The following is a 48152-nucleotide window of genomic DNA, read 5'->3' as shown; positions in this document are numbered from 1 at the left end:
GGCCCCGGCCGGCGCGGTGCCGACGCTGACGCTCACGCCGCCGCCGAGCGCGGCGGCGAAGGCCGCGCCGGCGCGCCCGACGGGGTCGGCGCTGCGGGAAGAGCTCTGACGCGAGGGGTCGTCGCGGTCACCGTCGACCTGCAGGGCGGTCACGTCGGGCATGGAACCGGCGTTGCGTTCCAGTTCATCCCAGCTCGGTTCCCAGCCGGGCCCGCCGAAGAACGAGGCGTCCAGCACGAGGGAGGTGATCGGCGGGTTCGCCGGGTTCGCCCGCCAGGCGGCGAGGGTCTGGCGGGCGAGCTCATCGACGTGGGCTGCGCCGGGGTAGACGGATTCCGTGCCGGTGGGCAGGCGCGTGAGGGTGAGGTCTCCCCCGCCGACCAGCACGACAGACCCCGGTGTGCTGCCGGTGACGACGGTGGTCGTGGCCCGGTAGTCCGGTCCGAGCACCTCAAGGGCGGCGGCGCTGGTCAGCACCTTGAGCACGCTCGCCGTGCGTGAGGAGGTATCGCCGCCGCGGTCGAAAAGCACCTCGCCGGTGCTGGCGTTGATCACCTGGGCCTGGAAATCAGCCAACCGGGGGTCGGCGGCCAGCGCTGAGACCGAACACGTACGCAGGTTTCTGGCATCGGAGGCGGTGGCCGGCACAGGGCGCTCCGAAACGGGTTCCGCGGCCGGCACGTTCACGCTCGCACCGGTGTTCGCGGCGGCGATGGAGGCGGTGGCCGCGGCATCCGGGGCCCGGGTCGACGCCCCGATCAGGACGGCACCCGCGCCCAGCAGCACCGCCACGGTGACGAGGACGGCCGCGAGGCGTTTGCGAGGCTTCGATTCTTCCACCCGTGAACCCTACCCGCCGGGCTTGTGAGTCAGCCTGTGCCTCGTGCCCACGGCGTTGCAACGGCGTTACTGCGGCGTTGCGACGGCGCCCGCGTGGCCGCCGGCGCGTGCCGGGCGGCGAGCCAGGCATCCAGTGCCGCGGCCGGAAGCGGGCGGGACATGTGGAAGCCCTGGGCCTCGTCGCAGCCGTACCGGGTCAGCTCGGCGTAGGCGACGGCGTCCTCGACGCCCTCCGCCACCATGCGCACGCCGAGGCTGTGCGCGAGCGCGATGATCGAGGCCACCAGGGCCGCGGCCCTGGCGTCGTCGGCCATCGGGAACACGAAGGACTTGTCGAGTTTGAGCTCGTCGATCGGCAGGTCCCGGAGGTAGGCGAGGGAGCTGTAGCCGGTGCCGAAATCATCCACGGCGATGCGGATGCCGCTCTCCCGCAGGCGGATCAGGATGTCCCTGGCCCTGGCCCGGTCTTCCATCAGGAACTCTTCGGTGATCTCCAGCATCAGGTCGGCGGCCGACAACCCCCGCACCTGGATCATGGCGGCGATGCGTGCGGGCAGATCGGACTCGATCAGGGTGCTGGGAGACATGTTGACCGCAACGGTCAGCGGTGTTCCCTGCGCACGCCAGACCGCGGCCTGGTCGAGCGCCTTTCCCAGCACGATCCGGGTCAGGTCGCGCATGAGCCCGACGTCTTCGGCCAGGGTCAGAAACGCGTCGGGAGGCAGCAGACCCCGGCTCGGGTGCTGCCAGCGCACCAGCGCCTCCACACCGTGCACGTGCCCGGTGGCCAGCTCGATCTTGGGCTGGTAGTGCAGCACGAGTTCGTCGGTGGCGAGGGCGCCGCGCAGGTCTTCCATCATCCGCAGCCTGGAGTCGCCGTGATCGTCGTCGGAGCAGACGAAGACGTGGTGCCCGCTGCGGGAGGACTTGGCCTTGTACATGGCCATGTCGGCCTTGCGCAGCAGCACCTTGAGGGTGTCACCCTGGTCGGGGAATAGGGCGATGCCGATGCTGACGTTGGACTCGATCGCGATGCCCTCCAGCGTGAACGGCCGGGCCAGGACCGCCCGCAGCCGCACGGCCGCCGCCACGGCCTCGTCGTGGCCGGCGTCCTGAATCAAAAGCGCGAACTCGTCGCCGCCGAGCCGGGCGAGAAGATCGCCCGGTCGTCGCTGATCGAACAGGCGCGATCCGGCCTGCACCAGCAGCAGATCGCCGACGTCGTGGCCGAGACTGTCGTTCACTTCCTTGAACCGGTCGATATCCAGGAGCAGCAGGGCGCTCCGGTGGCCGTCCCCGGGCACGAGGTGAGCGGATGCCTCGGCGTAGAGGGCGCGCCGGTTCGGCAGCCCGGTCAGGTCGTCGGTGCTCGCCTGGCGGTGAAGGTCGGCCATCCGCCCGATCTGCCGGGAGGCGAGCTGGGTGCGCACGGTCCCGAGCACCAGGGTCACGCCTGCGAGGAGCACGGCGCCTGTGGAGATCTTCACCTGCGTGCCGAGGACGAGCACCGCCATCCCGGCGATCGTGGCTGCCCCGGGCACCGCGAGGGTCCACACGCCGCTCAGGGGGCGCCGGGCGGTGACACCGGGCCGAGCCAGGTCCCACGCCCAGACCGCAATGAGGGTGAGGCCGAGCGCCCAGCCCGCATCCAAAGGCTCCCCGAAGGTGTACGTTCCGGCGGAAACCTGGAAGGCGTAGACGGCGTCGGTTGCCGCGAAGATCAGGAGTCCGAGCACCAGCAGGGCCCACCGTCGGCCCACGTCGAGTCCGCGGGCGGCGGCAATCCCCGTGATGACCGACACGAGCAACAGATCGAGCAGAGGGTAACTGGCGGACACCAGGGTGGCCGGGGAGGGCGGCCAGACACCCGCGGATGCAATCACCGGGCTGAGCAACACGGCCAGCACGGATGCCGCGCCAAGCGACCCGATGGCTCCGTCCACCAGGACCGACCGGGGTATTTCACCACGCTGACGGTGGACCAGGACAGCGAGTCCGGCCAGAATCAGCGGATAGAAAAGCGTGTAACCGATGTCGGCCGGAGACGGAAACGAGAGGGTCGCCGCGCCCGCGAGCAGGTAATAGGTGCTGCCGAGGGTAAAGGCCGTCATCGCGGCCGACACCAGAATCAGCTGCGTGCGGCCGCGCTCCGCGCAGAGCGCGGCTGCCCAGCAGAGCAGGGCCGGGAGCCCCGCAGTGATTAGCGACAAGGAGCCGGTGAAAACCGGGCCGAAGGAGGCGAACAGGCCGATCGCGTAACCGATCAGCAGCACCCACATCAGCCACAGGATCCAGCGGCCGAGCCGCGCATGGCGAAGGGAGCGGTCATCGATTCGATCCGCGTGCGCGTTGGCGTGCATCGGATCCCCCGCTCCCGTTGCGTACACGCTAGCCGAGCCGTCATGGGCCGATGGACCAACGCCCCCGAGTACGACCACCCCAAAACGGGGGGTGGCGTCATCCGACGGGCGGAACGAACTCGAGCGGCTCGACGACGGAGCACGCGACCAGCGCGCCGAGGAGCCGCAACGGCCACGTATGGGGGCGGTGAGGCCGGTTCGTGACACCACCACTGGATCCACGCAGCGCCATTCTGCCCCCTCCCGCTCTACTGGTCAGATTATCGACCGGAGCACAGCGCACGGACTCCCGCTTACTCCCCGGGGTACCGCAGGCCGATTTGCGCGCGCACCAGGTCGAGGGTCTCCATGATCGCCACCACTTCCTCGACCGGCAGGATGTCGCTCGAGATCTTGCCGGCCCGGATCAGTTGCTCCGCTTCGGCCGCCTGGTAGTGCATGCCGCGCCCGTTGATCTCGGCGGTGAAGGTCTCGATGACCTCGTTCGCGCTGTTGAGCACCCGGAAGTCCGTGGGCGAGTACCAGACCCGGTCGATGTCGATGCGGCCCAGCGTGCCGAGGATGGTGGCCGTGTTCGGGCCGGTGGTGTTGCTGGCCGACAGGGTCTGGGCGATCTGCCCGCCCGCGTAGCGGAAGGTCGTGGCGATCTGTGCGTCGGCGCCGGTGGCCTTGAAGGTGGCGGTCGCGAGGATCGTCTCGGGGCGTCCGAACAGTTCGGACGCGAAGGTGAGCGGGTAGATGCCGAGGTCGAGGAGCGCCCCGCCGCCCAGGTGCATGGCGTTCAGCCGGTGCGCCGGGTCATCCGGCAGGTCCTGGGTGTGATCGGCGATCAGGGTGCGCACGTCGCCGAGGGTGCCCTCGGCGAGGATCTCGCGGATGCGCACCATGTGCGGCAGGAACCGGGTCCACATTCCCTCGAGCACCAGCAGCCCCAGGGTCGCGGCGAGGTCGACTACTTCGCGGGCCTCGGCGCCGTTCAGGGTGATCGGCTTCTCGATCAGAACATGCTTGCCGGCATTCAGGGCGAGCTTGGCGTTCTCGGCGTGAAACGGATGCGGGGTCGAAATGTAGATGATGTCGACATCCGGGTCCGCGGCCAGGGCCTCGTAGCTCGGATGAGCCGTGGGAATGCCGAACTCGGCCGCGAAGGCATCCGCCGACGCCTGCGAGCGGGAACCGACCGCCTGCACCTGAAAACCGTTCCGGACGAGGTCGTTCGTGAATGCGTGGGCGATCCCGCCCGTGGCCAGGATTCCCCAGCGAATAGTGTCGGTGCGGGTTGTGTCGGTCATGGGATCAGCCTAGCGATCGCGTGCGGCCGGCGGTCGAGCCCGTCACGACCCGGCGACGCGGCCCGGCGGCCCGGCACCGGGCATCCGTGGGGACGGCACGGTGACTCCGGAGATTTTCGCAACACGCCGCTCGGCCGGGCCGTAGAACCGGCGTTTCCCAAAAATCTCCGCGTTTACGTGACGACGGATTCCCCGGTCGGCTCAGTCAGCCTCAGGTTGCGGGCTCAGTAGGGCGGTATCAGCTCGATGAGCCGCGCCGCGTGCGTGCGCGCCTGCACTAAGTGGCTTTCCGCGAGGTTGCGGTTGGCGACCACGCGGGTGAGGCGACTTCGGTCGATGAGGCGGTCGATTTCGTCCCGGCCACGAGCCCAACGCCCCTGTACGCGATTCGGGTGACTTCGCAGTGCGCACTCGCGTGGCGGGTGTGCGCGGCGCGAGCGAAAGCCACGGCTGCCTGAGTTGAGATGGAGCCGCCTATCAGAATCGAACTGATGACCTTCTCATTACGAGTGAGACGCTCTACCGACTGAGCTAAGGCGGCGTCACGATTATTCCTCTCGGAAAACCTCGGACACAGCTACAAAGTCTAGCTGGTCTTCAGGGTCATCTCGTACAGGTCCGCGAAGGATGCCGCGACGTGCGTGGCCAGGGGGCGGGCCGCGTCGGAGTCGGCCCAGCAACGCCAGGCGTGGCGGAGCGCAGCCACGGCCACCAGGGTGAACAGGAGCGCCCGCTGCTCAAGCTGCGCCGAGCCGGCGCCGAGCTCGGGGTGGTCGACGACGAAGCGCCGGGTGACGATCTCCTGCAGTCGACCCTCGAAGTTGCGCAGGGTGGCCATCCGCATCCCGAACAGGTAGGGATTCTCCTTCATGACCTGACGCCGCAGCTGGTGGATCTCCCGGTCACCCTCGGTGTTCCTGAGGCTGACCGAGAGCAGCGCGGCCAGCTGGGCCAGGATGTCCCCATCGCGGCCGCCGTGCACGAAGGCCTCGATCTGCTCCTCGGACGCGAGGTCGAGTTCGTCGCCGACCAGCGCGGCATCCTTCGAGGGGAAGTAGTTGAAGAAGGTGCGCGGCGACACATCGGCGAGCCGGCTGATGTCCTCGACGGTCACCTTCTCGAGCCCCCGCTCGCAGGAGAGCGTCAACACGGCGCGCTGGATGGCGCGTCGCGTTGCGAGCCGCTTACGTTCGCGTAGGCCCGGTTCCTCGTGGTGCAGCGACATGCCTCAATTCTTACACAGCGCGCAAATCTGCAGCCAGGCGGATGCTCAGCACATCGGGTCTTCGGCCGGCACCGTGCCCTTCAGCAGGTAATCGTCGACGGCCGAGTTCACACAGTCGTTCGATTTGTTGTAGGCGGTGTGCCCTTCGCCGGTGAAGGTGACGAGGTGGCCGCTGGCGAGCTGCTCCGACAGGTTCTCGGCCCACACATAGGGTGTGGCCGGGTCGTTGGTGGTGCCGATGACCAGTATCGGGTCGGCCCCCTCGGCGGCGATCTCGGACCGCTCCCCGTCAAACTGGTAGGGCCAGTTGGCGCAGCCGATGTCGCCGAACGCCATGTACTTGCCGATCGTCGGGGCGGCCTGTTCGATCTCGGCGGCCTGCGCGCGCATCGAGGCGGGATCGTCGTTGTAGCTGTAGTCCACGCAGTTGATTGCCAGAAAGGCCTCGGTCGCGTTGTCGCGGTAGGTGCCGTCGGCGGACCGGCCGTTGTAGCCGTCCGCGAACTGGAAGGCCATGTCGGCGTCGCCCTGCAGAACGCTCGCGAACATCTCGCTCAGGTTCGGCCACGCGGTGGCCTGGTAGAGCGGGTAGATGATGGCGGTGAGCAGCGTGTTCGCGCCGAGTCGACGGCCGTCGGTGGCCGTGATCGGGCTGACGTCAACCGAGGCGAGCAGGGCTCCGATGGTAGTCATGGCCTCGTCGACGGTGCCATCGAAGGGGCACTCCTCGCCGGCCAGGCAGTCGGCCAGATAGGAGCGCAGCGCATTCTCGAACCCGGTGGCCTGCACCCGGGTCACATCGGCGTTGCTGGTGGACGGGTCGAGGGCGCCGTCGAGGGCGAGGCGTCCGACCCGCTCGGGGTAGAGGTCCGCGTAGGTCGCACCGAGGAAGGTGCCGTAGGAGTAGCCGAGGAAGTTGAGCTTCTCGTCACCGAGCGCGGCGCGCAGCAGGTCGAGGTCCCGGGCTGCGCTGAGGCTGTCGACGTGTGCGAGCAGGGCGCCGGTATTCTCCTGGCAGGCGGCCCCGAAGTCGACGGCGGCCGTCGACAGCTCCTGGATCCAGGCGTCGCTCCCCCGCACCGCGGCGGGCAAGCCGTAGAGGTACTCGTCCATCTCAGCCGGTTCGTAACAGCTCACCGCCGAGGAACGGCCCACCCCGCGCGGGTCGAAACCGACGACGTCGAAACCGGCCTGCAGCTTCGCATCCGTGGCGTAGTCGAGGGAATCCTTCACGAAGTCGTAACCGGAGCCGCCGGGGCCTCCGGGATTGACCAGCAGGGAACCCACCCGGGTGCCCGTGGCCGGATGCCGCACCAGCGCCAGGTCGACCGTCTCGCCGCTGCCCGGGTCGGCCCAGTCGAGCGGCGCCGAAGCCGTGGTGCACTGCAGGCCGGAGTCGCAGTCCGCCCACTTCAGCACCTGGTCATAGAACGGTTCGAGGTCGGCGTCGACCTTCTCCCCGGTCGGGACCGAGGTGGTCGGCGCCTGCCCCGGCAGGAACAGCGGCACGCAGCCGCTGAGGCCCATGGCGAGCACCAGTGCCAGGGCGGTGGCCCTGGCACGCGCCGACAGGGTGCGCACGCGAGTTCGTCTGGTCAACGGATTCCCCTTTTCTGGGACGTGTTCTCGGTCACCGGCGGATTGCCGATACGAGCATGGCCTCGAGGGCCAGTGCCGGCGCCACGTTCGATTCGATCCGCTGCCGGGCTTGGGCGATCGCGTCCAGGGTGAACAGCGTGGCGGCGGGCGCACAGACGGTTCCCGCCGCCCGCACCTCCGTGAGGAGTTCCCGGTTGATGACGCTGGTCTCCCGGCCGAGCTGCACCATGATCACGTCGCGGTACAGCGAGGTGAGGTCGACCAGGATGCGGTCGATCCCGTCGCGGAGGCTGCGGGTGGCCCTCCGCTTCTGGTCATCTTCGAGGGCCTTGATCTGGCTGCGCAGGCCGGGCGGGACCGACTGTCCCGGCTCGACGCCCAGGGAGCGCAACACGCCCTCACGCTCGGCGGCGTCGCGCTCGAGCGTGATCGCCTTCGCGTCGTCACCGGCGATGGCGAGCAGCCGGGCCGCCGCATTCACCGCCGCCGACACGCCGCGGATGCCGAGGGCCGCCCGCAGGGTCTCCTCGCGTCGCGCTCGCGCCTCGGGGTTCGTCGCCAGGCGGCGGGCCATGCCGATGTGGCTCTGCGCCTCCCGAGCGGCTCGTTCCGCGGTGGCCCGGTCGACACCGTCCCGGGCCACGAGCAGCTCGGCGACGTCGTCGATGCTCGGCACCCGCAACCGCACCGATCGCACGCGGGACCGGATCGTGGGCAGCAGGTCAGCCTCGCTGGGAGCGCAGAGAATCCACACGGTGCGCTCCGGCGGCTCTTCCAAAGCCTTGAGCAGAACGTTGGACGTGCGCTCGACCATGCGATCGGCGTCTTCGACCACGACCACCCGGTAACGACCCACCGACGGTGAGTACTGCGAGCGCTTCACGGCCTCTTTGACCGAGTCCATCTTGATGATGACGCCCTCCGTGGAGAGCACGGTCAGGTCGGGATGCGTCCGGGCGTCGACCAGGCGGCGGGCGCTCTCGTCACCGGCCTCGGTGCCGGGGCTGAGCAGCGCGGTCGCGAAGGCGAACGCGAGGTTGGAGCGGCCCGAGCCGGGCGGCCCGGTGATCAGCCAGGCGTGCGTCATGGCCGACCCGGCGCGCGCCTCGGCGTCTCCGTCACTCGGACGTTCGGCCGCCGCGCGGAAGATCGCGATCGCTCTCGCCTGACCCGTCAGGCCATCCCACACAGTCATCGGACCAGAGTACCTTTCGTCGGTGACAGAGGGCTTAGAGCTCGTCCAGCCGGCGCCGTCCGCTGGTTGCGCCCCCGGCAGAGCCCGTCCAGTCGGCGCATTCCCTCCAGCCGGCGCAGCACCGCGCCTGGTGCCGAACCAATTCGACGGAGATTTTGCCGAAAACGGCCGGTTTGGGGCCGATAACGTGGTCCAGGGCCAAAATCTCCGTCGAATTCGCACGGCGCACGGCGGCCCGCGCGTGAAACGGATGCCGCCGCAGCGGCGGGCCGCCGGGCCGCAGCGGCCTCGGACATCCGTTCACTTCGCCTCTAGAGCAGCGCGGCGACCCGGTCGCGGATGACGGCGGCGATCTCGGCCACCGGACGCCCGGCGTCCACGACCAGAAACCGCTCCGGCTCGGCGTCAGCCAGGGCGAGGAACGCGGCGCGCACCCGGCGGTGAAAGTCGCTCTTCTCCGCCTCGAGCCGGTCGAAGGGCTTGTTCTCAGCGTCGAGGCGGCCGCGCGCCACGGTCTCGTCGAGATCGAGCAGCACGGTCAGCGCGGGCAACAGTCCCTCCGCCGCCCAGAGCGACAGATTACGCACCGGGGTGGCGTCGAGCACCCGTCCGGCACCCTGGTAGGCGACGGATGAGTCCAGGTAGCGGTCCTGGATCACCACTTCGCCTCGGGCGAGCGCCGGCCGCACCGCGGTCGCGATGTGCTGGGCCCGGTCGGCGGCGTAGAGGAGCGCCTCGGCCCGCGGTGCGATCTCACCGCGGTGGTGCAGCACGATCTCACGGATGGCGCCGCCGACATCCGTTCCGCCGGGCTCGCGGGTGCGCAGCACGGTGCGCCCGCTCTGCCGGAGCCAGTCGGTGAGAAGCTCCGACTGGGTCGTCTTGCCGCACCCGTCACCACCCTCGAGGGTGATGAACAGCCCGGCAGCGGCGGGACCGGTCACGGCTTCCGGAACTTCTCGGGTCACGACAGCGACGACGCCTGGGTCGCGGCCTTCGCGGCCGCGGTGGCCGCCCGGGTCGCCGCAGCCTTGGCCGCCGACGCGGCCTTCTGAGCCGGGGTGCGCTGAGCGCGCACCGTCGTGGTGGCACCCGACGGAGTCGGCTTTTTGACGGCCGACTTCCGAGCCGGGGCCTTCCTGACCGCCGTCTTCTTCGCCGGGGCCTTCTTGACCGCCGTCTTCTTGGCCGGGGCCTTCTTCGCCGGCGCCTTCTTGACGGCCGGGCCCTTGGCGCGCTTGTCGGCGAGCAGCTGCACGGCGCGGTCGAAGTCGACCTCCTCCACCGTCTCGGCTTTCGGGATGGTGGCGTTGGTGATGCCGTCGGTGACGTAGGCGCCGAACCGGCCGTCCTTGATCTTGATCGCCTTGCCGCTCTCGGGGTCGGGAGCCTCGAACTCCTTGAGCGCGCTCGACGCCCGCCGGGCGCCGTACTTGGGCTGGGCGTACAGGTCGACCGCACCGGCCAGATCGATCTCGAAGATCTGGTCCTCGCTGGTCAGTGACCGGGTGTCCACGCCCTTCTTGAGATACGGGCCGAACTTGCCGTTCTGGGCCGTGATCTCCGCGCCCGTCTCCGGGTCGAGGCCGACCACGCGCGGCAGGGCGAGCAAATGCAGGGCCGTGTCGAGGTCGATCGTGGCGAGGTCCATGGTCTTGAACAACGAGGCCGTGCGCGGTTTGACCGCGGCGACCTTCTTCGCCGGGGGCTTGCGCTTGGGCTTCGCGGCCGCGGCCGTCGTTTTGGTCGTGGAGGCAGCCTCGGCGGCGGCCGAATCGGCAAGCAGGGTCACCTCGCCGGTGACCGGGTCGATGGTCTCGCCGGGTTCGACGACCTCGACCTCGGGCTCCAGCTCGGTGACGTAGGGGCCGAACCGGCCGTCCTTCGCCACGATCCGCTTGCCGTTCTCCGGGTTCTCGCCGATCACGCGGTCGGTGATGACCGGCGCGTCGATGAGTTCGCGGGCTTTCGCCGGGGTCAGCTCGTCGGGGGCCAGGTTCGGCGGGATGTTCACCCGGCGCGGCGGGGCATCCGGTGCCGCGCCCGGGTCGATGACCTCGAGGTAGGGACCGTACTTGCCGATGCGCAGGGTGATGTCGTCGCCGATGGGCATCGAGTTGATCGAGCGCGCGTCGATCTCGCCGAGGTTGTCGATGACCTGGCGCAGGCCGCGGTGCTTGTCGGAACCGAAGTAGAAGCTGGTCAGCCAGTCCACCCGGTCGGCTTTGCCGTCGGCGATGCGGTCGAGGTCGTCTTCCATCTCGGCGGTGAAGTCGTATTCGACCAGGTCGGAGAAGTACTCCTCGAGCAGGCGAACGACGGAGAAGGCGATCCAGTTGGGCACCAGCGACTGGCCGCGGGGGGTGACGTAGCCGCGCTCGGTGATCGTGGAGATGATCGACGCGTACGTCGAGGGGCGGCCGATGCCGAGCTCCTCGAGCTTCTTCACCAGGCTCGCCTCGGTGTAGCGGGCGGCCGGGGTGGTCTCGTGGCCCTTGGCTTCCACGTCGAGCAGGGTCAGCTTCTGGCCCTCTTCGAGCGGCGGCAGCTTGGACTCGGTGGCGTCGGTGGGTGCGTTGCGCTCCTCGTCACGGGATTCCTCATAGGCCAGCATGAAGCCGCGGAACGTGATCACGGTGCCGCTAGCGGCGAATTCCGCGAGCACCCCGGATGTCGCGGGGTGCGTGGACGTGCCGGTCGGCCCGGCCGCGATGGTCACCGACGCGGTCGAGCCGGTCGCATCCGCCATCTGCGAGGCGACGGTGCGCTTCCAGATCAGGTCATAGAGCTTGAAGTCGTTGCCACGCAGAGTGGATGCGAGCGCCGAAGGGGTGCGGAATGTGTCGCCGGACGGACGGATCGCCTCGTGCGCCTCCTGAGCGTTCTTGCTCTTGCCCTTGTACAGGCGGGGCTTGTCGGGCACCGTTTCGGGGCCGTAGAGCGCCGCCGCCTGGGTGCGCGCGGCCGTGATCGCCTGCTGCGACAGCGACGGCGAGTCGGTTCGCATATAGGTGATGTACCCGTTTTCGTAGAGCGACTGGGCCACGCTCATGGTCTGGCGGGCGGTGAAGCGCAGCTTGCGGGCCGCCTCCTGCTGCAGGGTCGAGGTGGTGAAGGGCGCGGCCGGGCTACGACGGTAGGGCTTGGCGGTCACCTTCGTCACGGTCAGGGCGACCGATGGTTCCTTGAGGGCGGTGGCCAGGGCGAGGGCGGATGCCTCGTCGAGCGTGACCGCCGTCACCTTGGGTTTCAGCCGGCCGAGGTCGTCGAAGTCGCCGCCGGAGGCGATGCGCTCTCCGCCCAGGCGCACGAGCTTCGACTGGAATGCGGAATCCGCCCGGGACGCGCCGGTAGCAAGCTGGGCGATGAGGTCCCAATAGCCGGCCGACACGAACGCGAGGCGCTCGCGTTCGCGTTCGACGACGAGGCGGGTGGCCGCGGACTGCACGCGGCCGGCGGACAGGCCCGGGCCGACCTTGCGCCAAAGCACGGGGGAAATCTCGTAGCCGTAGATGCGGTCGAGGATGCGCCGGGTCTCCTGCGCGTCGACGAGGGCGGTGTCGAGGTCGCGGGTGTTGTCCTTCGCCTGAAGGATGGCTTCCTTGGTGATTTCGTGGAAGACCATGCGCTTGACCGGCACCTTGGGCTGCAGGACCTGCAGCAGGTGCCAGGCGATGGCCTCGCCTTCGCGGTCCTCATCAGTTGCGAGCAGGAGTTCGTCGGCGTTCTTCATGGCCCGTTTGAGTTCGGCCACGGTCTTCTTCTTCGCGTCGGACACGACGTAGTACGGCTCGAAACCGTTTTCCACGTCGACCGAGAACTTGCCGAGCGGACCCTTTTTCAGTTCGGGTGGCAGGTTCTTGGGCTCGATCAAGTCGCGAATATGGCCGACCGAGGACAAGACCTCGTAGCCGTCGCCCAGATACGCGGCGATCGATTTCATCTTCGTCGGCGATTCGACAATGACCAGCTTCTTAGTGCCTGGCACCAGACTCCTCTTTATAGGTACGGGTCCAAGTGGGCCATGGCACACCATACACACTTCAATATGGTGCCTGCCTAATCGACCACGCCGCGCGAGACCATTGGGGGTTGCCAGGCCCGCGCTGGCGGAGACAATTGGAGCATGGCGAATTCAGCGACGGGCACGTACACCGCGAAGCTCACGGACGGCCCCCTCCAAGGCAAGACAGTCACCACCCAGTTCCTGGAATCCGGCGATCCGCGGCCGCGACTCGAGATCCCTGCCGACGGCAACAAGCGCTACCTCTATCTACGCGGCTCCGGCCTCGAATTCGACTCCAGCACATTCCCGGCTCGACCCACCGCCGTGGACTACCGCTACATCGAGGCCCTCTTCGACTGAGCCGCCCGTGGCTTTCGCGCCCGCTGAGACGAAGTCAGCCGGCGGGGCCGCCGGGCGAATCGGGCGGCCCGGCCCGTGCCTGCGCGCCCAGCTCGAACCCGAGGTAGCCGCGCACCGCGGTCACCGATGCGATCAATCCCTCCACCGTGCAGACGGTGACGGATGCCCCATTCAGCCTCGCGGCTTCGTCCGCCGCCGCGCAGGGCATCCCGGCCACGGCGCCCGAGGCGGTGTCGGCGGCGGCGAGCGCCGCGGCATCCGCTGCCCCCTGCACCGCCTGGCCGACCACCAGCGCGGCGAACAGCGGCAGCAGCACCGCCGTCAGGAGCATGACCGCGCCCAGCACCCCAACAGCTAGCACCGTGCCCGAGCCGCGCTCGGGTGCTGACCAGTGCCGCCGCCGCGGAGCCCGGCGAGTCACGGTCCGCCGCCGCAGAGCCCGGGAAGTCAGCGTCCGGGACCTCCCCCGGCGGGGCCTCACCGGCCACCGCCGAGCGCGCAGGACCCGGCCCGGAGCGTGAGGCCGAAGGCCGCGAAAGCGCCGAACGAGCTTGGTGCGCGCAGGTTCACGCAGACGAACTCACCCCGGCGCTCCGGGGTCATCGAGGCCCCCTGCACCGCCCGCTGCACCAGCCCAGAGGCCCGGTCGACGCTGTCGCCGCGGGAGAGGGACCGGGCGGCATCGGCCGCGGCATCCGTGAGGCGCACCTGCTGGCCGATCACCTGCAGGGCGCCCAGGCAGCAGGCGAGCACGAGCAGTACAGCCGGAACGACCGTCGCGAACTCGGCGGTGACGCTGCCGCGGTCGCGGGGGCGGTCCCTGGGGCCGGGGCGGCGCCGCGCGCGGCTTCGGGCGCTCGGGGCGTCGTCGGAGTGCCCGTCGGAGTGCCCGTCGGAGTGCCCTTCCGGCCGGCGGCTACCCCACGGAAAGCGCATTGCGCACCAGATCGGTCAGGATGCCGCGCACCTCGTCGCCGCGCAGGATGACGATCAGCAGGCCGGCGAATCCGACCGCCGCCATCGTTGCGACGGCGTATTCGGCGGTGGCTGCACCCGTCTCGGCGCGCAGGCCGCGCGGCAGCCGGAACCGGTCGGGGCGCGGAAGCCGGGGTGCCGGAGCCGCCTTGCGCAGAGAATCGTGGCCGAGGCCGGGGCCGGTGGTCGCTGCGTCGATCGTGCCGGTGGCGCGCTCGGCGATCAGGTTCCTGGTCAGGTTGGTGACCTCGTCGGTGGCCGGTTCAACGGTCGGTTGCAGGGCCTGACCCCTGGTCGGTTTGGCGGCCTGATCGGTGGTCGGTGTCAGGGCATAATCGGTGGTCGGTTCGATGGTGGGCATTCGTTCGTCTCCTTCTCGCGTCGGGCGACGCGGTGTGTGGGCGGCACGAGTGGTCTCAGACTGGCCCGGGCGAGGGCGGAACACCGACAGCCGCTCGCTCCGGTGCAGAACTTCAGAAAACGAGCACTGTGGACGAGAGGACGGTCATCAACAGCGGCAGAACTCCGACCAGCATGAATGCGGGCAGCACGCACACCCCGAGCGGGATCATGAGCGTGACCGCGAGGGTGGCGGCCCGGTGCTGGCCGTCGCTGCGGGCCTGCCGACGCAGCTGGTCGGCCTCGCTTCGCAACAGCTCCGCGGCGGGAACGCCGGCGCGCACCGACAGAGCGAGCACCCGGTCGATGCTGGCCGCCGAGTCCGCGCGGTGCAGGGCGAACCGCTCTGCCGCCGCGTCGACCAGGGTCCGGGCGCGGTCGACGGAGCCGCCGCCGGTCATGGCGATGGCGGTGAGGTCCAGTTCGAGCCCGGGGGTCGGGTCCCGTGCCCGGGCGAAGTGCACGAGCCGCCGGTTCCAGCGGTCCGCCGCCAGCATGAGGGCGCCGCCGCCGGCGAGGCAGGCCCAGCCGGGTGCGGTGAGGAACAGCGTCTGCAGCGTGTTGAAGCCCAGAAGGCTGCCGAACAGCACACCGACGACCGGCAGGAACGCGACCATCCGTGCCGTGGCGCTCGGGCCGGCGAGCGCCACGGCGAGGTCGGCGTGCAACTGGCCGAGGTCCCGGAAGGATGACGCCAGTTGCCGCAGGCAGGAGGCCAGCGGCGCTCCGGCCTGGGTGGCCACCTGCCAGGCCGCGGCGAGGCCCAGCCAGGCGGCGCCGATCTGGCCGCCGAGTAGGCGGGCCTCGGCGGCCACGGCGTCGGCGATGTTGTCGCCGCGGCGCCCGGCGTCGGCCGCCGCCCGGATGATCTGTGCCCCCGAAGAGGGCGGTGTCGGCGACAGAGACTTTTCGCCGACGGGGTGCGAAGCGACGGGTTCGAGGTAGGCCCACGCGGATGCCGGGGAGACGCCGGCGGCGAGGAGAACCGCGATGCGTTGGGTCACCTGCGCCACCTCCTCGATGGCCGGGCTGGGCGGACCGTGCCGCCGTTTCACGCCGAGCCACGTGCCGAGTCTCCTGCCGACTCTCCTGCCGAGTCTTGTGCCGACTCTCATTCCGACTCTCCAGTCTCGGCGGGCGCGGCGGCCCGCCGCCCGTGTGTGCGGACCGGTCTGGGCGGGCCGGACTCCCCCGGGGCCCAGCGGTTCCCCGGGGCCGCGGCGATCACCAGCAGGCGATCCCGGGCGTCCAGCGCGAACCGGCCGAGCGGAGCGAGCCGGCGGCGGCCCTCGCGGCGCTCGAGGTGCAGCACCAGCCCGATCGCGCTCACCGCCTGCCGCGCCACCGCTTCCGGACTTAGTCCGGCGAGAGCGCCGAGGGCCTCGAGTCGGGCCGGAACGTCGTGCAGGGAGTTCGCGTGCAGGGTGCCGGCGCCGCCGTCGTGGCCGGTGTTGAGCGCGGCCAGCAGCTCCCGGATCTCGGCACCGCGGCATTCGCCGAGCACCAGCCGGTCGGGGCGCATCCGTAACGCCTCGCGCAGGAGACTCTCCAGGCCGATCCGGCCGGCACCCTCGAGGTTCGGCTGCCGTGCCTCGAGCGCCACGACATGCGGGTGGTTTATGCGCAGTTCGGCGACGTCCTCGATGGCCACGATGCGTTCCCCAGGCGGTGCCTCGCCCAGCAGCGCCGCGAGCAGGGTGGTCTTGCCGCTGCCGGCGGCTCCCGTGATGAGCAGGTTCTCGCGCCGGTGCACGGCCACGCGCAGCCGGTCAGCGACGGCGACGGATGCCTCCCCCACCCCGAACAGACCCCCGGCGGCGAGCGTGGCGAGGCTCAGCCGCTCGGCGCGAGGCAGCCGGATGGACAGCAGCGTGCCCGTGCTCGACGCCGGCGGCAGCACCGCATGCACCCGGATGCCGTCGGACAGCCGCACATCGACGCAGGGGCTGGCCTCGTCGATGTGGCGCCCGCCGAGGGCGATCAGGCGCACCGCCAATTCCCGCACAGCCGGTTCCGGGCAGCTCCACTGCGGGGCGTGCAGCAGTCCGTGGCCGGCATCCACCCACAGCCCGGCGGCGCCGTTGACGAACAGATCGGTGACCTCGCCGTCGGCGGCGAATTCGGCGAGCGGGCCGAGCACGAACACGTCGAGGGGCCGGATCGCCGGCAGCACACCGGGGCTGAGCACACCGGGGCTGAGCACACCGGGGCTGAGCACACCGGGGCTGAGCGCACCGGGCGGCCGGGCATCCGTGCGGCGGTCGGGAGCACCGTTGGGAGGGCGGGCAGGCACGGACCTGCCATACGACGGGACGGCGACGAACGGCTCGGGCATGCCCCGACGTTAGATCGGCGGTGGGAGCGCATCCGGCCCCTGCGCCGGATCGAGGAGAACCCGGGCCGACCGCCGGCTGGGGAGGACCGGGACGCGCCACCGCGAAAAACCAAAGGTTAAAAAGGGGGGCGGCACCTATTGGGGGGAACAGGTGCCGCCTCGGCAGTGCGCTGATTGGGGGGAACCAGACACACCGCAGGTCAAAACTTTCGTTCAGACAAAGACAAATGTACAAGGGGAATTACAGATGCGCAAGTCCCCCGTGTCCTCATAAATGAGGACACAGAACCCGGGTGCCTGATGAGACCACAATTGGGGGTGGGAACTCGCCGCAATTCCGCGCAACCTGGGCGACACATGTCGCCGTGTAGGGTTCAGGAGGGGCTGGTTAACGCGCCCGATACACGCAGCGCATCGCAAAGGAGCGACATACCTATGAGCGTCAAGATCGATAACCTTCTCCATGAATCCCGCAGATTCCCGCCGACACCGGAATTTGCCGCACAATCCATCGCGAAGCCGCAGATCTATCAGGACGCCACGGACGACCGATTGAAATTCTGGGCTGATCAAGCCCGCGAGCTTCTGCACTGGCATAAGCCGTTCACAAAAACCCTGGACTGGACCAATCCACCGTTCGCCAAATGGTTCGAAGACGGCGAATTGAACGTGGCCTGGAACTGCCTCGACCGGCACGTGCTGGCCGGCAACGGCGACCGGGTCGCGCTGCACTTCGAGGGTGAGCCGGGAGACTCCCGCGACATCACATATGCCGAGCTCACTGCCGAAGTGAAGCGTGCTGCGAATGTGCTGACAAAACTCGGCGTGAATGCCGGGGACCGCGTCGCGATCTACCTGCCGATGATCCCGGAGGCCGTCATCTCGATGCTCGCCGTGGCCCGCATCGGCGCCGTGCACTCGGTCATCTTCGGCGGTTTCAGCGCCGAAAGCCTCCGTTCGCGCATCGATGACGCCAGCGCCGTGCTCGTGATCACCGCCGACGGCGGTTACCGCAAGGGCAAGGCGTCCGCTCTCAAGCCGGCCGTCGACGCGGCTCTGGAGGGCGGCGAGACCACCGTGCGCAACGTGCTCGTGGTCAAGCGCACCGACGGCTTCGTGGAGTGGTTCGACCGCGACCTGTGGTGGCACGACGAGCTCGCCTCGGTCGCGGGAGAGCATGAGGCGCTGGGCTTCCCGGCCGAGAACCCGCTGTTCATCCTCTACACGTCCGGCACCACCGGCAAGCCCAAGGGCATCCTGCACACCACCGGTGGCTACCTCACGCAGGTGGCGTTCACCCACAAGAACGTGTTCGACCTGCACCCCGAGACGGATGTCTACTGGTGCACCGCCGACGTCGGCTGGATCACCGGCCACAGCTACGTGGTCTACGGCCCGCTCGCCAACGGCGCCACCCAGGTGCTTTTCGAGGGCACCCCGGACACCCCGCACCCCGGCCGGTGGTGGGAAATCGTTGAGAAGTACAAGGTGAGCATCCTGTACACGGCGCCCACGGCCATCCGTACCTTCATGAAGCTGGGTCGCCAGATCCCGCAGGGCTTCGACCTGACCAGCCTGCGCCTGCTCGGTTCGGTGGGCGAGCCCATCAACCCGGAGGCGTGGATGTGGTATCGCGAGGTCATCGGCGGCAATGTCGCGCCGGTGGTCGACACCTGGTGGCAGACCGAGACCGGCGCGATCATGATTTCCGCCCTGCCCGGCGTGACGACGACCAAGCCCGGCTCGGCGCAGAGCCCGATCCCCGGCGTCGTGATCGACGTGCTCGACGACGAGGGAAACCACGTGGGCCGCGACAACGGTGGCCTGCTCGTGGTGACCGAACCGTGGCCGTCGATGCTGCGCGGCATCTGGGGTGACCCGGAGCGCTTCAAGGAGACGTACTGGGAGAAGTTCGGATCGGAGAACCCGCGCTACTTCGCCGGTGATGGCGCCCGCCTCGACCGTGACGGTGAGATCTGGCTGCTCGGCCGGGTCGACGACGTGATGAACGTGTCGGGGCACCGTCTGTCCACGGCCGAGATCGAGTCGTCGCTGGTGGCGCACCCGATGACCGCCGAGGCGGCCGTGGTCGGCGCGCACGACGACACGACCGGCCAGGCGGTGGTGGCGTTCGTCATCATCAAGTACAGCCACCTGGAGGAGTCCTCGCACGCGGACATCCAGGCCGTGCTGCGGGCGCACGTGTCCCAGCAAATCGGTGCCATCGCGAGGCCCCGCCAGATCTTCATCGTGAGCGAGCTGCCGAAGACGCGCTCGGGCAAGATCATCCGGCGTCTGCTGCAGGATGTCGCGGAGGGCCGCGAGGTCGGTGACACCACCACCCTCGCTGACACCTCGGTGATGACGGCGATCATGTCCACCCTGAAGTAACCAGCGTCTAACCAATTCGTTCGGGCACGCACCCGAGTAGACACACGAAAGCGGGCAGGCCCAGTGGGCCTGCCCGCTTTCTGGGGCTCAGGCGAAGGAGACGATGAGCTCCAGCTCGACCGGGGAATCCAGCGGCAGCACAGCGACGCCGACGGCCGAGCGGGCATGCACGCCCCGGTCGCCGAAGATCTCGCCGAGCACCTGGGAGGCACCGTTGACGACACCGGGCTGGCCGGTGAACGACGGGTCGGATGCGACGAAGCCGGTGACCTTGACGACCTGCGTGACTCGGTCCAGCGATCCGATCGCGGCCTGGATGGCGGCAAGCGCGTTGAGCGCGCACTGCCGGGCGTAGTCATAGGCGTCGGCGGCCGGCACGAGTCCGTGGCCGTCGCCGACCTTGCCGGTGGCCGGCAGCGCCCCCGAGATCATCGGCAGCTGACCGCTGGTGAACACCAGCGAGCCGGAGACCACGGCCGGCACATAGCTGGCCACGGGCGGCACGACGCTCGGCAGCTCGATGCCGAGCTCGGCCAGCCGGGCAGCGATCTGCGCCACGTTTCAGGCTCCTTCGGTGGCGACGGGGCGCTTGAGGTAGGCGACAAGCCCACCCTCGGGTCCGGGAACGACCTGCACGAGCTCCCAGCCCTCCGAGCCCCAGTTGTTCAAAATGGCAGCTGTGTTGTGAATCATCAGCGGCGTCGTAAGGTACTCCCAGGCAGGCATAAGGCTCCGATTCAGGCGGTTATTCAGATTTGTCACTTAGTCTCAATAGTATGTCTGCCAAAAATCGTACGGTCAGTGGAGCGCTCGGCGGGTTCCTCGGTTTCGTCGGGATGAGCGCCGTGGCCGGCGTCCTCGTCGCCGCCGCTGTCACCCCCGCTCTGGCCCTCTCCGGTATGACAGCCACGAACACGATCAACATGTTCGAGAGCCTCCCCGACTACCTCGCGATCGACCAGCTGGCGCAGAAGAGCAACATCTACGCGACCAACGCCGACGGCAGCCCCCTGCTTTTGGCCTCGTTCTACGATCAGAACCGGGTGGAAGTCGAGTGGGACGCGATCAGCCCGTTCGTGAAGGATTCCGTGATCGCGGGCGAGGACCCCCGCTTCTATGAGCATGGCGGCATCGACCTCGAGGGCACCGTCAAGGGCGTCGTGAGCACCGTGGCCACCGGCACCGCGCGCGGCGGCTCCTCGATCACCCAGCAGTACGTGAAAAACGTGCAGGTGCAGAAGTGCGAGGCTCTGGCCGACGAAAAGAAGCGCATGAGCTGCTACGACACGGCCACGGAGACCACCCCCGACCGCAAGCTCAAGGAGATGCGCCTCGCCATCGGCGTGGAGAAGCAGTACGCGAAAGACGACATCCTTCGCCAGTACCTGAACATCGCCGGTTTCGGCGGCACGGTCTACGGCATTGAATCGGCCGCCAACTACTACTACAACACCACCGCCGCGGGCCTGTCACTGGCGCAGGCGGCGAGCCTGGTGGCGATCGTGAACAACCCGGTCAAGTTCCAGCTCGACAACCCGGACAGCGAAACCAACGGCGTCGCCAACGGGTATGCCGCCAACAAGGAACGCCGCGACTACATCCTGGGCGAGATGCTCAAGTACCAGAAGATCACCCAGGAAGACCACGACGCCGCCCTGGCCACCGTGATCGAGCCCACCATCACGGAACCCAGCACCGGGTGTGCGACAGCCGGCGGCAGCGCCTACTTCTGCGACCTGGTCGTCAACACCCTGCGGAACGACCCCTCCTTCGGTGAAGACGAAGTCACCCGCATGGCCAACTTCCGTCGTGGCGGCTACGAGATCTACACCACGCTCGACCTCGACCTGCAGAACGCCGCCGAGACCACCATGAAGAAGCACGTGCCGAAGCAGTACGGGGACTGGGACGTGGGCGGTGTGATCACCAGCGTCGAGGTGGGCACCGGCCGAGTGTTGGCCATGACCCAGAACAAGGATTACAGCCAGGACCCGGCCGTGACCGAGAACAATAATGACTACACGGGCATCAACTACAACACCAACTCCAACGAGGGCGGCTCGCTCGGGTTCCAGCCCGGCTCGACCTACAAGGTCTTCACCCTCGCCGAGTGGCTGACCCAGGGGCACACGCTCAACGAGCGCGTCGACTCCCGCCGCAAGAGCGACTGGGGCGTGTTCAAGAACAGCTGTGAAGGCAACCAGAGCTATGTCTTCAACCCCAAGAACGACGCGAACGAGCCCGGCACCAACTACAGCGCGCTGCAGTCGACGATCGACTCCATCAACACCGGCTTCATCGGCATGGCGAAGAAGCTGGACCAGTGCGGCATCGCCACGATGGCCAACTCCTTCGGAGTGGGCCGCGCCGACCTGAAGCCTCTCGAACAAGGCCCCTCGGCCGTGCTCGGCACGAACGAGGTCGCGCCGCTCAGCATGGCCATCGCCTTCGCCGGCATCGCCAACAACGGCGTCAGCTGCAGCCCGATCGTGATCGACCGGATCGTCGGCGGCGACGGCGTCGACATGACCCCGCCGCAGACCAAGTGCACCCAGGCGGTCACCCCTGAGGTCGACGCCGGCATGACGTATGCCATGCAAAAGGTGATGACCGAAGGCTCGGGACGCGCGTCGAATTCCGCGACCTCCCCGAAGGTGCCGATGATCGGCAAGACCGGAACCACCGACGGCAACAAGGACACCTGGATGAGCGGCGCGAGCACCAAGGTCGCCACGGTGATCGGCGTCGTCAGCGTCACCGGCGACATCAACCAGCGTCTCGTGGACGACTGGGAGGGCGGCACGGCTGCCACCGCCCGTCACCGCATGTGGCCGGAGGTGATGAGCGTCGCGAACGCGAAGTACGGCGGAGACGCCTTCGCCGAGGCATCCAACAAGGTGCTGCAGGCCGTTCAGATTCCGGTCCCCGACCTGCGCGGTAAGTCGATGAGCGAAGCGGCCTCCACCCTGACCTCGGCCGGCTTCGACGTGGTCGACGGCGGTGTGACCGACTCCGAGATGCCCGCCGGCACCGTGGCCCGCACCGACCCGGCCGGCGGCAGCAGCGCCAGCCGCGGCTCGACCGTGACCGTCTACTCCAGCAACGGCGCGCTCAAGATCGTGCCCGATGTCGTGGGCAAGACCGAGGCCGAAGCTACCTCCACCCTGGAGGGCTTCGGCATCGTCAAGCAGGAGCAGGACGTCACCGACCCGAAGCAGGTCGGCACGGTGCTCTCCATGACACCGACCGCCGGCTCCGGCGCCGCGGCGGGCAGCTCCGTCACGATCGTGGTCGGCAAGCTTGCCGCCGGCGCGAAGCCCGACGCGAAACCCGACGCGAACGGCGGGGGCAACGGATGACCCGCGCCAACTCCGCAGGCACCTCCCTGGCCGTCAGCGCCGGGGTGGTAGCCGCGGCCGGAGTCGTCGCGTTCGCCTGGGGCTCTCTCGTGGAGCGCCGCATGTTCACCCTCCGCGAGGTTCTCGTTCCGGTGCTCGCGCCGGGATCCGCCCCGATCAAGGTGCTGCACCTCTCCGACCTGCACATGGCACCGTGGCAGCGGGATAAACAGGACTGGGTGCGCGGCTTGGCCGACCTCGCGCCGGACCTGATCGTGAACACGGGCGACAACCTCGGTCACGCCGACGGCATTTCCGGGATCGAGTATGCCCTCGAACCGTTCCGCGGCATTCCGGGCATCTTTGTCAACGGGTCGAACGACTACTACGGGCCGCAGTTGAAGAACCCGATGCGGTACTTCCGTGCCCCGTCGACGCTTCGCTCGGCGTTTCACGAGAAGCTCGACATCGCCCACCTGCACCGGGTGTTCGGCGACCTCGGCTGGATCGACCTCGACAACGCGGCGGCCGCGCTCGACATCAACGGCACCCACCTGGAGCTGTTCGGGGTGGATGACCCGCACATCGGGCTGGACCGCCTCGACCTGATCACCCGGGCGATCGACGACCTGCGCGCGAACGACCCGTTGTCGGAGGAGCACTGGCCCGACCCCGAGGAGGCGACCCCTCCGCGGTCGACGCTCACGGTGGGCGTCGCCCACGCGCCCTACCAGCGTGTGCTCAACTCGTTCGTCAACCATGGTGCCCAGCTGATCCTGGCCGGGCACACGCACGGCGGGCAGGTGTGCGTTCCCCGGTACGGCGCCCTCGTCACCAACTGCGACATCCCACGCAAGCAGGTCAAGGGCCTCAGCCTCTGGGACTCCGGACTGCACACTTCGTACCTGAACGTGTCCGCGGGGCTCGGCACGTCGATCTACGCGCCGGTGCGGTTCGCCTGCGCACCGGAGGCGACCCTGCTCACGCTGACGGCAGCGTAGCGGGGGTATCGGCAGGCTCGGCGCCGGATGGTCGTGGTAGGGCATCCGGGGGGTTATACTTGTCAAGGCTTACGGGCCATCGGGGTATGGCGCAGCTTGGTAGCGCGCGTCGTTCGGGACGACGAGGTCGCAGGTTCAAATCCTGTTACCCCGACAGATATGCAAAACCCTCACTCTTCGGAGTGGGGGTTTTTGTAGTTGGTGTTTGGTAGTTGGTGTTTGGTGCGACCGGGCCGGCGCGGCCAGAAGCGCGAGAGGATCATGTCATGACCGATTCCAGCCCGGGTCTCCCCGCACCTGTCGCTATCCCACGGCATGCCTGGCAGGCCCTGATCGTGCTGCTGGCCGGCATGTTCATGGCGCTGCTCGACACCACGATCGTGAATGTGGCGCTTCCGACCATCCGTACCAGCCTGGATGCCTCGGAGGCCACCCTCTCCTGGATCATCTCCGGCTACGCGCTCGCCTTCGGGATCGCGCTGATCCCGGCCGGGCGGCTCGGCGACCGCATCGGCCACAAGTGGGTCTTCTTCACCGGTCTGCTGCTGTTCACCCTGGCCAGCCTCGCCTGCGGGCTCGCGCAGAACGATCTGCAGCTGATCATCGCCCGGGTCGTGCAGGGGCTTGCCGGCGGCATGTTCGTGCCGGCCGTGACCGCTGTGATCCAGCTTCTGTTCCCGCCCATCACCCGCGGCAAGGCGTTCGCGATCATGGGCACGGTGATCGGCGTATCCACGGCGCTCGGCCCGATCATCGGCGGCCTGATCATCGAGGCCTTCGGCGACGAGAACGGATGGCGCCTGGTCTTCTGGGTCAACCTGCCGATCGGCATCGTCGCCCTCGTCGCGGCGGCGATCCTGTTGCCGGCCGGCTCCGAACGTGCCCCGGGCACCCCGAGCGGCGGCATCGACTGGGTGGGCCTGCTGCTGATCTCCGGCGGGCTCGTGGCGCTGCTCGTTCCCCTGATCGAGGGCGAGGACCAGGGCTGGCCGCTCTGGACCTACCTGACCCTGGCAGCGGGGGCGCTGTTGATTGTGGCATTCGGCTTCTGGGAGGTGGCGTACACCCGGTGGGGCAAGAGCCCGCTGGTGCCGCCGCGGCTGTTCCGGCATCCGGCGTTCACCGGCGGCATCGTGCTCGCCCTGGTCTACTTCGCCGCGTTCACCAGCATCTTCTTCACCATTTCGATCCTCTGGCAGGCCGGCCTCGGGCACACCGCCCTCGAGTCGGGGCTGGTATCGATCCCGTTCGCGATCGGAACCATCATCGGCGCTTCGCAGAGCAACCGGCTGGCGCAGCGGCTCGGCCGCACCGTGCTGATCATCGGCGTGTCCCTGGTCACCATCGGCCTGGTCTGGGTCTGGCTGGCCCTGCTCCTGATCGGCCCGGCGATCACCAACTGGGAGCTGCTGCCGCCGCTGCTGATCGCGGGTCTCGGCAGCGGATTCTTCATCGCGCCGAACGCCCAGTTCATCGTGGCGACCGTGGACCGCTCCGAGGCCGGTGCGGCCAGCGGCGTGGTCGGCGTGATGCAGCGGGTCGGCAGCGCCGTGGGCATCGCCGTGATCGGCAGCGTCTTCTTCGGCACGCTGGTCGTGGCCGGCCCCGGTGCGGAGGCCGTCGCCGCCGGCTTCACCGACAGCGCCACCGCGGCGATGAGCGTGAGCGCGGCGTTCAGCGTGCTGGCACTGCTGCTCGTCTTCGTGCTGCCGAAGCGGGTGTCGGCCGGGCGGTAGGGGCGGGGTTCCCGTCGTGAGGGTGCCCGTTCCGGTCGAGAGCCCCCGCTTTACCGGTCACTCTCGACCGGAATAGAAGTGGTCGGCGGTGGGCATCCTTCGGCTCAGAGCGTATTTGCGAGCCCCCGCGCACGGATGCGTCTACGGTAAATAGATCGACAGTGTTGCGGTCAGGTCCCGGCGCCGTCGGTTGCCGACCGTGACGTACCGGGAGGCGAGACATGACCGACGCGAGTCGCACTCCCCCGCCGAGACCGCCGGGCCCTGCCGCGGCGGGCGGAGCCGTGCCCACCCGGCTGCGCCGGTGGGCGCCCTGGCTCATGCTCGCCTATCTGGTCGCGCTGGCCTTCATCGCGTTCTGGCCGGTGCCGGTCGACCGGGCGGCATACGATTCACTCCTGGCCCTTATCGATTGGCTGCAGGAACACGGCGCGCCCGGCTGGGTGCGCTACGGCCTGGTCGAGTTCATCGCCAACATCGCCCTGTTCGTGCCGGTCGGCCTGTTCGTCGTGCTCGTGGCCGGCGCACGACGGTGGTGGCTGGCCGTGCTGGTCGGGTTCGCGGCGAGCTGCACCATCGAGCTCGGGCAGCTGATCTTCCTGCCGGACCGCTTCGCCACCCTCGCCGATGTGGTCGCGAACACGGTCGGGGCCGCCGTCGGCACGGTGCTCGGGCTGGTTCTGTTGCGCGGCGGCCGCGGGCGCTGACGGGGACTGCAGGTCGGGTGCGGGTGTGCGCCGGGGTGCCCGTCGGCACGTGCACTTGCCTTTTCTGTGGCTAACTCAGGAGATCCGGGATGGGCCTCGGTATTCGTTGCGTAATTCCGGGGGCGCAAGCCGCAGCCGGCTCGGTTTTCCTGAGTTAGCCCCCTACGGCCGCGCACAACTCCTGCAGATTCTGACGGATGTGCCCGACCCGGCCTGGCATGGCCCTCCGGCCGCGAATTGCAGGAGCTATGCCAGCTGAGGCACCGGCCACCGGACTCACAGGTGGCTAACTCAGGAGATCTGGGCTGGATGCGCGGCACAGCCCCCGGAAACCCGGGGTGACGGATGACCTCGGCCGGGTTTCTCCTGAATTAGCCGCAGCTGCCAGCCCGACCGAGTGGGGCGGGGCGAGCAGGGGCGGGGCGAGCAGGGGCGGGGCGAGCAGGGGCGGGGCGAGCAGGGGCGGGCCTACTTGGAGAAGAGGATGTCGCGCAGACGCAGGGCGGTCGGCTCGGCCGGGTCCAGCGCGAGTGCGCGCCGCACCGCGACGTCGCAACCGGAAATGTCGCCGGACACGTACAACGCAACTGCATACTGCACCGCCACCGCGACGTCCTGGGGCGCAACAACGGCCAGGGCGTCCAGCGTGCGCACGGCGGCAGCCGCATCCCCGCCGCTCAGTTGCCCCGCTGCCAGCGCCCGCTCGGTGGCCACGGTGTCGGGCAGTACGGCCCGCGACCGCTCCGCCCAGGCGACGGCACGGGGCGCAGCGCCGGGCACCTGCGCATCCGCTGCCGCAGCGAAGGACTGCGCCGCAATGCTCGCGAGGTCGGCATCCCAGGGTCGCAGCCTCTGGGCGCTCTCAAACGACTCCTCGGCGACCGCGATGTTGCCGCGCGCCGCCCCGGCCACACCGGCTGCGAGCGGCACCTCCGCACTCATCAGCACGACCAGCCAGACCGCCCAGCCAACCAGCGCCACCGACCGGATACCGCCACCCGCCGACCGCGCCGCCGCAGAGCCGAGCCGACCGCGAAGCTGCCCGCCGAGACCGCGAAGCTGCCCGCCGGACTGCCCGCACGGCGCGCCCGCCACCAGCACCCCGACCAGAACGGCCGCGAGGATCGTGGTAGACGGCGCGGTGAAGTGCGTCAGCAGCGCAACCCCGAAGCCGGACAGGCCCGCCAGTGCGGCGGCAAGCAGGTCGCCACGCGCGGCATCCGCTCGGGCGAGGACGGCGGCGGCGTGCGCCGCAGAGCCGCGCGCGGCATCCGTCTCCCTGCAGGCCACCTGTCGCCAGGCCCGCAGGCCGCCGGAGGCCGCGGCCACGACGATGCCGAGAATCAGGACCAGCAGCGGGATGCCGCCTGCCATGGCGGCCTGGAACAGCCAGTTGTGAGGCGAGTCGAGGGTGCTCTCGCCGGCGGACGCGGCCGCATTCGCATTGAGGAACCCACTGACGCCGACGCCGAACGGATGACTGCCGAGCACCGCGTGGCTGTCCCGCCAGAACGTGAAGCGGGCCTCCAGCGACGAGGTCGACAGCGGGCTGCTGCCAAGCAGCCGGCCCCGGGTGAACGGCACCGCGAGGGCTCCGCCGAGCAGGAGGAGCAGAGCGGCGATCCCGCTGAGGGCGATGCGCCGGGCGAAGGGGCGCCCGAGGCGCACGAGCTCGAGCGAGAGAAGCACGAGCACCACGACTCCGGCGGCCAGCAGCCCCGCGCGCGAGGCAGAGAAGATGACCGAAGTCACCGCCAACAGGATCCCGGCCGTGATCCAGGCCCGCTCGGCCCGTCCGGTGCCGAGGTCAGCCGCGGAAAGGGGCGCCCGTCCACGGCCCGGCGCCCCACGGCCCGGCGCCCCCCGACCCGGCGCCATACGACCCGATCCGACTCCCCCGGACCCGGCGGGCCCCGTCCAGGCGCGAAGCGTGGGCAGCGCCAGCACGGCCAGGAACAACGCCCCGAGGATGCCCTGGTCGGTGGCGTTGCCGGTGAGCGATCCGGGTCGTGCGAGGTCCGACGGGAACGGCCCGGCACCGACCGCTTCGAGCAGCGACACCACACCCAGGGCGATGGCCGCGGTCGCGACGGCCCGCGCCAGCGTGCGTAGTTTCGCGACCGGCGCGTCGGGTCCGAGCAACCGCGCCCCGGCCCAGACCGCACCGAAGTAGACGGGCAGGGTGATCAGCCCCTCGTAGCGCGGCCACCGTCCCCACAGCTGCGCCGCCGGGGCCGCGGATATCAGCACACTCAACAGCGCGAGCACCGCGGTGACCCCCGCGGCCACGGCGAACCAGCGCGGCAGCCGCCCACGGGCCACGGCGACGGATGCCCCGGCCACCGCAATCGCAGCCAGCACATCCTTGGGCAGGAACCACCGCACGAACGCGTCGGGGAGCAGCACGATCGAGGCGAGGACCAGCATCCAGATCGCGGCCGTGGCGGCCCGCTGACCGAACCTGCCGGACACACCGGCCTGCCCGGTATCTCCGGCGTGCACGGTTCTGCCGGCCTTCCCTGTTCTTCCGGCGTTTGACGAATGCGCAGTGCGCGTTTCAGTCACCACGCGCCGTCAGCGAAGCTGCGTTCTCGGATGCGACGAAGCGTATACCCCACGAGTAGATCCCAAATTCTTGGCATGACGGCCGGCCAAGATGCGCACACACATGCAGAGGTGTCCCCTCACTGAACCCTACTGCGATTTGCCTGATCAGAATCCAGAAATTGACTGCGGCATCAACCCAGAACGAGTGCCCCCCGATCTGAGGTCAAAACCACTCCTCGGGGGGGGGGGGCACGTCGAGCCGGGCGCACCGCTACCCGATCGTCTGCAGCTCCGGCCGGTAGGCGCTCAAGGTGTCGGTCTGGAAGCCCTCGCGCACGGCGTCGAGACCCTCCCAGTCCACGTTCACGATCGACTGGCCGTCGCCCGATGTTCCCGTTCCGTCGGTCGGCATCGTGAAGAACGTGACCTGCGGCTGCCGCAGTTCGCGCAGTTCCCAGGCCAGCGACGTCAGGTAGGCGGAGTCGAAGCCGTCGTCCACGGCGAGATAGGGCGTGACCGTCTCCAGCAGACCCGACGTCTTCACCGGATCGGCGAGCACGGACTTGTGCATCGCGGCGGAAAGCAGACTCTTGATGATGAGCTGCTGGTTGCGCACCCGCTGGAAGTCGCCGTCCTGGAACGCATACCGCTCCCGCGCGAAGGCGATGGCTTCGGTGCCGGTCAGGTGCTGCAACCCCTTATCGAAGAAGTGCCCCTTGAGGTGGTAGGAGTCGAAACCGATCGGGTTGTCGACGTTGACGCCGCCGAGGGCATCCGTCACCTGTTCGAACCCGGAGAAATCGACCACGGCCACGTGATCGATGCGGGTGCCGAGCAGGTTTTCTACGGTTTGCACGGCCAGCGGCACCCCTCCCCAGGAGAGCGCGGCGTTGATCTTCGCCTGCCCGTGCCCAGGCACCTCGACCCAGCTGTCGCGCAGGATCGACATGACGAAGAGGTTCTTGCGATCGGCCGGCACGTTCACCACCATCATGGTGTCCGAGCGCTCGCCACGGATGTCGGCGAGGTTTTTCCCGGTGGCGCCGCGGGTGTCCGATCCGAGTAGGAGGATGTTCTGCGCCTGCCCGTCGGGAACCGCGTCTAACGCTGCAGACGGGTCGGCGGGGGCGGCATCCGGTCCGGCGGCGGCCGGTCCGGCGCCGGCCTGTCCGACGACGCCCGGTGCGGACTGGCCGGCCGGCGGACGAGAGGCCTCGTCGGGAAAGGCCTTCGAGATCTTCTCGGTGCCAGTGTCGAAAGCGCGGGTCAGGCTGAACGCATAGATGCCGCCCGCGGCGATGGTGGTCAGCACAACCGTGACGAGCACACCCAGGGCGATGCGCCAGGGATGACGTTTCCGCGGCGCTTGGTGAGCCCCGCCGGGACTCGGCTCGGGGGGTTTGTGGCGCGACGAATCGGTTGTTCCGTTCGGCATTCGGGTTGCCTCCTGAGGCCGCTCAAGAGAACGGTGTCGACAACATAGCCCGGGCTTTCCCCCGTGAATATGGGCCGTTCAGGAAACGAATCCGAGTCTGTCGCCGTCGCCGCCAGACTCGGGACAGCCGCGACGATATTCAGATGATCGTTCCCCTCGCCGAGCGTGAGGGCCTCGGCTCAGATCTGCTGCACAGGCACCCCGGGTGTGTGGATACACTCAAATTAGACACTGTTCAAGAACTTTGTTGCCGCGACCCGAATCGCTGCTTTCACAGGCATCGGCGCCGCAATTCAGCGCTTCAGGGGGACGGTCGCATGTTGACAACACGCTTCAGGTGGTCGAAAACTTTCATTACGGTAGCCACGGCAGTGATTCTGAGCGTGGCAATGGTGCCGGCCGGGGCCTCATCCGCCTCGCCCGCACCCGTCACGGCGAGCGACGCGATCACGTCGACTCCGCCCGGCGAAGACACGGTCAGCCCCGAGGAAGTGCTCGGACTGCCCGAGGCCCTGGTCGTTCCCCTCGACCCGGCGGACGACATCCCAGTCGCTCCCTACGTGCAGGCGGCGCACACCGTTGACGTGGCCGTCGTGGTGCCGAGCGGCTCGAATGGGTGGGCGTCGACGCTCGACGACTCCGCCGTGCGCAGCCTGGTGGCCACAACCGGCGCCTACTGGACGGCCCAGAGCAACAACCAGGTGACGTCGCTGACTCCGAACCCCGAGATCAAGCGCTACACGAGCCCCTACTCCTGCTCCCAGCAGCAGGACGCCTGGAAGGAAGCGGCTGCGAAATTCGGCCAAACCGGCGGAATGTCGGCGTACCTGTCGAGCGGCTCGAAGCACCTGCTGGTGCTCGTGCCGGCAGACTGCGGCGGCACCGGACTCGGCAGCCTCGGCACTCCCTCCGCAGCGGTGAGCGCGGCCAACGGTGGAATGGTCTGGGCATCCGTCGGCAATGCGAACCAGGGTGACATCGTGGCGCACGAGTTCGGCCACAACCTGGGCCTGATGCACTCCAACACCCACTTCTGCCCGGATGCGACGATCACCGAGGGTAGCGTCGGCGCGGCCGGCACCTACTCCGACGGCTGCTACGACAAGGCATACGGCGACGCGTTCGACGTGATGGGCGCCGCCTGGTCGGTGACCTGGAACGGAGCGATCGTCGCCAACGCCCGGCCGACCGCGTTGAACATCTCGCACCAACTGCGGCTGGGCGCGACCAGATCGGACGAGGTTCAGTCCCTGACGCTGACGCCCGGCAAGGCCAGCGAGTCGTTCAGCACAGCCGTCGCCTCGACCGGAGCGGCTTCCGGCCGGCAGGCGCTGAGGATCACGGACCCGCGCACGGGCCAGCTCTACTACGTGGACTATCGCGGGGGCGGCGGCGCAGACGCCGGTTCGCTCTACGAAACCGGCTACCTGAGCGGTGTCGGTGTGCAGCCGGGCGTGCGCGTGCTCACCGCCCGAGCCGACGGCACGTCGGTCGTCTTGCTGAAGCCGGACACCGTCTCGCGCGACGGCCACAAGCTCTTTCTGTTGGCCAGTGAGAGCCTGAGCACGCGCTCCGGCGGGGTGAGCGTGCGGGTGCAGTCCATCGCCGAAGGCGTCGCCANGCGGGTGCAGTCCATCGCCGAAGGCGTCGCCACGGTGACGGTGGCGCTGGCGGATAGCTCGATCGAAACCGTGACCCGCATCTCCGGGGCCGACCGGTTCACGACCTCCGCCGGGATCTCCCGCGCCAGCTTCAACCCCGGAGTCGCCGCGGTCTACATCAGCAGCGGAATGACCTTCCCCGACGCGCTCTCCGCCGCCCCCGTCGCCGGCATGCAGGACGCACCACTGCTGCTCGTCACCAGCGACAGCATCCCCGCCGACATCCAAACCGAACTCGACCGGCTCAACCCCGCCCGAATCGTCGTGCTCGGCGGAACCACCTCCGTGAGCAACAACGTGCAAGCCCAACTGGCCGGATACACCACCGGCGCCGCAGCCGTCACCCGCATCTCCGGGGCCGACCGGTTCACGACCTCCGCCGGGATCTCCCGCGCCAGCTTCAACCCCGGAGTCGCCGCGGTCTACATCAGCAGCGGAATGACCTTCCCCGACGCCCTCTCCGCCGCCCCCGTCGCCGGCATGCAGGACGCACCACTGCTGCTCGTCACCAGCGACAGCATCCCCGCCGACATCCAAACCGAACTCGACCGGCTCAACCCCGCCCGAATCGTCGTGCTCGGCGGAACCACCTCCGTCAGCAACAACGTGCAAGCCCAACTGGCCGGATACATCGGGTGAGCCGGGTCGGCCAGCTACATCGGGTGAGCCGACTCAGCCTTGGCTCAGCTGATCTGGGTCATTTGAGCCAAAGCTGGCTCCGGGATCAGACGGTCAGGGGCGCTCAGCGGCGCGCGGCGGCATCCCTCAGAAGCGGAATCAGCGTTTCGAGGAACGCTGCGGTGTCTCTCCAGCCCTCGACGGCGACGCACTCCACGCCGAGAACCTTGACCGGGTAGTCGTTGCCGTTCTCGTCGAGGCGGTCGCCGACGAAGAGCATGTCGTCGAGGGGCACGCCGGTGAGGGCAGCGAGCTTCTTCATGCCATAGGCCTTGTCGATGCCGCGCCGGGTGATGTCCACGGAGGTGGACCCGCCGGACCGAACCTCGAGGTCGGGGAGCAGCACCTGCACGGCTTCGCGCAGGGTGTTCTTCTTCTCGCCCGTTGGGTCCCACGCGGATTTCGCGGCGACAGGGGCGGCCTGGCCGAGGGCGGAGAAGGTGATCTGCGAGCCGCGGTCCTCGAGGATCGGACCCCACGTGTCGCTCTCCCAGTAGCCGAGTGAACGCGCGGAGATCTCGACGGCGGCGAGGGCATCCGTCTTCTCGGCGTCGGTCAGGTATTCGGCGTAGATCTGGGTCCAGGAACCCTCGACGTGGCGGTAGTACTGGGTGCCGCAGGTGGGCATCAGATGCAGGCGCGAAAGGATGTCGTCACTCACGGCCTCGAGGTTGTCGATCAGCTGCATGTGGAACTGGGCGATCTGCCCGCCGGAGATCACGCACACCTCGACAACGCCGAGCAGGCTGACCAAGAGTTCCGCCATGCGCGGGTCGAGCGGCGATTTGGAGGCGGCAAGCGTGTCATCGAGGTCGAAGGCCACCAGGCGGGGAAGTGTCGTCATGTGAATTGTGGTTCCTCTAGCAGGATCATTGCACCGGAAGTCGCATCCAGTGCGGAACGTCACCCATTCGCAACGCCAGAAAAAACTCTACAGCGCCCGATGGCCAAGCCGGTCGAGACCCGGATCTCGACAGGCTTGATCACCAGCGAACTCAACGGCTACGGATGGCCGGGCAGCGATTCGCAGGCCGTTCCATCGTTGTTCCCGTCGAGGCGTGCGATATCGCCGTAGTACGGCAGGTAGGTCAGGAACCAGGCCTGCGCCGCGGACCAGGTTGCGAAGTCTCCGCAGTTCTTGCTGTCGCCAGGGCTTGCCGGCGGTGCAGGCGGCTCAGGTGGTGCCGGGGGCGGCGGGGCAACGCAGTCAGCGGACAGGGTCTTCGCATACACGTCCACGCCCTGGAACTTCACATGAATTCGGGCGGCGGTGTCTTCACCGATGCCGCCCAGCTCACTGCGACCGAGAACCACGGTGCCGCCTTCCGGAATGGCGATGCCGTTCACCGTGGCCGCCGGGGAATCGACGGAGAAGTCCACCGTGATCGCATAGTCGTTGGGATTCGTGGCGGTCATCGAGAAGCCGGGCTGAGGGCTACACACGTAGCCGACATAGATCGACGGATTTGTCACGCACAGGGTCAGCGACTCGACGGCGGCCGTGACGGAGTTCGTGCCACCGAGAATGACGAGGCGGCGAGGATTGAGTGCATGGATCTCGTCGATGATCTTCTGAGTCACACAGCTGGTCGGGACGAGCAGGAGCGGCGCCTTCGCCTTGCCTGCGATCGCTCCGCCGGCCAGAGCGTCCGGATAGTTGAAGCCGGTGGCGAGATAGACCGTGTCGGCAATTTGGAACGCTTCCTTGTTGATGTTCAAAGCGGCGACGAAACGGTCGGCACCGCCGAGACGCATCGCACCGCCGGGAAGCCCCAGGCTGCGAACGGCGGCCTCGATTCCGGTTGAGACGGATGCCGTGCCACCGGCGATAACAGCATCCGTCGGGTTGAGTCGGGTGATCAGCGCGGTCGTCGGCGCATCCAGCGAGGTCTGATACCCGGGAACGAGGAGCACCGCCCCGTTGCGCGCGCCCGCTGCGGAGCTCGCGGCGAGGGCATCAGGGAAGTTCTGCCCGGTGGCCAGGTAGACCCGGCTGGCTCCCGTCGCGCCGAACGCGTAGTCGACGAGATTTCGGGATGCCTCGTACCGGTCGGCGCCGCCGATGCGGAGCACGTCTGGTGCCAGCGTCTGGAGCAACTCGAATTGCGACGAAGAAACCGAGTTGACGCCGCCCACAACGACGATCTTCGACGGGTTGAGTCGCGCGATCTCGTCCCGCACCTTGTCGGGGAGTTCCGTTGGAAGCGTGAGGAGGAGCGGCCCACCGGCGGCAGCTGCGGCCGGCGCGGCGCTCAAGGCGTCGGGGTAGTTGGTGCCCTTGGCGATGTAGATCGTCGGCGCGCCCTGGACATAGTTCTTCAGGGAAAGGTTGATGGCCACGTCGTAGCGGTCAGCGCCGCTGATTCGTTCGACCGTGGGTGCCGCCGATTGGGCGATCATCTGGGCCGGGACCTCGAGTTGCGGGTCTCCGCACGCTCCCGTGATCTGGTTGCCGAGCACGGACTGTTCGGCCTCGTCAATCGACAGGTTCCACCGGTATTTGACCGCAACCCAATCAACCACGTACTGGCACGCAACACCAGGCAGGGGCGGCATCCAGTTGCTCGGATCCGAGTCACTCTTAGAGGAATTGACGTTGTCCGTCACGGCGACGAGGCTCGCCGGGTTGCCGAGGTCATTGGCATAATCCTGGCGTTGTTGCGGGGTCCAGTGAGAAGCCCCGGACGCCCAGGCCTCGCCCAGGGGCACGAAATGGTCGATGTCGACGTCGGAAGGGTTGGTCCAGGTGGCGCCGTCATACCAGGAATTCCACTGCCCGCTCACGATCGTGCACCCGGACCCCTTGACGACGGGAACCAGCGACTCCGCGATCAGCACTTCCTGACGGGTGTCACAGCCGTTGCCGTCGGAATCGATCCAGTGCACGAAGAGCGCGCGGTCGTAGCCGGCGGGGGCCGACGGCGCAACCGTCAGTTGCGCCAGGAGAGTGGAGGCCGCGACCGTGCCGGTGCCGGTGAGCGCGCTGCCGTTCGCAGCGGCGGGGGTTGCTGCGTTCGCGGCTGGGGGTGGCGTTGCGGTGAGCAACGCTGCCGCGAGTGCTGGCACAACAAGAAAAGCCAAACGAGTACGCATTTATCCCCCACGCGGGCACGACGCCCGACGTTTTTCAGCCTAGGTGCGCTTGAGGCGCACCGGCACCACCCTTTCGGGGAGATCGGCATCGGGCAAGCAAAAAATACCAAGGCAGCGTGGGGCACGGACGCCGGTGCGCGGGTTCGAAGGCTGTGTCACCGGGTTTCGACCAGAGCTCGGCTGCTCTGCCATCGAGAGGCTCACACACGACCGGACAACTGAGCTTCCGAGTGCGACGCCTCAGCCCACAGCATCGGGCGGTTTTCGTCGCGTTGCTCACTGAGCACCCGCAGGCCGAAGTCGAAGACACTCCGGAACTCCATTTCGATGACACCATCGACCTCCAGAGCGACTCAAAGGCATTCGCCTTGGTCGCCGAAACCGATGACGGCCGGCTTCTCGGCGCGATCGCCATCGACCCCGGCACTACGGTCGTCGAGCTTATGATCACCGTCGGGTCCTCGGAGGTGTGCCAGGCGCTGCTCAATACTCTCGCGCCGGCGCGCGCCACTTGCGGTTTCGCTCAGGTGCACGCCACCGTTCCACCGGAGTTCTCCGAGGGCTTCCGGTCAAGGCTTGGTTGTCCTGCCAGAGAACACCCGCATCGCGTGGATGAGTATCGACCACGCGGAAGATCAGGTACGCGACTATGAACCGATTCCGCGCAGCTCGCTGGCCGCGTTCCTCGTGATCGACCCCAACGTGTACACGTCCTGGTCGTATGACGCCCCTGGCAACCCCGAAGATGACGACTCGCGTCAAGAAAAAATTAGCACCGGCATGAGTGAGTTCACGGCCCGGCTCGAAGCAGAAGCAGCCTCAGGTGGCGTTTCGGAGAGCTGACCTCTGACTGCCCGCGGGCCGCCACGTGCGAGTGGGGTCGTAGCAATAGGGTGCCCTGACTTCGGGTTTGCCGCGGATCATGCGGATTTCCCAGCCCGACGTGTCGATGCTGTGGTGATGAAACCAACACAGCAGCACCCCGTTGGTGATCACGGTTTTGCCCCCGCGATACCAAGGGATCACGTGGTGCACCTCGCACCAGGCTGCCGGCACGGTGCACCCGGGAATGGTGCAGCCGCCATCGCGGGCAGCGATGGCGCGGCGCTGGGCCCGGTTGAAGAAACGATTTTCGGTGCTGAGGCTGAGGACCTCGTTGTGCGACCCGAACCGGATCTCCTGGAACCCGCCGGCGCAGAGCGCCTGCTTCACGGTTGTCAGCGAGACCGGCGCTTCGACGCCGTCGATCCAGCCCACGCCGCGGTCGGCTGTCAGGTCGGCCTGGTTGACGTGGATCATGACGGTGGGGGCCGCGCCGCCCATGCTCGGGGTCCCCGCATCACGGGTGGCGGCCTCAAACACGCCGCGAAGGATGTCGGCACGCTTCTCACCGCCGTTACGGTCGTCGCTGAGGGATGCGGCTTCTGCGCCCGGGATCAGCTGCCAGGCATTCATGCGCGCCTGTTCCTCTTCGGTGGGGAACGCGGGGGCCGCGTGCGCGGAAAGATAGGTATCGAAGATCGCGTTCATAATGCCACGGAGCTCGGCGGTGACGCCACCGCGCAAAGGGTAGAGGCCGTCACGAAAAAGCCCGAACCCCACGGTGCTGCGGGCTTCGGCGACGGGCTCGTTGGGGGCGGTGCCGTCGGGGTCGAGGTGGGCCTGCCACTGCGTGGCGAGCCCGCGCACGAGGTCCGCCGGAAACGCGAACCCCTCGCCCGGGAGCCCGCGGGTTTCGTCGGTGATCGCACCGGTCGCATTGGCAACCAGGGTGCGTTCGACCGCGCCGAGGTCGTCGGGCACCACCCGGGCCGCGACCTTGTCGAGGGCGGTGACGATGTTCTCGGCCGCGTCCACGCCGAGGTCCCCGGCGGTAAGGGCATCGGCTACGGCCGGATAGTAGGGCGGCAGCATGCTCGTGCCGGCCAGGCGCGGGATCAGGTTCTCGCCCAGCCGCACCCGCCGGTTCGCCTCCCGGGCGGAGACGCGGGTCAGGCGGGTGATCAGGTCGACGCCGTTCGTCGCCCCGTTCTTGTACGCGAGGGACTCGTGACCGAGAATGCGGCGGGACCGCACGGAAATGTCGGCGGCGGATGCGACCCTGGCAGCATCGACCCGGCGGCCGAGGTCTTCGACCGTGCCGAGCACCGCCATGGCATCGGCCTCGTTAAGGAGGGAAAAGGACACCGAATCGAGCACGGCCGCGGCCAGGTCACGGGCCTGCTGGAGCTGCTGCACGAAGGGAGATTGTGCAAGGGGAGACACCGCCTGAGTGGAGGCGGTGGGGTGGTGCGGAGTGGGGGCTCCTGCCATGCCTCAATTGTAAATGACTTCGAATGTCAGGTCAAGATTTTTACTCAAGTTTCGATATCAATTACGCCAATGGTCGGGTTCAGAGAATGGCTCGCCGGGTTTCGACAAGCGAGACCACCGGGCCGCTACAGCCCCACGGGCAGCTCCCCCGTCGCCACGAGATACAGCCGCTGCGTGGGCCGCGTCATCGCCACGTACAGCGCCCCGGCCCCACGCGAAGACGCCGCCACGATCCCCGCCGGGTCCACCACGATCACGGCGTCGAACTCCAGCCCCTTCGAATCCTGCGGGGTGAGCACCGCCACGTCCTTGAGCAGTCCCGCAGCCCCGACACCGATACCGACGCCCAAGGAACCGAACTCAGCAGACAGTGAAGCCACAACTTCAGCCAGCGAGGGCTCCAGCACGATCACTGCGACGGTTCCCCCGAGACCTAGGGAACGTTCCCGCCGAACGGCCGAAACGACATCCGTCACCGTCTCAATCGGCCACTCGCTCGCCCGCACCGACCGGGCCGGGGTGATCGGCAGGTCGTGCGCGAGCGCCATCGACTCGGCGGCCGCGGCGATCTGGCTGGGCGTGCGGTAGTTCACGGTGAGCTCCTCGAGCCGCCACCGCGCGGCCTCGAGCGAGGAGCCGAGCAGAGGCTCGAGGGCGTCGCGCCAGTTCGACGCGGCCGCGGCCGACGCCGCCTGCGCGATGTCGCCCACGATCGTGAACGAGCGCAGCGGACCCCGCCGCAGCACCAGCCGCCACTGCATCGGCGACAGTTCCTGCGCCTCGTCGACGACCACGTGCCCGTAGGTCCAGGTGCGGTCGAGGGCGGCACGCTCGGCCGTGGTGGCCCGGTCGCCCAGCTCGGCGAAATTGTCGGCGAGCGCCTTGGCGTTCACCAAGCCCTTCACCTCCATGTTCGAGATCGCCAGCTCGGCGTTCTCCACGTCGCGCTTGCGCTGCTCCTTCTGCTCACGCCGCTGCGCCGCGTCGACCACGTTGTACTCGCCCAGGTGCTCGGCCGCCTCATCGAGCAGCGGCACGTCCGAGATGGTGAACTCGGCATCCCGCGACCGGTGCAGCAGTGCGCGCTGCTCCGGCGTCCAGGTGGGGGTGAGCTGCGCCAGCCACTGCGGGCGCGCATAGAGGTCTCGCACCAGCTTCTCGGGGGTGAGTGGCAGCCAGGCGGTGTTCAGCGCCACCCGCACGTCGTCGGCCAGGCGCAGGTCTTCGCGCAACATGGGCAGGTCGGTGTCGTCCATCGACCGGCCCTGCTTCTGCAACTGCGCGAGCCACTCCCGGGACAGCGCGGTGAGCGCGTTCTTGACGAACGTCACCCGGGCCTCGTTGTGCGGCTTGCCGCCGGCCCGCGCTCGGTGAATCGCGGTCTCGATCAGCTGCGGCTTCAGGGTGAGCCGGTCACCGCTGACGACCAGCACCTGCGCCGACGCCGGCACCCGCTGCCGCGAGCGCACTGCGCGCTCGACCAGCCGGGCCATCGAGGTCTGGCCCTTGATCGCGGCCACGGCCGGGGCATCCTCTCGGGTGGCCTCGATGCCCGGGTAGAGCTGGCCGACGGATGCGAGCACCACCCCGGTCTCCCCCAGCGACGGCAGCACCGCCTCGATGTAGTTCAGGAAGGACTCGGACGGCCCCACGATGAGCACACCCGAGTTCTTCAGCCGATCGCGATGCGTATATAAGAGGTATGCCGCCCGGTGCAGGGCCACGGCCGTCTTGCCGGTGCCGGGCCCGCCCTGCACCACGAGCACACCCTTCAGGTCTGAACGGATGATGCGGTCCTGCTCCGCCTGGATCGTCGCCACGATGTCGCTCATGTGCCCGGTGCGCTGGGCGGTGAGCGCGGCCAGCAGTGCGCCCTCCCCCTGGTGCACGGTTGCCGAATCGCCCTCGAGCAGGGCGGCGTCGAGGATCTCGTCCTCGATGCGCACGATGTCCCGCCCCTTCGAGAGCAGGTGCCGGCGGGCGCGGGCCCCGAGCGGCGTGGCCGCGGTGGCCTGGTAGAACGCGCTGGCCTGCGGCACCCGCCAGTCGAGCAGGATGGGCTGCAGATCTTCGTCGCGCAGCCCCAGCCGGCCGATGTAGCGGTAGACGGAGGCATCCGTCGCGTCGGAGTCGGAGTCGGAGGACGAACCGGAGCCAGAACCGGACCCGGAACCAAGGCCAGAACCGTCGGCGGCCACCTCGAGCCGGCCGAACGCCAACCGGTCGTCAACCTCACGCAGCTGCACAATGCGGTCTTCGTAGAGACGCGCAAAAGTGTCGCGCTCCGAGCGGGACTGATGGTTGCCGCCCACGTCGAGCCGCCGCACCGCCACGAGCTGCTGCTCGGCCTCCCGCTGCAGCGCGTCGAGGCGCGCGTACAGGTTCGCGACATAGTTCTGTTCCCGCTGAAGCTCCAGATCGATCACGCGCTCACCCCTTGAATTCGAGCTTCAAGTTTACAAGGGTCCGAACGGGATGCCCACCAGCCCAGTTATGGGCTGGGCTGGCGGGCATTCAGCTCAGCGGATGTATCCAGCCAACTGCGTCGCGACCGCTTCCGACACCGAGGCGGTACCGCCCAGAACGACGATCTTCGCCGGCTGCAACCGGTCCAGCTCCGCCGCAATCGATGCAGGAACACTGTCCGCGGTCACCAGCAGCACCGGCGCCTTGTTCTTGCCGGCCACAGGAGCCCCCGACAGGGCGTCCGGGAACTTTAGCCCGTTGGCGATGTAGACCACCGGCACCACCGCGGTGAAGTTGGCCTTCGAGATCGCCGCCGACGCATCGAACCGATCCGCCCCAGCCAAGCGTTCCACGGGCACGTTCACCGGGGCGTATTGCTGCAACAACGTCTGCACCGCCGCGCTCACCGACGCCGTGCCGCCGAGCACCACGATCTTGCCCGGCTTCAACCGCGCCAACTCAGTCGCAATCGTGGCCGGAATACCGTCCGACGTCACCAACAACACCGGGGAATTATTCTTGCCCGCCACCGGGGCGCCCGAGAGTGCATCCGGGAACTTCAACCCATTGGCGACATACGCCACGGCGACACCCGGATCAAAACTCGCCTTCGAGATCGCCGCCGACGCATCGAACCGATCCGCACCCGCCAAACGCTCCACCGGAACATTCACCGGAGCATATTGCTGCAACGACTTCTGCACCGCGGTGTTCACCGACGCCGTGCCACCCAGAATCACGATCTTGCCCGGCTTCAACCGCTCCAACTCCGTCGCAATCGATGCAGGAACGCCATCCGCGGTGACCAGCAACACCGGGGCATTGTTCTTGCCGGCGACAGGGGCACCCGACAAAGCATCCGGGAACTTCAACCCGTTGGCGATGTAGGCCACCGACACACCGGGTGCGAAGTTCGCTGCCGAAATCCCCGCCGAGGCGTCGAACCGGTCAGCGCCCGCCAATCGCGCCACACCGGGCGTCACGACAAAGTTCGCCGAGGCATGGTAGCTCCCGGTCTTGTCGGGGCCATCGCACCCTGAACCTTTATTCGGGCTGCTCATGAATACCGAGTAGGCGCCGGCGGCAGGTACGGAGAAGCTGGTCGACTGCGAACCGTTGGTATCGATCCGCTGCCAGCCTGTTCCTGTCAGGTCGAGCCCTGCAGATCCCTCGGGATCGACCCCGTCCGGAAGCACCTGCACCAAGATCCAGCCGGCCATGCAGGAGGTCGATATGAGTGCATCGAAATTCACTGTGACGGCATATCCCGCAACAGCAGCGCCGACGTTGCTCGCCGTTACTTCATATCGGCTGTCTGTTCCAGGAGCCAAAACGGCATCTTTCCCTGCCACGACGCCTTGAAATGGAACAGAGAAGTACTGTGCCGCAGCTCGTGAGGTCTGGTCATTCCACCATTCCGAAGCGTGAGAATCCGCCCCGAAATGCAGAGTGGTGGCGGCGGCACCGACTCCGGAGATTGTGAAATCACCATTGCTATTCGCGGCGGCACCCCCGATATAATCGCCGTCCGAGTTGTACGCACCTACACCCGCGCGGGTGAGGTTCAGGCTGGGCGAGCCCTGCCCTTTGATATTTCCGCTGACAGAGGCGCCACGGTTGAGTACTGCATCTTTCCCGGTAGCCATTTGACCAGCAGCGACAGGGAAGTAAACAGCCGTTGCACGTAAAGGCGAATTACCCCACGATTCCGTAGCGTAATTCGAGACTCCGTAGGACAGGAACGTGAGCGTGTAGGAATTCGCGCTCAACCCGGGTACCGAGTAGTTGCCATTTGCGTCCGTGGTCGTGTTGGAAACCTGTTCCCCGTCGGCAGCATAGACGAGGACGTTCAGACCCTGCAGGTTCATGTTCGGAGTGCCTTCCCCCTTCACGTTTCCGCTGATCGATGCAGCAGGCGTCAGGACGGCATTCTTCCCCGTCACAACCTGTCCGGTGGTGACACCGAAGTAGACGGCGGATGTTCGTGTCGGCTCAGCACCCCACCACTGCGCCGCATAGGCGATTGTGGACGAGACGAAGCTGAACTCGAGCGTGTAGGAACCAGCCGGAAGATTGGCGACCAGATAGTTGCCGCTCGCATCTGTCTGCGCGGAGCCTTCCCATTCTCCGATAGGTGTTCGCACAGAAACGGACGCACCCTCCAGGTTCACGTTCGGAGACCCTTGCCCTTTGACGTTGCCGCTGATCGATGCAGTCCCGGTAGCCGCAACAGCCGGCACCGCCTCGCCGCCGACAACCGCACCGGCCCCGACCAGGCCACACAGCAGCGCCACAACGGCGACCCACGTCACGCCGGGCCGCCGCCACCTCCGCCCGCTCTGCCCAGCATCCGAAACACTTGAATTCATGACGCGAGAAGCCGACACGGGTTTCCTCCCCCAGTGGTGCGATCACAGCGTTCCCAAGAGGGAGCCCAATACGTCCAACGTATCGGCGGCCCCGCACAGAGGTGAACCCCCAATCCGGGCCCCCGACCAGCTCAGCGGATGTACGCAGCCAACTGTTTCTCAACGGCTTCTGACACCGAGGCGGTACCGCCCAGAACGACGATCTTCGCCGGCTTCAACCGCTTCAATTCGGCCACAATCGACGCAGGAATTCCGTCCGCAGTGACCAGAAGCACCGGTGCCTTGTTCTTGCCCGCCACCGGAGCACCCGACAGGGCATCCGGGAACTTCAACCCATTGGCGACGTAGACCACCGGCACCACCGCGGTGAAGTTGGCCTTCGAGATCGCCGCTGACGCATCGAACCGGTCCGCCCCAGCCAAGCGTTCCACGGGCACGTTCACCGGAGCGAACGCCTGCAACGACTTCTGCACCTGGGCGCTCACCGACGCCGTGCCGCCGAGCACCACGATCTTCTTCGGCTTCAACCGCTTCAATTCGGCCGTAATCGACGCAGGAATGCTGTCCGCTGTCACCAACAACACCGGGGAATTATTCTTGCCTGCCACGGGGGCGCCCGAGAGTGCATCCGGGAACTTCAACCCATTGGCGATGTAGGCCACCGGCACTCCCTCGCTGAAGTTCTTCGCCGAGATCGCCGCCGACGCATCGAACCGGTCCGCGCCCGCCAAACGCTCCACCGGAGCGAACGCCTGCAACGACTTTTGTACCGCGGCGTTCACCGACGCCGTGCCACCCAGGATCACGATCTTCTTCGGCTTTAACCGCTTCAATTCCGTCGCAATCGTGGCCGGAATACCATCCGCGGTCACCAACAGCACCGGGGCATTGTTCTTGCCCGCGACAGGCGCCCCCGACAGGGCATCCGGGAACTTCAACCCGTTCGCGATGTACGCCACCGACACACCGGGGTTGAAGCTCGCCTCTGAGATCGACGCCGACGCAGCGAACCGGTCCGCGCCCGAAAGGCGAAGCACCGCAGGGATTGGAACCTTCGGAACCACCGGGACCGGCAACACGGGAGTCACCGCGTTGCTGGGTGCCGATGCTGCGGAGGCACCGACCGAGTTGTCGGCCGTCACGCTGAACCGGTAGCTGGTGCCGTTGGTCAGACCCGTGAGCGTGGCGGTGAGCGCACCACCGGTGGTGACCGTGGCCCCGCCGGGAGTCGCGGTGACGGTATAGCTGGTCACGGGTGTTCCGTCGTTTGCCGGCGCAATCCAGGAGACCACGGCTGACGCATCACCGGCAACCGCAGTGACGTTTATCGCCGCCGCAGGCACCGTGGGCACCGCGGGCGGGCTCACTGTGAACGTGTGTGGGAATCCGGTCAGCGGGTCGCTGCTCCCTGCGTTGCCCGCCATGTCGGTCAGCGGTCGCAGCGCGACTTCCCAGGCGCCGGGCGTGAGGTAGTCGGTCTGAAGCTCAACCGTGTGCTGGTAGATCCCGTTCTGCGGGGTTCCCGAGCTGAGCGACATCCTGGAATTCGAGGCCAGGATACTTGTCCATCCGTTTCCCCCGTCCTGGCGCAGGTCGAAGACCGGCGTAACCAGGCCGGACACGTCATCCGTTACACGGGCGGTCACGGTGATTTTCTTCAGGCCGGTACCGGCTGTCACCATCTTGGGGGTGAAGTCGAACGCCATCAGCTGAGGAGCCTGCGTATCGACGGCCAAGGCAGGTGCCGGCACCCGGGACAGGGCGACCTTGACCGTGGCGACGCCACCGGCAATATTCAGTACGGTGACCGTTACGCCGCCAGAAGGCAGTGTTAAGCGTTCACCGGTCTTCAGATACTGCCGACGACCCGTGACCGTAGCCGGGTCAAAGGTCTGCAGAACCGTCGATGCTCGATCATGGATGGCTAACACTCTCACCCCAATGCCGATCGGGCTTGCCCTGTCCAACTGAGTAGCATATCTGGCGGCGGCATCGAATCCGTCCCCACCACGGAACTCAACGAAATAGACCCGGTTCGTTTGCGGATCTGTAACTCTCAGATTGCGTCTACCCGACGTTTGCCCCGTGGAGGACAGCACTGACGTGGTTTCGCCGGCAGAAACACCCGTTGGCAGAGTCACCGCCAGCTCCTCACCGCTGGCCAGGGCGTTAAGGCGATACTTGTTGGTCGCGTTGAGAGCTGTCGGGGCGCTAACCGAGTCAAAGATGCTGGCGCTAGACCCCATAATGTCGTAGGCGTCTCCGTAGTCATGGTCGGTGCAGTCTTCGGTCAGTTGGAGTTCGGCGAGCCGGGAATCAGCGCAATAGTGCTCTTTCGAGTGGAAAAGCCCGAGATTGTGTCCGAATTCGTGTGCCATCACATCGACGCCGGCAGACCGAATCCAAATCTCGCCACCGTTCGCTGTACTTACCGAGGCAGAGGGGCCGCCCACCGTTCCCATGCCCGAAGCCTGTGCTGGGCAGTCAGAGGGCACGAACACCACCAAATGCTGCGACTTCACGTTGAGGTAGTCCCAATCCCCTTTGCCGAATTCAGCTGAGGCTTCGTCCCACAGCCCCGAATAGTCAGCGCAGTCGAGCTCGCTGCTATAACGGAGGATCTTCGGGCTCACCGTGACTGAGGCAACTTGGCCGTTGGTCTGCGACTTCCAGTACTTTCCCGTCTGCTCCATCAGCGAGCGAATGCCCGCATCGTCGAGCACCATAGAGGAACCCCATTCGTCCCATCCCGCCAACGGAACAACGGAACCCTTCCAACCGGCCGGGGTCACTACCGCGACGTCGACGGTGTGGACCGACTGCGCAAGCGGGGCGATAGAGAACGGGAGTGCACCATCGGGTTCCGGCGCTTCCGAAGCAGCCGGCAACCCCAGGTCTTCGGGCATGACCATGTCATTCTCGAACGACACCGAGGCCGGGACCTCCGCACCGAAAACCGGCTCATCACCGAGGCCGAACGCCGCGCCACCGGGAGTGAGTGTGACCCCCAGCGCAACTGTAACCAGTATTGCGGCATGCTGCCGCGCCCATCGCAAACGCCCCATGAAAATCCCCCATTGCCAGCACTTTGTGGGCGTCGCCCGATGTAAGTAGACCACAAACCGGCCTGGTCAGAAGTGACCCGATTAAGGTGCCACCCGAACGAGGGCAGGCGGACTTGAGGATCCGTTAGATACTCTGTGCAACCGGCCATTACGATGAGAGAGCCGGGACGGGGCAGCATCTGCTGGTCTCACTTTCTAGGGACGCAGATGGAAATCCACGCAGGCCTCGACACACCCTCCCGCCCCCGTCGCCGCATCCGTCTACGCAGAGCCGTGACCGCCCTGCTGACAGCCTTATCCCTGGCTGCCTCAGCCCTCGTCTTCGCCCCCGCCGCCTACGCGGGCACCGACGACTACCCGGCCCAGTGGCGCAACATCCCCATCGACACCGTGTTCGACACCTGGCGCATGTACAACCGCGAGTGCACGTCGTTCGTGGCCTTCCGCCTCAGCTCGCGAAACGGCTTCGAGATGCCCTTCTACAACGACGCCAGCGGGTGGGGCGCCGACGCCCGGGCCCGCGGCTACACCGTCGACACCAATCCTACGGTGGGTGCCGTGGCCTGGTGGTCCTACGGCCACCTGGCCTGGGTGGAGGCCGTGAACAAAGACGGCACCATCGTCACTGAGGAGTACAACTGGCGCGTCGACGGCGTGCCCGACGGTGCCTATCACCGACGCACGATCGCGGCCACCGCCCCCACCGGCTACATCCACTTCAAAGACGCAGGCTCGCCGCTCTCTGAGGGTGTCTTCGTGCTCCACGGCGGCCACGTCTACCGCATCGTCGGCGGCGCCCCCGTCTACGTCTCCGACTGGGCCGTCTTCGGCGGACCCCAGCCGCTGATCACCCTCTCCGACGGCCAGTGGGCCAAACTGCCGCAGCACCCCGCCGACGGCACCTTCGTGCTCTCCAAGCCCAGCGGCGAGGTCTACCGTATCGCGGGCGGCGCACCGATCTACGTGTCGACCTGGGCGACCCACGGCGGCCAGCAACCCACCGTGGCGATCGGCGGCGACACCATCCGCAACGCCGGGGCACCGGATGCCGCGGGCCGGTGGAGCCACCTGCGCCGCTATCCCGCAGACGGCACCTTCATCACCGCCAAGCCCAGCGGCCAGGTCTACCGGGTGAACGGTGGAGCCCCGAGCCCGGTGACGGACTGGGCCAGCGTCGGCGGCGTTCAATCGTCGGTCACCATCGGCGACGACGACATCCAGCAGGCCGGCACGGTGGACCCGGCCAGCCGGTGGAGCCACCTGCGCGCCCGTTTGTCGGGGAGCGATCGGTTCGCGGCGTCGGCGGCCATCTCCGCGGCGAACTTCGGCCCGGGAGCCCCGGTGGTGTACATCGCCAGCGGCACCAATTTCCCGGATGCCCTCTCGGGCGCCCCGGTCGCGGCCAAAAACGGCGCCCCCGTGCTGCTCGTGCAGCCCGACGGCATCCCCGCCGTCATCCAGGCCGAGCTGTCGCGACTGAAACCCGCGCGCATCGTCGTTCTGGGCGGGGAGAGCTCGGTGGGCGCCGTCGTGGCCGAGCAGCTGTCCACGTTCACCTCCTCGAGGGACGTGACCCGGCTCTTTGGCCCGGATCGCTTCGCCGCCTCGGCCGCCATCTCAGCCGCCAGCTTCGCCCCGGGCGTGCCCGTGGTCTACGTGGCCAGTGGCCTCAGCTTTCCCGACGCACTCTCCGGAGCCCCGGTCGCCGCCCAAGCCGGCGCCCCCGTGCTGCTCGTGCGGCCAGACGCCATTCCGACCGAGATCCAGGCCGAACTGACCCGCCTGCGCCCGTCGCGCATCGTGCTGTTGGGTGGAGAGACATCCGTGGACCCGAACGTCGCCGCCCAGCTCGCGCTGCTTGCCCCCGGCGGGGCGACCCGACTGCACGGGCCGGACCGATTCGCCGCCTCCGCCGCGATCTCAGCCGCCACGTTCGCCCCCGGCATCCCGGTGGTCTACCTCGCCAACGGCTACACCTTCCCGGACGCCCTCTCCGGCGCCCCGGTTGCAGCCAAGAACGGCGCCCCCGTGCTGCTCGTGCAAGCCGACAGCATCCCCGCCGTCATCCAGGCCGAACTCGACCGGCTACGCCCCACCCGCATCATCGTGCTCGGCGGCGAGAACTCCGTGAGCAGCGCCATGCTGCCCTAACCGGCCCGTCAAAGCCCCGCACGAACCACAGCCCGCGGCCCCAAGGGAATCACCAACACATCCAAAACTGGGTTCAGTTTGCCGAGTGCAGCCCGAAATGGGGGTCGAAAGGCCGCACAAACGGCGGCTAGACACAGGGTGCCGCCCGAGCGGCCAAACCAGAAAGCCTGACCTCATGCGAGCAGCCCACCTCCTGGCCACAATCCATCGGGCTGCGTCATTCGGGGTGATTATCGTTACCTCCGTAGTAATCGTGGTCGGCTCGACTGGCCTTCCATCCGCTGAAGCCTCCGAGCCCAGAACTTTGGCGCTACCCGCCGAAGTCGCCGCAGCGACTACAACCGAACCGGTGTCACGACTAGAGGGGGGCCTCTAGGCTTGCAGAGCGCGGGGGTGTTTTGCGCAGGGACATGGCGCGCCGCCGAGAGGTAGCGCCCACAACATCTTGGGGGGCAGCATGCTGCGCAGATTGAATCGTCATGGGGGCACGGCACTCGCTGGAGCCGCCCTGGTTGCCGGCGTTCTGATGGTGAGCGGATGCGCCGACGACTCCGAGGCACAGGGCGTCACCCCGAAACGGGCCGAGGAAACCACGACCACCAGCATGGTCGACGC

General features: G+C 67.9%; 33 protein-coding genes and 2 tRNA genes (1 of these 35 only partly in view). 11 read left to right on the top strand and 24 right to left on the bottom strand.

What is annotated here, in order from left to right:
* The 9 genes from E3T25_RS03405 to topA all read right to left on the bottom strand — a co-directional run.
* Positions 1-840 (bottom strand): D-alanyl-D-alanine carboxypeptidase (locus E3T25_RS03405; RefSeq protein ID WP_174843915.1); only part of this gene is annotated, 840 nt, incomplete at its 3' end.
* A gap of 29 nt (positions 841-869) precedes the next feature.
* Positions 870-3200, bottom strand: coding sequence for a putative bifunctional diguanylate cyclase/phosphodiesterase (locus tag E3T25_RS03400; protein ID WP_134372180.1), 2331 nt, complete (start codon positions 3198-3200; stop codon positions 870-872).
* Between the two features lie 293 nt (positions 3201-3493).
* Entirely contained in the window at positions 3494-4492 is a 999-nt protein-coding gene (locus tag E3T25_RS03395) for a Gfo/Idh/MocA family protein (protein WP_104170793.1), read from the bottom strand.
* 465 nt (positions 4493-4957) lie between these two features.
* Positions 4958-5033, bottom strand: a tRNA-Thr gene (locus tag E3T25_RS03390).
* A gap of 45 nt (positions 5034-5078) precedes the next feature.
* Entirely contained in the window at positions 5079-5717 is a 639-nt protein-coding gene (locus E3T25_RS03385; protein WP_104170792.1) for a TetR/AcrR family transcriptional regulator, read from the bottom strand.
* A 45-nt stretch (positions 5718-5762) separates the two neighbouring features.
* Positions 5763-7316 carry an alpha/beta hydrolase gene (locus E3T25_RS03380; RefSeq protein ID WP_233191132.1) on the bottom strand — a complete coding sequence of 518 codons (1554 nt, stop codon included), beginning with the start codon at positions 7314-7316 and terminating at the stop codon, positions 5763-5765.
* A gap of 31 nt (positions 7317-7347) precedes the next feature.
* Positions 7348-8511, bottom strand: a complete 1164-nt coding sequence (locus E3T25_RS03375; RefSeq protein WP_104099403.1) for a DNA polymerase III subunit delta' — start codon at positions 8509-8511, stop codon at positions 7348-7350.
* Positions 8512-8822: 311 nt separating this feature from the next.
* Positions 8823-9479 carry a dTMP kinase gene (tmk, locus tag E3T25_RS03370; RefSeq protein WP_241980586.1) on the bottom strand — a complete coding sequence of 219 codons (657 nt, stop codon included), beginning with the start codon at positions 9477-9479 and terminating at the stop codon, positions 8823-8825.
* Positions 9476-12499: a type I DNA topoisomerase gene (topA, locus tag E3T25_RS03365; protein WP_134372178.1), complete on the bottom strand. Its 3024-nt coding sequence runs from the start codon at positions 12497-12499 to the stop codon at positions 9476-9478. The genes tmk and topA overlap by 4 nt, the downstream gene beginning before the upstream one ends.
* A 138-nt stretch (positions 12500-12637) precedes the next feature.
* Here topA and E3T25_RS03360 point away from each other — a divergent pair, with 138 nt between their 5' ends.
* Positions 12638-12877, top strand: coding sequence for a hypothetical protein (locus E3T25_RS03360; protein WP_104099401.1), 240 nt, complete (start codon positions 12638-12640; stop codon positions 12875-12877).
* Between the two features lie 34 nt (positions 12878-12911).
* On the opposite strand, the gene E3T25_RS03355 is transcribed toward E3T25_RS03360, so the two are convergent.
* From E3T25_RS03355 to E3T25_RS03335, 5 genes are all read right to left on the bottom strand, one after another.
* A complete protein-coding gene (locus E3T25_RS03355; RefSeq protein WP_134372176.1) occupies positions 12912-13298 on the bottom strand; it encodes an Rv3654c family TadE-like protein in 387 nt (128 codons plus the stop codon).
* 56 nt (positions 13299-13354) lie between these two features.
* A complete protein-coding gene (locus E3T25_RS03350; RefSeq protein WP_134372174.1) occupies positions 13355-13813 on the bottom strand; it encodes a TadE family protein in 459 nt (152 codons plus the stop codon).
* Positions 13794-13958 carry a DUF4244 domain-containing protein gene (locus tag E3T25_RS03345; RefSeq protein ID WP_233191137.1) on the bottom strand — a complete coding sequence of 55 codons (165 nt, stop codon included), beginning with the start codon at positions 13956-13958 and terminating at the stop codon, positions 13794-13796. The genes E3T25_RS03350 and E3T25_RS03345 overlap by 20 nt, the downstream gene beginning before the upstream one ends.
* Before the next feature lie 367 nt (positions 13959-14325).
* Positions 14326-15255 (bottom strand): type II secretion system F family protein, encoded by a 930-nt coding sequence (locus E3T25_RS03340; protein WP_241980584.1) that lies wholly within the window; start codon positions 15253-15255, stop codon positions 14326-14328.
* 107 nt (positions 15256-15362) lie between these two features.
* On the bottom strand, positions 15363-16586 hold the full coding sequence (locus tag E3T25_RS03335; RefSeq protein WP_134372170.1) for a TadA family conjugal transfer-associated ATPase: 1224 nt from the start codon (positions 16584-16586) through the stop codon (positions 15363-15365).
* A gap of 435 nt (positions 16587-17021) precedes the next feature.
* Between E3T25_RS03335 and acs the strand changes: the two genes are divergently transcribed.
* Positions 17022-18977 carry an acetate--CoA ligase gene (gene acs / locus E3T25_RS03330; RefSeq protein ID WP_104099397.1) on the top strand — a complete coding sequence of 652 codons (1956 nt, stop codon included), beginning with the start codon at positions 17022-17024 and terminating at the stop codon, positions 18975-18977.
* 87 nt (positions 18978-19064) lie between these two features.
* Here the strand turns inward: acs and E3T25_RS03325 are convergent, their stop codons facing one another.
* Positions 19065-19535 carry a RidA family protein gene (locus tag E3T25_RS03325; protein WP_134372168.1) on the bottom strand — a complete coding sequence of 157 codons (471 nt, stop codon included), beginning with the start codon at positions 19533-19535 and terminating at the stop codon, positions 19065-19067.
* A gap of 3 nt (positions 19536-19538) precedes the next feature.
* Complete coding sequence (locus tag E3T25_RS03320; protein ID WP_134342594.1) at positions 19539-19703, bottom strand: Sp36 family protein; 165 nt, start codon at positions 19701-19703, stop codon at positions 19539-19541.
* Between the two features lie 50 nt (positions 19704-19753).
* Here E3T25_RS03320 and E3T25_RS03315 point away from each other — a divergent pair, with 50 nt between their 5' ends.
* The 5 genes from E3T25_RS03315 to E3T25_RS03295 all read left to right on the top strand — a co-directional run bounded on the left by E3T25_RS03315 (position 19754) and on the right by E3T25_RS03295 (position 25759).
* On the top strand, positions 19754-22336 hold the full coding sequence (locus E3T25_RS03315; RefSeq protein ID WP_134372166.1) for a transglycosylase domain-containing protein: 2583 nt from the start codon (positions 19754-19756) through the stop codon (positions 22334-22336).
* Positions 22333-23316, top strand: a complete 984-nt coding sequence (locus tag E3T25_RS03310; protein ID WP_104099394.1) for a metallophosphoesterase — start codon at positions 22333-22335, stop codon at positions 23314-23316. The genes E3T25_RS03315 and E3T25_RS03310 overlap by 4 nt, the downstream gene beginning before the upstream one ends.
* An 80-nt stretch (positions 23317-23396) precedes the next feature.
* Positions 23397-23470 (top strand) — tRNA-Pro (locus E3T25_RS03305).
* Between the two features lie 112 nt (positions 23471-23582).
* Positions 23583-25052 (top strand): DHA2 family efflux MFS transporter permease subunit, encoded by a 1470-nt coding sequence (locus E3T25_RS03300; protein ID WP_134372164.1) that lies wholly within the window; start codon positions 23583-23585, stop codon positions 25050-25052.
* 221 nt (positions 25053-25273) lie between these two features.
* Positions 25274-25759 (top strand): VanZ family protein, encoded by a 486-nt coding sequence (locus E3T25_RS03295; protein WP_134342597.1) that lies wholly within the window; start codon positions 25274-25276, stop codon positions 25757-25759.
* A gap of 468 nt (positions 25760-26227) precedes the next feature.
* Here E3T25_RS03295 and E3T25_RS03290 read toward each other — a convergent pair whose 3' ends face one another.
* Positions 26228-28261: an O-antigen ligase family protein gene (locus E3T25_RS03290; RefSeq protein WP_134372162.1), complete on the bottom strand. Its 2034-nt coding sequence runs from the start codon at positions 28259-28261 to the stop codon at positions 26228-26230.
* A gap of 316 nt (positions 28262-28577) precedes the next feature.
* Entirely contained in the window at positions 28578-29741 is a 1164-nt protein-coding gene (locus tag E3T25_RS03285) for an LCP family protein (RefSeq protein ID WP_134372160.1), read from the bottom strand.
* 143 nt (positions 29742-29884) lie between these two features.
* Between E3T25_RS03285 and E3T25_RS17735 the strand changes: the two genes are divergently transcribed.
* The gene (locus tag E3T25_RS17735) at positions 29885-32041 is read left to right on the top strand and encodes a cell wall-binding repeat-containing protein (protein WP_134372158.1); all 2157 of its coding nucleotides are present in this window, start codon (positions 29885-29887) and stop codon (positions 32039-32041) included.
* A gap of 103 nt (positions 32042-32144) precedes the next feature.
* On the opposite strand, the gene E3T25_RS03275 is transcribed toward E3T25_RS17735, so the two are convergent.
* Positions 32145-32924: an HAD-IIB family hydrolase gene (locus tag E3T25_RS03275; protein ID WP_134372156.1), complete on the bottom strand. Its 780-nt coding sequence runs from the start codon at positions 32922-32924 to the stop codon at positions 32145-32147.
* Between the two features lie 158 nt (positions 32925-33082).
* Positions 33083-35161, bottom strand: a complete 2079-nt coding sequence (locus tag E3T25_RS17305; protein ID WP_241980582.1) for a cell wall-binding repeat-containing protein — start codon at positions 35159-35161, stop codon at positions 33083-33085.
* Positions 35162-35785: 624 nt separating this feature from the next.
* Here E3T25_RS17305 and E3T25_RS03250 point away from each other — a divergent pair.
* On the top strand, positions 35786-36016 hold the full coding sequence (locus E3T25_RS03250; protein ID WP_134372154.1) for a hypothetical protein: 231 nt from the start codon (positions 35786-35788) through the stop codon (positions 36014-36016).
* Here E3T25_RS03250 and E3T25_RS03245 read toward each other — a convergent pair.
* From E3T25_RS03245 to E3T25_RS03230, 4 genes are all read right to left on the bottom strand, one after another.
* Positions 35993-37486, bottom strand: a complete 1494-nt coding sequence (locus tag E3T25_RS03245) for an HNH endonuclease signature motif containing protein (protein WP_134372152.1) — start codon at positions 37484-37486, stop codon at positions 35993-35995. The genes E3T25_RS03250 and E3T25_RS03245 overlap by 24 nt on opposite strands.
* Before the next feature lie 125 nt (positions 37487-37611).
* Positions 37612-39912 (bottom strand): HelD family protein, encoded by a 2301-nt coding sequence (locus tag E3T25_RS03240; protein ID WP_134372150.1) that lies wholly within the window; start codon positions 39910-39912, stop codon positions 37612-37614.
* Positions 39913-40005: 93 nt separating this feature from the next.
* The gene (locus E3T25_RS03235; protein ID WP_166785932.1) at positions 40006-42264 is read right to left on the bottom strand and encodes a cell wall-binding repeat-containing protein; all 2259 of its coding nucleotides are present in this window, start codon (positions 42262-42264) and stop codon (positions 40006-40008) included.
* 188 nt (positions 42265-42452) lie between these two features.
* Positions 42453-45386 (bottom strand): cell wall-binding repeat-containing protein, encoded by a 2934-nt coding sequence (locus E3T25_RS03230; protein WP_134372146.1) that lies wholly within the window; start codon positions 45384-45386, stop codon positions 42453-42455.
* 207 nt (positions 45387-45593) lie between these two features.
* Between E3T25_RS03230 and E3T25_RS03225 the strand changes: the two genes are divergently transcribed.
* Positions 45594-47537 (top strand): cell wall-binding repeat-containing protein, encoded by a 1944-nt coding sequence (locus E3T25_RS03225; protein WP_166785931.1) that lies wholly within the window; start codon positions 45594-45596, stop codon positions 47535-47537.
* A 469-nt stretch (positions 47538-48006) separates the two neighbouring features.
* Positions 48007-48152, top strand: the 5' end (the start) of a protein-coding gene (locus E3T25_RS03220; protein WP_134372142.1) for a hypothetical protein. It continues 385 nt past the right edge of the window; only the first 146 of its 531 coding nucleotides appear in the window; the start codon lies at positions 48007-48009; its stop codon lies beyond the right edge, outside the window.

Origin of the sequence: Cryobacterium sandaracinum, assembly GCF_004403415.1 — a bacterium.
Classification (GTDB): Bacteria; Actinomycetota; Actinomycetes; order Actinomycetales; family Microbacteriaceae; genus Cryobacterium; species Cryobacterium sandaracinum.
Note: the sequence above shows the minus strand (reverse complement) of the source record. Positions and strands in the feature narration are given on the sequence as shown.

What these genes read in the sequence shown, in the direction of transcription:
- E3T25_RS03285 (WP_134372160.1), bottom strand. Translation starts at nt 29,741, where the DNA reads ATGCCGAACGGAACAACCGATTCGTCGCGCCACAAACCCCCCGAGCCG.
- E3T25_RS03350 (WP_134372174.1), bottom strand. Translation starts at nt 13,813, where the DNA reads ATGCGCTTTCCGTGGGGTAGCCGCCGGCCGGAAGGGCACTCCGACGGG.
- E3T25_RS03295 (WP_134342597.1), top strand. Translation starts at nt 25,274, where the DNA reads ATGACCGACGCGAGTCGCACTCCCCCGCCGAGACCGCCGGGCCCTGCC.
- E3T25_RS03375 (WP_104099403.1), bottom strand. Translation starts at nt 8,511, where the DNA reads ATGACTGTGTGGGATGGCCTGACGGGTCAGGCGAGAGCGATCGCGATC.
- E3T25_RS03310 (WP_104099394.1), top strand. Translation starts at nt 22,333, where the DNA reads ATGACCCGCGCCAACTCCGCAGGCACCTCCCTGGCCGTCAGCGCCGGG.
- E3T25_RS03230 (WP_134372146.1), bottom strand. Translation starts at nt 45,386, where the DNA reads ATGGGGCGTTTGCGATGGGCGCGGCAGCATGCCGCAATACTGGTTACA.
- E3T25_RS03360 (WP_104099401.1), top strand. Translation starts at nt 12,638, where the DNA reads ATGGCGAATTCAGCGACGGGCACGTACACCGCGAAGCTCACGGACGGC.
- E3T25_RS03335 (WP_134372170.1), bottom strand. Translation starts at nt 16,586, where the DNA reads ATGCCCGAGCCGTTCGTCGCCGTCCCGTCGTATGGCAGGTCCGTGCCT.
- E3T25_RS03400 (WP_134372180.1), bottom strand. Translation starts at nt 3,200, where the DNA reads ATGCACGCCAACGCGCACGCGGATCGAATCGATGACCGCTCCCTTCGC.
- E3T25_RS03320 (WP_134342594.1), bottom strand. Translation starts at nt 19,703, where the DNA reads ATGCCTGCCTGGGAGTACCTTACGACGCCGCTGATGATTCACAACACA.
- E3T25_RS03395 (WP_104170793.1), bottom strand. Translation starts at nt 4,492, where the DNA reads ATGACCGACACAACCCGCACCGACACTATTCGCTGGGGAATCCTGGCC.
- E3T25_RS03225 (WP_166785931.1), top strand. Translation starts at nt 45,594, where the DNA reads ATGGAAATCCACGCAGGCCTCGACACACCCTCCCGCCCCCGTCGCCGC.
- E3T25_RS03300 (WP_134372164.1), top strand. Translation starts at nt 23,583, where the DNA reads ATGACCGATTCCAGCCCGGGTCTCCCCGCACCTGTCGCTATCCCACGG.
- E3T25_RS03250 (WP_134372154.1), top strand. Translation starts at nt 35,786, where the DNA reads ATGAGTATCGACCACGCGGAAGATCAGGTACGCGACTATGAACCGATT.
- acs (WP_104099397.1), top strand. Translation starts at nt 17,022, where the DNA reads ATGAGCGTCAAGATCGATAACCTTCTCCATGAATCCCGCAGATTCCCG.
- E3T25_RS03385 (WP_104170792.1), bottom strand. Translation starts at nt 5,717, where the DNA reads ATGTCGCTGCACCACGAGGAACCGGGCCTACGCGAACGTAAGCGGCTC.
- E3T25_RS03245 (WP_134372152.1), bottom strand. Translation starts at nt 37,486, where the DNA reads ATGGCAGGAGCCCCCACTCCGCACCACCCCACCGCCTCCACTCAGGCG.
- E3T25_RS03315 (WP_134372166.1), top strand. Translation starts at nt 19,754, where the DNA reads ATGTCTGCCAAAAATCGTACGGTCAGTGGAGCGCTCGGCGGGTTCCTC.
- E3T25_RS03275 (WP_134372156.1), bottom strand. Translation starts at nt 32,924, where the DNA reads ATGACGACACTTCCCCGCCTGGTGGCCTTCGACCTCGATGACACGCTT.